This is a genomic window from Shimia isoporae, assembly GCF_004346865.1.
Lineage (GTDB): Bacteria > Pseudomonadota > Alphaproteobacteria > Rhodobacterales > Rhodobacteraceae > Shimia > Shimia isoporae.
Window position 1 is genome coordinate 113042 of record NZ_SMGR01000005.1, and the last position, 53934, is coordinate 166975.

The window sequence follows — 53934 nt, forward strand, 5'->3', positions numbered from 1 at the left end:
GCCAGCTTCGGAAGAGACGGCAGAGGAGACACCTGCGGAGACCACTGAAGCCCCTGCAGAAACGGAAACTGCAACAACGGAAACTGCGTCCGAAGCCGTTGACACCGGCGCCGAAGAGTCCGACACCGGAAGTGAGGCAGAAGCAGAAACCGCCACCACGGGACAGGCCGAAGAAACGGCACCGGTAGGCGAGGAGACCACAAATGACCAGAACTGAGTTCATCCTGACCACCGCAGTGATCCTGTTTGTCGCGTTCTGCATGGGCTGGTTTGCCAACTGGCTGGTGCACCGTTTCACCCGCGTGGCACAGTCTGACGTGGATGAATTGGAGCGCATGAGCCAAGAGCTTCACGAAGCGGAAGAAACACGGGATCAGGCGATCACCTACCTGCAACAGCGCGAGGCCGAGCTGACCAACCAGCTCACCCAGACCGAAGCTGAACTGCGTGCCGCCATGGACGGCCTGCGCGATGCGCGCGCAGAAGCAGAAGAAATGCGCGCCTACGTGGAGCGATTGAACGCTTCATAAGGCGACACCCTAGAAACACCAAAGGCCAGTCTCTTTCCGGAGGCTGGCCTTTTTGTGACCCTATCCAACGGCCTACTTTGACGTACCCAACACCACACCGGCCGCCTGCAGCACCTGCCGCTGCGGCTTATAGAAAATCCAGTTGTTGATCTTCTTGCCGCGCACCAATCCAGCCGCGCTCAGCTTCTTCATATGTGCGCTCACCGTGGGCTGAGACAGATCCAGCTTGTCGACAATCCGCCCCACACAAACGCCATCGTCCACCAAATCCCCATCCACCTGCGGGGCGAAATGCGGGCGCGGGTCCAGCAGCCAAAGCATGATCTGCAAGCGTACCGGGCTGGACAGCGCGGCAAAGACTTTTGCCTGCGCCGTCACCGACTCAGTTGACTCCCCAATCATATCGTCAATTATCAATATAGTTGATTCCCTATATAGACTGATCTCGATATGACCATACCCTCAGATCCCCTCGCCCGCCAAGCCCAAGCCTTCGCGCAAGGTGCAAAACTTGGCGCAGACCACCTGACCGCGCTCACCAACCGACAAGTGAATGCAGACACGGCCCAACTCCCCGCACTCGACATCGCACTCCCGCAAAGTGGCCACAGCCCCAATGACGTGCTCTCACTGATGCAAGACGCCGGCAGCCCCGGCACCGTCGCCTCCGCCGCGGGCCGCTACTTCGGCTATGTCATCGGCGGCGCACTGCCTGCCGCCTCCGGTGCCCGCGCTTTGCTCTCCGCCTGGGACCAATGCGCCAACGCAGACACCGGGCCGTCGGTGATGCAGATGGAACAAACTGCCGTGCGCTGGATCATCGACCTGCTCAACCTGCCCGCCCAGACCGGAGGCGCCTTCACCACCGGCGCGACCGTGGCCAACATGACCCTGCTGGCAACCGCGCGCGACACCTTGCTGGCGTGCCTCGGCCACCCGCGCGGCAAAGGCCTGCTCGGCGCGCCTGCCCTGCGCGTGGTCGCCAGCGCCGAAATCCACGCCACCGTGCTCAAATCCCTGCGCCTGATTGGCCTTGGCTCCGAAATTATCGAACGCGTCCCTACCGACACCCAAGGCCGCATGCGTGCTGACAAGCTGCCCCCGCTTGATGCCTCCTGCATTGTGCTGGCGCAGGCTGGCAACGTCTGCACCGGCGCCTTTGATCCGATTGGGAATATCGCCGACGCCTGCCAAGCTGCGGGCGCGTGGCTACATGTCGATGGTGCCTTTGGCCTCTGGGCCCGCGCGGTGCCCGACCTGACCAACGCTCTCACAGGCCTTGAGAAAGCCGACAGTTGGGTGGTGGACGCCCACAAAACTCTCAACGCGCCGTATGACTCCGGCCTGGCCCTCTGCCGCCATCCTGAAGAGATGCGCGCCTCCATGGCCATCGGCGCCGCTTACCTGCCGCCCACCGATCCCTCGCCCGCCGACCTGACGCCAGAGTTCAGCCGCGCCGCCCGGGGTGCGGAAACCTACGCCGCCCTGCTCTCACTTGGCCGCGAGGGGCTCAACGACATGATCCTTGGCTTCCACAACAAAGCCACCCGCCTCGCAGACGCCCTACGCAATGAAGGCTTCACCGTCCCACACGACGTGCACTTCAATCAGGTGTTTGTAACCCTGCCCGACAGCCCGGAGCTCTGCGCCGCAATCACCGCAGAGGTGCAGGCGTCTGGTGAGGCATGGTTTGGCGGCGCCGCCTGGCAGGGTCAAAGCGGCTTCCGCCTGAGCGTCTCCAACTGGGCCACTTCAGACGCGGACATCGACCGGCTGGTCGCCGCCATCGTCAAAGCGCGAGAGACGGTTCTCAATTCACAAGCTGTTGCCTAAAGCGACGGTGCACTGCGCGGTGGGTTTACGCCCGTCGGCCGCGCGGTCGCAAAACCACGCACCTCCGTAAAACAGTCGCGATACCGACGTAATACCGACGCACCAAACGAAGGGGTTTCAACGGTTAACCCACCTGCATCACCAGCGGCTCAGCGCGTCCTCATCTTCGTTTTTTGCCGCAACCCACTCGGCGCCGCCCGCAGTGTATTCTTTCTTCCAGAACGGCGCGCGGGACTTCAAGTAATCCATCAAATATTCCGCCGCCTCAAAGGCATTCACACGATGCCGCGAGGCGGTGGCGACCATCATGATCATATCGCCCTGACGCAGCTCACCATGGCGGTGGATGACCAAAACATCCCCAAGATCCCAACGGCTTACCGCTTCTTCGGCAATCTTCTCCAGCGCCTTCTGGGTCATGCCGGGATAGTGCTCAATCACCATCCGATCCATGCCGCCTTTGTCGGCATCGCGCACCACACCGGTGAAGGTGACTATTGCGCCCATGTTGCTGTGCCCGCTGGCAAATTCCTGTGCCTCGCGGCCAAAATCAAACGGCTCTTCCTGAACAACAACGCGCATGGAACTTCTCTTAACCGCCTGTCATTGGGGGGAAAAACGCCACTTCGCGCACGCCCTCAAGGCTCGCATCAAAGTCGGTCAGCTCCTGATCGACCGCCACTCGCAAAGCACTCAAATCTGCAAAAGCAGCCTCGTAGCGCTCCTCTCGCCCACGGAGTTCTTCGACCAGTTCGGAAACGGTTTTCGCATTTGTCTCAACGGCTTCCTTCGGAACACCAATTCGCTCGCGAACCCACGCGAAATACAGAACATCCATATTCTCAATCCTTCAAGTGCGGCCGAGCTTTGCTGAAATAATCATACCCTGTGACAGCGGTCAAAGCGGCAGCAACCCACAGAAGCACCATGCCAATCCAGCCAGACCAAACCATTCCCGCATGTTTCCAATGCAGGCCCAAGGTATCCTCAAGCTGTCCTGTCATGATCTGATCCACAATACTTGGATCCATGCCTAACACAGACATTCCAAGGTAGTGTTCGAACACGCCCTGCCCGAACAGAAAGGCAATCGCCACCATCTGTGTCGCAGTCTTCCATTTGGCGAGCTTTGTGACTTTCAATGTGCCGGCAACATCGCCAAGAAACTCTCGCAAGCCGGAAACAAACACTTCACGAAAGAGTATCACAGTTGCAGGCAAAACAAGCCACGGCGACATTGATGAATAGCCCACAATCACCATCAGCGCGATCACGACCATGGCCTTATCTGCGATTGGATCGATCATTGCCCCCAATCGGGTCTCTTGCTTCCAAAGCCGCGCAAGGTAGCCATCAAACCAGTCTGTCACAGATGCCAAGACGAACAGGCACAGCGCAAACCAGTCCGCATAAGGCCTTGTAAAATATAGAAACATCACAGCGATCATCGGCGCCGCAACAAGACGCAGGACCGACAGCATATTGGGAATATTCCAAGTCATAGCCACTTCCTAAGGCCTTTTGCCCGCTACGGAAACCCCAACGATGGTCGTCGTCGTCTTTGTCGCGTTCGCTGTATCAGCCCCATCGAACAATGTGTCGCCGATAGACCTCGATCCTCTAGTGGATCATGGGCGCAGCGCAAGCAAAACAAGGACAGTCTCGAAGCAATCACAAATCTGACTGCAAGGAGACTGCCAGATGAAAGACAAACAGATCGGTATTCCGGTGACTGCGGAGCAGAAAGCCGAGATCGAAAAAGCGGTCGACACGACCGGATGCAGCCTGTCCAGCAAGGGGCGTGAATTGCTCATTGCATGGGCGCGGAGCGTGAATGGTGAGGCGGCATGAAACTGACCGAGGAAGTCATCAAAGACCTTAAGCCCAACACAGGAAAGCCCCAAAAGGTCGTAGCTGACGACGACGCGAAATATCTTTTTATCGTCGTCGGAAACACCAAGAAAACGTGGCAAATCCGGTGCCGATCTCAGAAAGCCCAAATCCAATGGAACATTGGGTACTGGCCAGAGATGAGTTTGCAGGAAGCGAGATCGTACGCGCGACTTGTTGACAGGCAAATAGAGCGAGGTGTTGACCCGCGTGAAACGGGTGACCCGCACGAGTGGGCGGGTGAGATTGGACTTCCTGAAGGGAAGGAACGCATACAGGTCGCATCTCCGTTTGTTGATGGCCTCTCGCTTCAGGTGACCACCAAAAGCAAAAGCTGGCAATTCAGGTACCGGAGCGAAGGAAGTAGCAAACTGCAGACAATCGGCAAATGGCCGCAGGTCAGCGTTGCACGCGCGGTCGCAATCGCAACATCACTCAATCGCCGCTACCGACTGAGCAAGGTCGCAGACCCCGTGCAAGAAGCGCTGGAAACATTTGTGGACCTACTGAACATCGACCGCACCGCGCCCGACTTCCTGACACGATTGGCAGAGCATGGCGACACCCTCAAAGCCGTTTACGAGGCGCAGGCGATGTTAGCCGGTCCCGACTGGCAACCGCCCATCAAGCCGAAGATGCAGCAACTGGCGAACCCAGACCCACTCAATCCATGGCGGGTTTATTACGCTCGCATCTTGAGCAAGGAACACGGTGGGCCGTTTTACAAGGTCGGTGTGTCGAAGCGCGACATTAAGAACCGTCTCACTGAAAGGGAGAACACTGTCACCGAAGTCGCCTGCGCGTACTTCCCAGACAAGGAAAGCGCGAAGCTGGTCGAGCAGCAAATCCTTAAAGAATTCGAAGACCTGCGCGGTCTGACACCTCGAATTTTCCCGACGAGCGGAGGCAACACCGAAGTCTTCCCGTTTGACATTCTGGGACTGGATAGTGAACCGGAGGCCACCACATGACCCCAGACCGTCACGAAATGACCGCAGACCGTCACGCTTACATCGACGAAATCGCCAAGCGGACCCGCGCCATTCAGGACGCCGCCAAGCGCGGCGAAGACACCCGTCCCCATGTTGACCACCTTTACGCCATTGCGCCCGTCTCAAACGGCGGGCCCAAAGGCGCGGCAGCGGAGTGGAAACGGAAGTGGAGAAAAGCGAATGGCCTTGACTGATTGACAGGGCTGCAACACCAGAGAAGACCTGACAGAGTGTAAGGCCCTGTAAACAAACAGAAAATCCCTCGCCAAATCACCGCGTCTGGGGCAAAATGAGAGGGCCATGGAGTGCTGCAAACACTCAACATGGCCCTGTTGTTCAACACCGGACGGCAGGCGAACAAAACACCTTGTTACGAAAGGTGCCTCATGGCCGATTTTACATCCGAGAACGACACCGAGCAAGGCCCAGCGCCACTGGGCGACAAGGGAGAATTGTTCAAGGACGCCATGGCAAACGGCAGCGCAAAAAACATCTTCGGCCAACCCGCAGACGCCGCAGAGGGTCAGCGCTTCGACCACAGCAGCATCAGCCCAAGAGGTTACAACGGGTTCAAATGGACCAAGGGCGGACGTGGCCTGCCTTACATGCTCGACGGACGCCTGATGAACTGGGCGCTTTACCACGGCACCAACGCTGCCGCCGAAGCGCTCAAACTCATCACCAACATGCTGAAAGAGGGCGACAGCACCGCGACCGCAACCGAATTTTTGCACGAAGGCATTCACGCCCTGCGGATTATCTGGCACGACGAAAGCCACGAACTGGTGTGCCTCGTCCCAGCCGACCAAAACGGCAAATTCCCAAAGTTCGCCTTCATTGACCCGAACACCAACCTTGCAGAAATCAGACCCACGCAATGGGTTTACAAAGACTTCATGGCCCGAGGGCGCACCAGCCTCACCGTCGCCGCGCCCAAAGTCGGAAAATCCCTGCTGGCCATGCATGAAGCGGTGGACATGGCGACAGGCGGAAAAGTCTTCAACGAACAGATCGAACCCATGCGGGTGCTTTACCTGAACGCCGAAGACACAGACGACATGCTCTGGGCCAGACTTGCCGCCATCTGCAAACTGCACAACATCAGCCTCGCAGACATGGAAGGCAGACTGGTGCTGCAATCCGGTGTCGAATTTCCCGAGTTCTTCCTGCTGGGCTTTGACGAACAGACCAGACAGACCGTCCCGAACCCAGAGGTCATTAAGGCACTGACCAAGGCAGTCGACCACCTCGACCTCGACGCGATTATTATCGACCCGCTACAAGACCTCTCCCACGCCGATGAAACAAACGAGGCCTTCCGAACACTGGGCCAAATGCTCCGCCTGTTCGCCAGCACAAAAGACGTCGCAATCCACATCATCCACCACACCCGAAAAGTCGGCGTGGGCCTGACACCCAGCATCGACGATGCCCGAGGCGGATCAGCCCTCCGCGGAACCTGCCGCTTTAACCGCGTTCTGGTCGGGATGGATAAGAACGAAGGGGTGAAGGCCCAAGTGGACGATCATCGGTTTTTTTTCCGCATCGGCGAAGTGGAAGCCACCATGGCTCCCCCAAGCAGCACCGCAAATCAGTGGTTCGAGAAGACAGCGGTGGAAACACCCAACGGGGAATGGGTCGGCGCAATCCGACAGTGGCAATGGCCCGACCAGTTCGAGGGGGTGACAGTGGACATGGCCATGAAGGTCAGAAAAGCCGTGGCCGAGGCTGACCCGCCATACCGCAAAAACCATCAAGCGAAAAACTGGGTGGGAAATGCCGTGATGCAAATCTGCGGCTTCGCTCCGCTGCCCGACGACACGGAAAACATCCTCAAGGCGAAGAAAGCCCGCGCCACAGCGCTGGTGAACAAGTGGCTGCTCACAGGCGTCCTGAAGGAAACGACCCAGAAAGACCCGAGATCAGGCAAGGAGCATCCCATCATCGTAGCCGGACAGAACGACCCGAGCGAAGTGGAGAACTTCTGATGCAGAAACCCACACCACTCACCACCACCAAACCACCACCAAACCACCACCTATCCACCACCGAGCGGACAGGTGGTGCGGGGCGGTGTGCCCACCATCCCCAGCCCGACCCTGTCAGGGCTGGGGTGGTGGGTGGTGCGCACCACCACCACCACCCACTAGGGGGTGTGGGGGGGTGGTGGTGGAACGTTTTTTCGACCTTTTCGCAAAAAGGGAGGGTGCCACCACCACCCAGACCAACTGGGCTCGAAACCAGTGAACCACCACCACCACCAAACCACCACCCAGACCCACTGGGCTCGACAGCCAACCCAACGCCCGCTCTGGGCCAATGGCGAAGGGACGCGCACGCGTTGACCCGACAGAAAACTTCGCCAACAGGAGAGCCGAGACGTCCACTGGTACCGATGACCAAAACTGCGCGGTTCACCTTATTTTTGGATCAGCACTCGCGCGTTCGCGCGATGAGTTTCCCGTCAAACTTAAAAACGGAGCATCGACATGCCACCGAAGAAACGGCGCGGAAGGTTCAATCGATACGTCCCGCAAGACGAAGAACGCTATCTGGTGAGCGACCTTCGAGCAGATGGATTTACCCAAAACGAAATCGCCGATCGACTGAACATCTCGCCAAAAACGCTGCGGCTCTATCATCGACACGACCTGCTCGCGGGAGACAGAATGAAGGAACACGGTGTGATGAAGATGCTCAGAAGCAACGACCAAGAGACGCAACTGCTGGGCAGGATGTGGTACGACGCCATGCAAGCTGTAGACTTCAACGCCTCAAACATGGCCGCAGAATGGCTTATCCATCGCATCAGAGACAAAACCCGCTGATCTACATGATGCGAAATCGAACAGAGAGCCCGATTTCCGCCGATTTGAGGGGGGTCTGGGCGTTTCGTGGTAGGCTGACGCTGCCACGGAGGCTCAGAGGCGCTTTCTGGGCGATTTTTTCACAGCCCAAAATTGGGCCGCGAGACTGGGCGGAGGACGGCGCAAAAATGCGCCATGCTCGACAAGAGGACGGCACAAAATCATGCAGACCGTTTCAACCGCTTAAGCGCCCGCGCCATGGGCTTCAGACAACAGGAGAACTGACACATGCCACCGAAGGAAAAACGCGGAAGACAGAACGCATGGCGACCGAACAAAGAGGACCGGCTGCGGATCGTCCAGCAGGCCGCAGCAGGCATGGGTATTAGAATGATTGCGCGAGAGCATGGCGTGGACAAGAACACCCTCATGAAGCACTGCCAAGATGAACTGCAGGAAGGCCGCGACCTGAACAAAGGCATCCTGAAATCCCGCGTCTTCAAACTGGCACAGCAGGACAACCATTTGCACGTCGCGCTTTCGGCAACGAAATTCGCACTGGGCGCGTTTCACGGCGTGAGCGAGGAAGGCGGCAGTCCAGAGGATGACCTGAACGAAGCCGAGGAACACCAGCGGGCCGAACTCGACAGCCTCGACGAAAAACTGGAAACGTACCTGCAAGTCGAGAACAAGGCCAAACCCAGATCAAAGGCCAAGCGCATCCCGCCACCCGCCAACGACCTACCAGCCGAATGACAAACGCCCCGCCAGTTTCCTGACGAGGCGCGAGTGAAACTGCCGTCTTCTTGCGGTACTCGGAAGCCGATCGGAGAAGCCGCAGATCAGGCCCTGACACCGTAGCACGCCACCCCCTCCCAGAGAAGACCTGACACCCCGTAAAGGCCTTAGAAACAAGGGCCTTGACACATTGCAGGGCGACGACCAACCCCCTCCCGCGGTACACTGTCAGCATCCGTTCACAGCGGGCCAGAAGGCCGCGCACAGAAGGAAACAAGACAGTGACCAACACGACCCGCACAGGACATTTGCGCCTGATGCCACCACCCCGCCTCACAACATGGGACGACACCCCGCTCGCGCCGCATTTGCCGCGCCTGCGCAAGACCCGACGCATTGCAGAGATTTACCGCCAGTTCAGCCCAGCCTCTCACCCACGCGCGTGTACCACCCGCGCGTTCTATCCCACGCCACGCGAACTGGCCGCATTCACCAAGGCACATTTCACCGCCCTGCGCTGGCTCAATAGCCTGCCGCCCGAGGCGTTCAAGAAAACCGCGTCAAACGCAATCACCGCCAGCCAGATCGCGTACCGACTGGGCAAAGTCGAAGAACTGGGCGTGGCCACAGCGCTCTGGGAACTGGGCCTGCCGACCAGCGGAGGCCAATGGCGCGAAGACCTCATCGGAACGCCGATTAAGAGCCGATGGTGGTACGACACCCAACGCCAAGCATTAGGAGCCTGACATGGCAAAGCCGCCCCGCATAGACACGCCGCTGGTGCCGCCAGCAGGACCACTCCGCAGACAGGCAGGCACCTCGGGCCTGCGCCATGTGTCAGGCTACCTGCAGGAAGAATACCAGCGCGAACTGCAGGGGCGACGTGGCCGCGAACTCTACAACGAGATGGAAACGGCCTCCCCCGTCATTGGCGGAATGCTGTTTGCCATCCGCTCTGCCATGCGCGGCGCAAACTGGCGGGTGATACCAGCCGACGACAGCGACGCAGCCGACCGCCTCAAAGTGTTAATCGAGGAAGGCCTCGCGGACATGCAGCAGAGCATGAGCGATGTGGTCAGCAGCGCCGCCTCCATGCTGACCTACGGTTTCAGCATCCAAGAACCGCTGTGGCGGCAACGCAAGGGCAAGAACCGCGCCCAACCGTGGCTCTCGTCCAAGTACAACGACGGGCTCTGGTTTCCGTACCGCTTGGCCGCGCGTAGTCAGCGCACCATCGACCGCTGGATTTTCGACCAAGAGAGCGAGCAAATTCTGGGCTTCGTCCAAACCCCGTGGAACGGCATCCAGCGCAGCGTGCCCATGAGCCGCTGCCTCCACTACCGGACCACCGACGACCTCGACAATCCAGAAGGCCGATCGATCCTCCGCAACGCCTACGTGCCCTATTATTTCACCAAGCGGCTCAACGAACTCGAAGCCATAGGTTGTGAAAGAGATTTGACGGGCTACCCAGTTTTGAAAGTGCCCGGCGAACTTCTCTCCAACGACGCGGACCCGAGCGCCATCGCCACCCGCAACGCCTACGAGAGCATGCTGGGCAATATCCGCCGCGACACAATGGAAGGGCTCCTGCTGCCCAGCGACGTCGATGATGCCGGAAATGCCTTCTACCAGTTTGAACTGATGACCAGCGGAGGCACCCGCGCGGTAGACACCGACGCCATGATCCGCCGCCACGAAGTCCGCATGGCGCAATCCGTCATGGCCGACTTCCTGTTCATCGGCTCCGAAAGCACAGGCTCGCACGCATTGGCCGAGGTCAAACTCAAGAGCCTGCTGGGCGCGACCGAAAACCTGATGCAGTCGGTGGCCCATGTCCTGAACACCAGCCTCCTGCCGATGCTTTCAGCCATCAACGGCTTTGACGACGACCTGATGCCAACCCTGCAGCCTGAACCGCTGGTGCCCGCTGACCTCGACGGACTGGGCAATTACATCACCAGCCTGACCAACGCAGGTATACCGCTCACAGACCAAGAAACCGAGAACACCCTGCGCGAGTTGGCGGACCTGCCGGAAGGACCAGCGCCAGAGGACCGCGACGCCGCCCTGATGATGCCGCCGATGGACCTCGGCGACGACACCGCGGACGACACCAATGTCGTGCCGTTCACGCCACCCGCGGACGACCCGTCCGCGGACGACAGCGTCCAGATGGAGAAGCGCCAGACCTTCGGCGAAGCCATGGGCGACCTACTGGGCAAGGAGCGGTTCTGACATGGCCACGCAGGAGCAAATCGAGGAATACGCCGCCCTGAAAGCGGAGAACCTGACCCTCAAGGCCCAACTGGCCTACGAGGACCGCAAGCTGCACGTCGCCAAGGCCGAACGATGGGCGGAGGTCTTCGAGGAAGCGCTGACCTGCGCCCCGCCCCTGCCCTCGCAGCAGAGACGCACAGAGCGCGAGATATTCGCGGCAACGGTGGAGCATTGAACAATGGCAGACAACGGAAACCTCGGCGCACTGGAACGATCCGCCCCTGAACTGAACGCCACGAACCTCGCAAACACCCGCGCAGGCCTGATGGGTCAGCTTGAAGACATACTCGCGTACGGCAACTTCACGTCCGAGTGGCAGGGCACCTCACTGGAACAACGCCTCATTGCCACGTTGCCCAACACGCCGCCGGGCGCTGCGCTGCGTCAAATCTGCGAGGCCCTCGGCGTCCCTTGGTCGTGGTTGTCCCGTGACCACGGCTACAACCCGCCCGTCGATCGCTCGGAAGGCACCGCCCGCACAATCGAAGTCGCCAGCAGCAGCCAGACTGCGGAGCAGGCCCAAGCCGCCGCAGCCCATGCCGCAGCCATGCGGGAACTGAACGCCGCACAGGACCGCGCCAAGGCCACGCTGGCCACCGCCGAAGCCGTGGGCGCACCGATCGATGAAGACACGCTGAAAATGGCCAAGGGCAGCGCCCGCAAGGCCAAGAGCCTCATCAGCCCGACCGCCCGCGCCCTGCAGCGTTTGGAGGAAGCCGCTGACCTGAACGCCAGCAATGCCCGTCGCCTCGCAAAACGTCTCGACATGGCCGACCGCGCCCGCGCCGAGACAGCGAACAGGATAGCCGAGAACACCAAAGCCATGATTGAGAAACGCGCCAAGGAGCGAGAGCGCTTCCGCGCCAACATGGACCGAGCCGATGCCGAACGCGCTTTTATTGAGCGCTACGGCGAAGATTACCTCCGCATCGTCAAACGGGCGGTGCACCTGTTTCCCGACACATTCCCCTACCAGCATGTGGACGTGGAAAACCTGACGCCAGAGCAAATAAAAGCGATCTCGCGCGTCATCAAAGAGAAGCTCTAGCGAAAGGAGAAATGCAATGAGCGCTTTTTCAGAACTGGTGGGTCACAACCCGACCATGAGCAAAATCACCAAGGCCAGCCGCGACCTGAGCAAGGCCGCGATGGACGAGGTTGATCTGATGATTGACCGCGGCGAAGTGGAGGAAGGCGAACACGCCGACCAACTCCGCAAGGCCGCACGCCAGCATGGGCACGAAACCACGATGGAAGGCATCGCCGCCAACATCGCCAAGCGCGATGGGGTGTCCATCCAGAAGGCCCACGCGATCGCGGGTAAGACCGACCCCGCCTACAAAGAGGCTTATACGCGGTTCATCCGCAGCCGCGGAGCGTAAGACCATGACCGCCACCGAACTCCTGACCCATCTGCCTGCGCGGTTCGCCACGCAGGAACCCATCGTAAAGTCGCAAACCGCGCCACTGGCACTCAATGACGCCTTCGACTTGGCTAGCGCACAGACACAACTGCGCCTGCTGGACGACGGTATGGATGGGCCAGCGGTGGCGGACCTCATCGCCAAGACAACCAGCCGCAAGGAAAGGCACCTCTCGCATTTGATGCGGCAGGGCGCTCATGCGTTTGTCGCCCATTCGCACAGCGGTGCCATCGACCAAGCCGACCTCGAAGGCCTGCGCAAGTCCACCGATCGTGTAGTTGCGGCGACCGAAGAACACGCGCAGAACTTCCTCATCGGCTGCATGGGCCTGCGCCACATGGTGCTATCAGGCGCGGGCCCGTTTTCACCGGAGCAGGCAAACGACATTCGCAAGGCGACCATGCTGGTCGAGGTCGACAACCTCCTCGTCATGGCAGACAGCGAAATCCCGACAGCCTTTGACCATGTGGACCTGCAAAAAGTCAGCGACCTCGCGATGGTCAAGATTATCAAAGCCACCAACGTGGGCCGCGCAAAAGCCGCCCTGAAGCGGGCCGAGAACGGCCTCGCAGACACGATGGACCGCATGGGCCTCATCACCAAGCGCCTCGAAACGCTGGCCGAGCAGGAGATCAGCGAGAACAAAACCATCGCTGCTGCCGAAATCGCCTTCGGCAAATACAGCGTCGAAAACATGCGGCTGGAAATGGCGGACTGCGAACACGACCACGACCGCCTGCAGGACATCATCAGCGACCGCCGTGACGCGCTGCTGGACGCGCTGGAAGCCGACAAGGCCACCAAGCAGGCGAGCGACACCGCACGCCAGAATTTCATCAACTGGGCAAAAGGAGACTGACCGATGGCAAAGTTAAACGCCGCCCGAACCAAAGCCGCGAAAATCCTCGCCTACCGCGCCCATGCAGCGGGTGACGTAAACACCCCGACAGGCCTGACCGGACGACAACTGAGCGAAATCGTCATCGGCATCTTGGAGCCTGACGAGGCGATGAAACAGAGACTGGTCGCCGAACTCGCGGACCGCGAAGGCCGTTTCCAACGGTTCTGGAAAATGGCCGGCTGAAAAAACCCCAACCCCCAAGGAGGAAAGACAATGCAAGCAGGACAACACACCCCACCCAACGCAGACGCTCACCGAGCGAACCCGCGTCAGCCGTTCAGGTTTCAGCAGGGCACCGACAGCCTGATGCGATACCGCGACCCTGCGGCCTTCAGGGCACAGCGCATCGCACAGATTGAGGCGCATATCGCACGGCAGAAATCGGCAGGCACTCTGAGCCCAGCACGTCGTGCGTATCTGGAACGCAAGATTGCCCTGCTGCGGGCATGACTTGGACCGCGGACGAACTCGATGCAATTACCCGCGCGGTCGAAGACGAATGGCCGCAGGCACTGAAGCAGTACGTCTACTTCCACAACCCCGCCTGTCTCGAGGAAGCCCAGAGCCTGATGCTGCAGGCGGTTGATCCACGCTGGCTGGAAACCGCCACGCCGCAGGAACTCGCGAGCCTCGTCCGCACCGCGGTTGAAGGCATCAAGGAGCGCGAAGACCGCGCGGACGCCGAACTGATGATGCTGCTCGGCGAATGGGAACCAAGAGACAGACAACAAAGGCTGCACTGACATGGTACAGATCACCGTCACCGGATTTGACGAGGCGACCAAGACCCTCGACCTCGCTGCCGAGGCGGTGACGGACGCCGCTATCGCCGCGCGTATCGATCTGTTCAACGAGATAACGAACGAGCAGAACCACCCGATCGATACGGGCACCGCGCGGTCAAACTGGGCTGTGCTGGGCCTCGGTGAAACAGTCAATCCCAACCACACGCCAGAGGGCCAAATCACCACCCCAGCCGCCGCGCCTGACCCGCAGATAAACCCTGTCACCATCACCGACCTGACCAACGGGATCACCATCGGCAACTCGACCAGCTACATCCTGCGCCTGAATTACCAAGCCGGATTTGCCAATGGCGGCAAGACAGGCTGGGTCGATCGCGCCACCGCCAAGTGGCCCACCTTCTGGGCGGACGCCGTGCGTGCCCTGCAAGCCAAACTGTGAGGAACTGACCCATGACCACCATCCGTCTCGGCGTTGATATTGAGGACAGCAGCCTCTCCGCCACCACCCGCAAGATGAAAACGCTGGGTGACGAAACCCAGAAGACGGGTCGCACCATCCGCGGCACATCAAACCAGACACGCCAAGCGGCGAACTCCAACGAGCAATACGCCCGCAGCGCCGACCGCGCCGAACGCGAGCAAAGGCAATTCAGGCGGGAACTGGACCGCACAAACAAGCTGTTTGCGTCCGTGCAGGCCACAGTGGGCCGCATCGGCGTGGCTCTTGCCGCCTTCGTAGGCGTCCGAGAGTTCATCCAACTGGGCGCGGACGCCTTGGAGGCCGCAGATGCGGTGACCCAACTGGAGCAGCAATTCGAGAGGCTAGGAATTTCAGGTGAGCAGGCCCTCAATCGCCTGACCGCCGCCTCCAACCGCCTCGGCGTGTCCAGAGAGGCAATCGGCCAAGTGGCAACCGGACTGGCGCTGACCCGAGAGCAATCGGGCCTGACCGCTGATGAGGTATTCCGCGCATCCGAAAACCTGATCGCACTGGGTCGCGTGACAGGCGTGACCCAAGTGGGCCTGCAGAACGCGCTCGTTCAGTTCAACCAATCACTTAGCTCCGGTTTTTTGCGTCTCGAAGAATACAACAGCATCGCGGAACAGTTTCCGGCACTCATTCAGGAACTGGCAAAAGAACTCGGCGTGGGCGTGGGCGAACTGCGAGCGCTGGCAGCAGAGGGCAAAATCACCAGCGACGTGCTGGGTCAAATCGCGGTCAATCTTGACGTTGACACATCAGGCCTCGACGAACTGACCGATGTGGCGTTCACCCGCCTGTCCAACGAATGGGACCGCCTGCTCGCCACAATGGGCCGCAGCCTATCCGAAAGCGCAAAGGGATGGGCCGAAACGATCGCCGACGTGGTCGGCGGAGCCGCGGACAGCCTCGAAGAACTGGAAATCGTCGCCCGCATTGACCCGACAGGCATCACAGGCGGCGTGGGCCTGCCCTCTCGCGGCCAAAGCCTGCTCGAACAACGCCTGCTGGAAGCCCAGCGCATCCTGCGCGAAACCCAAGCGGAGGCCCAACGGCTGGAAGAAGCGATCGAACGGGTCGAGAACCGACCGCGTGTGCGTGGCGGTCGCAACCGCGCCATCGAAAACCTCAACCAGCAACTGCAGGAAACCCAGTCCTTCGCGGCGCAGGTACTGCAAATCGTCAACGCGCTCATCACCGCGACGGGCGAGGCAGAAGACGCCGCACGACAGGCGGCAGACGATGCCCTGCGCGATGCCACCGGAGGCGGACCAGACGCCGCCAGAGAGGCCGCACGCACAGCCGCCACGGTGTCCACGGTCGTTACCACCTCGACCACCACGACCACGGCAGGCGGAGGACGCCGTGAACTGCGGTTCTGGAAAGAGCGGGCCGAACTGACCCAGAGTGTCGCCGAAGCCGAACTGGAACTGCAGCGCATCCAGAGCGGCGCGGTGGTGGACCTCAACCAATACCGCCAAGTCCAAGACCTCCTGAACCTCGCCAAAGAGGAAGGCATCCAACTGACCGAGCAGCAAATCGCCGCCATCCGCGAGGAAGTGGCGCTGCGCGGAGACATACTGGACCAAATCCAAGAAATCGAAGACCTGCGGGACGCCTACGAGGAACTGGGCGACACCATCTCGAGCGAAGTGGTGGACGCCGCAGGGGAACTGGGCGCAGCGCTTGGTGCAGCCGTGGCCACAGGCGAAGACCTCGGCGATGCCCTGCGCACAGCCGCGGCAGATGTGGGCCGAGAGGCACTCGAACAACTGGGCGACGCGGTGACCGACCTGCTCATCCAACTGGTGGAGGCCCAGATTGAAGCGAAGACGCTGGGCGAGATTTTCGCAGGCATCGGAACAGGAGGCGGCAGCAGCGGAGGCGGCATCGGAAACCTCATCGCCTCGCTGTTCAATTTCGACCCGTTCGGAAGCTTCGGCATCCCCGCACTGGCCAACGGCGGCATCACGGCAGCGAATAGCCCGACGCTGGCGGTCGTGGGCGATGCACCGGAGCCCGAAGTCATCACTCCGCTTTCGCGTCTCCCGCAGGTCGCAGCCGCCGCAGGCGCAACCCCGCAAACCAATGTCATCATCAACACCGAAGCGGGACTGGAAGCCACCGCGGAAACAGACGCGAATGGAGACACAGTGGTGAGCGTTGTCCGCGCCACACTCGATGAACTAGACCGCCGCGTCGAACGCGGAGGAAACACCACGTCCCGCGCCTTTGAAAGCGCCTTCGGGCTGAGACGGACGGGGAACTGATGGCCGCACTGACCCCTGCCGAACGCATCGAGCGCCTGATCGCCGCCACCGCCAAGTTCGAGGGCTTGGTGGGCGCGATGTGGGAGCAAACCCTGCGCAGCCTCGACAGCATCACCCTCAAAGAGTTGGAGGACATTCTGAGCCCGTTGCGTGGCCAGACACCCGCCCAGATACGGGCGGCGCTACAGAACACCATCAGCACGGCTCTGACGCAGGGCGCGATCGACAGCGCCGAGACGGCAGAACTACTGGACGAGTTCAACGCGGTGGCCTTGGAGAATTACAATACAGCGGTCAGAGACGGTATGGCTGCAGCGAGGGCAGCGCGGGCCCCAGTCCGACTGACCGAAAAAGACCTACTGAAAGAACTGAAGGCAGACGCGCAGACGGTGGCGGAGTTTAACGCTGCTCGCCAAATGCCCGACAGCCCGTTCGCCTCCACCGCCACAACGACCCGCCTGTTAAACCCAACCGTCCGCAATATCGCCGCCAACTGGCGGGCCAATTTCATCGTCGAAGTGAGCGCCAACCAAGCCGAGGTCGCCATGGCCCATGTGCGGGCGGGACTGGAAGCGGGCCTCAACGAGCGTACCATCGCCCGCAACATCAAGACCACCATCGGCCTGACCGAACGCCAGAGCGCAATCGTCGCCAGTTACAGCAACGACCTCGACCGCGTGATTGACGGGACCAAGACCAGCCTGAAGGACTGGGGCATCACGGACGGGCAAATCCTGAAGCCGAGCAAAGGCAGCGACGGCTACACAAACACCTTTCCGGTGGACCGCGACGGCAACCCGACAGACGGCATCCTGAACCGCCGCCTGCGCGATCGCCGCTGGGACAGAACCATGCAAAACGCGGTCTACGGCACCGACCAGCAGAAGGCACAGGCCCGCGCCCTGCTGAAAAAGCGCAAGGCCGAACTGGTCGAGAACTACAGCAAGAACTGGAAGCGCTACCGTGGCAACACCATCGCCCGCACAGAGGCCCAACGCCTCGCAGGCATTGCCCAACACGAAGGCTGGAAGGCAGCAGAGCAAAACCTGACCTTTGGGCGGATGGTTAAAACGTGGGCCACGTCTGGTGATAGCCGGGTGCGCAACAGCCACCGCGCCGCCGCGCGTCGTTACGCCAAGGAGCCGCTACCGCTCAATGCGATGTTTGAAAGCCCAGACAGCTACGGCCAACCCGCACTGGTGCCCGCCGCGACCAGCATCAACTGCCGATGTATGAGCCGCGTGAAAGTGGTTTTTGACTGAAGGAGCGGAAAAGCCCATGAGCGAACGCGAAAACCTGCTCGCGTTGATTAACGGCAAAATCGATCGACGAGACGAAGACCACGCGCCTGTCACCACCATGGCAGACGCGATGAAAGCCATGGCTGCACAGGAAGTGGCGATCAGGAAGCGGGTGGAAAGCCAAGGCGGTGACCATGTCTGCCTGTGGTGCGGCAAGCCCATGCCCGAGAAGCGCTCAAGCACCTGCTGCTCCAAGACCTGCAAGCGGAAACACCAAGGCGTTATGACCAGCATCGGTGACGACCCTGTCGACAGCACCCAGTTTGAAAAACCCGAAGACGGTCGGAAGCAGCGGAATGTGGCTGTCGAAGACCTGACCGCCAAGGGCGAGGCGTGGGCCCGCCGCAAGATTGAACGCGCCAAGTGGGAGAAGGAGCAAGGCCTCGTCTCCGACACCCGCCACACCCACGATGAACACAGCAGGACGCGACCGAGGGCGATGAAGTAATCAGGATCAAGTCATCCAACTTGGATGACTTGATTGATGGCAAAGTTCGGCGCTTGGCTTGTTTCATCCAACTTGGATGAAACCCTGACAGGCAAAGTTCACCCTGCCGACCAGCAGGTGGCGGTTCTCGTCCCGAAGGACGACACCCTCCACACCCACGACGAACACAGCAGGACGCGACCGAAGGCTCACAAATGACACCAGCGGAAAGACAGGCGAAAGAAGACATGAAGGCGTGGCGGGACGCACAGCGGCGCAACGGACACGCCGCCGTACCAGCCTCGGAATGGACTGGGCCAAGGGCACGCGGCAAAAAAGCCAAGGCCGACGTCAGGCCCGTCCGTTGCGAGTGTTGTGACAGGCTGCGGCCAGCGGACAAGATCACCAACGGACGCGGGCACACCAAGCACTGCACCGACAACGACAACTGCCGCCTCCGCGCGGAGCGGTGGGCGAGATTTTCACGGACGGGCGGGTCGTTGGATTGACCTTGCTGCCGGACATTTTGGCACAGATAATTGCCCCATGGTCCGCACCTACAAACCCGTCCAGAAGACCCGCCGCCCCTGCACCATCTGCGGGCGCGTCTTCACCGCCAAGCGCAAGGACGCGCGATACTGCGGCGTCCCATGCCGCCACCGCGCCAGCCGCTACCAGCAGGACGGAAATCACCAGCACAGGCTCAAGGGCGAACCCGACAATCCACCCGAGACATTCGCAGGCTGCAGCTTCGCGGAAATAGACCGCGACACAGCGGTGCCCGTCTTGGAGCAATACGAGTGGCTGGGCGATGCGGGACGGGCCGATCGGTTCTTTGCCAGCTTCACGCCAGACGGGCGCGTCATGGCGGTGGTGGGCTTTGCGACCCGCTGGCACCGCCACAACAGCGACGACGGGACGATCCTGTGGTGCCGAGGCTGCACGACACCCGCAGCCCACAAACACGCCGCCACATGGACAGCAGGACGGGCGCTGAAGGCCCTGAAGGCAGAAGGCGCGAAGCGGGTCATCGCCTACAGCGACCCGCTCGCAGGAGAGCGTGGCGTCGTTTACAGCGCAACGGGTCTCACGAAGGCAGGCGAGCCTCACAACCGCTTCCGCGTTCGACCGCCCAAGGTCAAATGGCACGAACACCACCTCTGCCACTCGGACCGCTGGCTGCGCCACGGTGGGCGCAATTGGAGCGTCGAACAGGCGCGGTCAAAAGGCTACCGCGTCGAGCGGGTACCGCAGCGCCAACTCTGGGCCAAAGACCTCTGAAAACGGGGCACTTATCTGTGCCAAAAGAACCGGCTATTTTCCCGCGGTCACCGCCTCGCCCCACGCCTGAAGCAGCGCCCTGCGCTCGTCCAGTCGGTCGCTCTGGGCATAAAGCGAGGTCACGCCCTGCGGCACATGGGCCAGCATCAGGCCAATCACCGCATCGGCGTAGCCCTCAGACCCAGCCCATGTGGCCACGGCCTTACGCAGCGCGTGGGGAACATGCGGAAACCCTGCCTTCTTCATCCAGCGGTCAATGTCGATCCGCGTGGGCCCAGTGCGGTCAACATTGGGAAAGACCCATGGGCTGTTATTTTTCGGCGCTCGCTCAAGCCAGACCTGCGCCTGCGTCGAGAGAGGCTGACGAAACGCCCGTCCCGCCTTCATGCGGTCAGCAGACCACGTCAGAACCCCATCACCAACCTCGTCCCGCTGCAGCGCGGTAATCATTGCCCGACGCACGCCTGTCAGCGCCAAGAGCGCAATCACGCAGACGCGGGTCACAGCGGCCTCCTTGGAGCCGCCACGGTAGGCCGATCGCTCGCCCGTCTGGATGGCCGCGTACTGGGCCTCACACCAGCGCAGCAGCGCCGCCACCTCGTCCACGGTGGGCACCGCCCATGACGTGCCCTTTGGCAGCACGACACGACGCGGAATGAACATGCGGTCGATTTGGTCCATGTCGAGCAGATACCCCTCGAAATGCCGCACGATGCGCAGCGGCGTCTCCTGACCAGCGCCAAGCCCGCTCTTGACCCAATGGGCCTGCAATAGCGGCCAAACCGCCTTGGACAAGTCGCGGAGTTTCATGCCGCCAATGACAGGCGCGATGTGGCGCTCCCAAGAGGACAGGTCAGCCGCTGGATGCTTCAACTGGGTTTTGCGGGTGTTCCAGTAGACCGCGAAGGCATCGCCGACGGTGTCAACGTGGCCTTTGGGATTTTGCCCCGCGTCGACAAGACCGATCGCCTTTGACGCAGCCGCGCGGGCCTCGGCAAGTGATAGCTCGGGGAACCGACCGAGTGTCATGGCCTGCTGCTTGCCATGGATGACGTAGCGCACAAGCCATGACTTCGCCCCCTTGGACACCTGCAGGTAAAGACCCCGCTGCACGTCGTCCCGAATTTGCCAAATGCGTTTCCCCTCGGGCAGCTTCGCAGCCTTGACCCAACCCGTCGTGAGTTTCATCCGTTCTGTCCTTTCTGACGCTGCAGTCATGCGACCTGACTGCAATATCGTTTAGCCTTTACGGTCTGTAAGGGCAAATCCAGATCACGCAATAAAATCAACAAGTGACAGAAGGGTTAAGCCCTGACACTTTGTAAAGGCTAGTAAAAACAGATACTTAAACTTGTCTCGATGAAGAAAAATTATTAATGTCTTCAAGAATTTGAGACACCCTCAACATGCCTCGCATAGACCTCGATCATCCAACCGAGCATTACAGCGTTCAGGATATGCCACATGAAGTGCGTGCCCAGCGGCAACGCCGAACAAACGACTTCGTCCAAGGAGCGAAACGTCAACGAAACCATCAGGATAGCCACCCCGATCGCAAGCCCTTTTGCCACCTCCGGCAACCGGTTTCTTAGAAGCAAGGCATACAGGGCAATCATTGCCGGTACGGGAAGGTAACCAGCCGACGTGCCAAGTAGGGGAAGGTTTTGAAAGACCGGCAAGGTAATGTAAGCAAATGGAAAAAATAGCAGTGTCGCCGCAATTGCCCAATACCAGGGCATCCCCCAAAAATCGCGATTTGCCGCGAAGATATATAGCAAGACATAAGCGGCGATCGGTGTGGTATCCGCCACTGCTGACCAGACTAAAGCATGGGTGTGAAACAGATAGCTACCGACGCCGATTAGCCCCAAGATCACGCAGAGCGCGCGCGCAAGCCCCAGACGAGGTCCCTGAACACGCTGCCACATGATCACTGCAGCAACGACAAACGCAGCATTTGTCACTGCATTAATTGGTTCTGCCCAATATTCCGGCCCCAGCCGTTCGCAATATCCATCAATGTAGCGCGTCCACTCCATCGCATCTTCCCAAACACTCAACCTCTGCTACTCTTGCCTCAAAGCAGGAGGAGAAAACACCATGAAAATCATCTGGATGGGCCACGGCTCCTTTCGCATCGAAACCGCAGGCTTGGTATTACTGCTCGATCCTTGGCTGACCGGCAATCCGGTATTGCCCGAAGATCAACACAAGACTGCAACCGATGGCGCAACCCATCTTATCCTAACACATGCCCATTTTGACCACGTCGCAGATATGCTTCCTCTGGCTCGCAAGCTGTCAGTACCTGTGGTGGGACAGTATGACCTCATGGGACATTGGTCGGAACACGAAGGCGTTGAAACCATTGGGTTCAATAAGGGCGGCACAGTAAGTCTGGGAGATGGTGTTTCCCTTGCCATGGTGCCAGCTTGCCACAGTTCCACCTTTGGCAGCGAGGAGGGTCCCAAGGCTGCGGGATCTGAGGTTGGCTATATGTTGATGACCGAAGGCAAGACAATTTACCTGTCTGGCGACACCGGCATCATGGCAGACATGGACTGGATGGGAGACTACTACAAACCCGACATCGGCATTATCTCGGCTGGCGGCCATTTCACCATGGACATGAAAGGCGCAGCGTATGCGGCCAAACGCTACTTCAATTTCAAAACAGTGATCCCTTGTCACTATGCGACTTTCCCCATTCTTGAACAGTCTGCCAAAGACCTCGTTGACGGGCTGCCGGGCGTGGATGTCATTGAACCCAAGATCATGCAGGCCATCGAGCTCTGATGCCAGCAAACGACTTCACTCAAGACGAGTATGCCGAACGGATTGCCAAAACCCGTGCCGCCATGTCGGCAAACGACATTGAAACTCTAATCGTTGCCGATCCATCCAATATGGCATGGCTAACCGGTTATGATGGCTGGAGTTTTTACGTACCGCAGGCTGTCGTTGTGCCATTGTCCGGCGATCCGTTCTGGTGGGGTCGACCACAAGACAAGGCGGGCGCCGCCCAGACCACGTGGTTGCAGGCCAGCCATTTACTCGACTGGCCGGAAGAGCACGTACAGCACCCCGATCGCCATCCATACGAAGCCCTAGCCAAGCATCTGAGGGAACGCGGACTGACCCGATCTATCGCGGTCGAGAAGGACAACTATTACTACTCTGCAAAGGCCCACGCGATCCTGGAAGGAGCCTTTGGTCCCCTCGTTGACGCCACTGGCCTTGTGAACTGGCAACGAGCCGTCAAAAGCCAAACAGAACTTACACTGATGCGAAAGGCGGGCAGGCTGACAGCCCACATGCACGCGACTTTGCGCGAAGGGTTTCGCGAGGGGCGACCGAAAAACGAATTGGTAGCCGAAGTGCAGTCAGCAGGAATTGCAGGCGTTGACGGTATTGCAGGTGATTATGCCGCGATTGCCCCTATAGCTCCTTCCGGAAAAGAGGCATCTGCTGCTCATATCACTTGGAACGACCGGCCCCTTGGTCGCAATGAAGCCACGTATTTTGAAGTCTCCGGCTGTTTTCACCGCTATCACGCGCCTGCCAGTCGCACCCTTTACATGGGTGACCCCCCAAAAGACATCCGTCGCGCCGAAGACGCTGTTTTGCGCGCAATTGACGACGCTTTTGCCGCAGCCAAACCCGGCACAACTTGCGAAGACGTGGCATCCTGCGTTTTCGAAAGCTTTGCGCGTGCTGGTTATGAAAAGGCGAACCGCACTGGATATCCGATCGGTCTGAGCTACCCACCGGACTGGGGAGAACGGACGATGAGTTTACGCCCCGGCGACCAAACGGAACTCAGAGAAAACATGACGTTCCATCTTATGCCCGGCCTCTGGACACCTGATTGGGGTGTAGCCATTACGGACAGTTTCGTCGTCACGCCTGATGGCGGTGAACCGTTGGCCGACATCCCTCGAAGCATTCACGTTGTTCCGGTCTAGCGCCGCTCCGCAAAGAATTTTTTGAGAAGCACCTCCGCTTCATCTGCGGATATTCCGTCATAGATTTCCGGCACATGGTGGCTTTGCGGATGTGAAAATATACGTGGCCCCTGCGCGACGCCGCCAGACTTGGGATCCGATGCACCGTAGTAAAGCCGCGCAATTCGCGTCTGCGAAATCACGCTCGCGCACATGGGACACGGCTCAAGAGTGACATAAAGATCATACCCCGGCAGCCGTTCGCTGCCTGCCAACTCACATGCCTCGCGAATTGCCAAAACCTCTGCATGCGCGGTCGGATCGCTTAGTTCGCGCGTCCGGTTGCCAGCGGCGGCCACCACCTTGCCTTCCGGCGAAACAACTACGGCCCCAACTGGTACTTCGCCCCGCTCGGAAGCTGCGTGCGCCTCGGCCAGAGCCCGCGTCATATGACTTTTGAACTTCATTGACAAAGGGTGTGCCTTGCTGCGCCCCCTTTCGCAATCCCCCAAATTTCGCTAAGGCACAGCCATGACCCGCAAGCCCACAAAACCCAGCGCCGCAGCCATGACTCGGAAACCAGTCGCCCGCAAAACCGCGAAGGCTCCTGATAAGACTCCGCCGCAAGCCAAAGACAGCCCCCCCGAGGGCGATCGCATTGCCAAAGTTCTTGCCCGCGCCGGTGTCGCATCGCGCCGCGAAGCTGAGCGCATGATCGAAGCCGGTCGCGTTACGGTGAACGGAAAAACGATCGACAGCCCTGCGCTGAACGTGACCGCTCGCGCACGCATAACCGTGGATGGCAAACCCGTTGGTGAGCCTGACCCTGAACGCATCTGGCTGTATCACAAGCCTGCAGGTCTGGTCACGACAAACCGGGATGAGAAAGGGCGCGCGACGATCTTTGACAAACTGCCACCGGATTTGCCGCGGGTGATGACCGTTGGTCGTCTCGACTTGAATTCAGAAGGCCTTCTGCTGCTAACAAATGATGGCGGCCTCAAGAGGAAGCTGGAACTGCCATCCACGGGGTGGCTGCGAAAATATCGCGTTCGTATAAATGGTCGCCCCACAGAAGATACCTTCACGCCCCTGCGAAAAGGCATCGAAATTGATGGCGAGAAATTTCAGCCGATGGAGATCTCTCTTGATCGCCAACAAGGCGCCAACGCGTGGGCTACAGTCGGCCTGAGAGAAGGTAAAAACCGCGAAATCCGTCGCGCGATGGAGGCGATTGGCTTGACGGTGAACCGCCTGATCCGCGTCAGCTACGGCCCTTTTCAGCTCGGCAATCTCAAGCCGGGAGAAGTCGAAGAACTGCGCCGTAGAGTTGTGCGTGATCAGCTTGGACTTGATGGGGCTGTGCCGCCCGAAACGCGCCGCAAGCCCGCTCGACGCCGAAAATAGCCTGCTGACAAAGGGCCGAATCCTTGCCCCTTCAGCAAGGGGGAATTATCTGCGCGTTTTTCATTTTTTTGTCTCCCACCATGCGTTATTGAGCGAAAAAACGCATGAAAAACAACGGGGACGCGTGTAATGGCCGATCTACTGACTTTGGAAAACCTGACCGACTTGCTGATGCTTTGCTTCCTGCAAGCCGTGTTGGGTTTTGACAATCTTCTATACATTTCGATCGAAAGCCAACGTGCCCCAGCAAACCAGCAAAAAGCTGTTCGTTTTTGGGGTATCATCATCGCTGTGGCTCTGCGCGTGGTTCTCCTGTTCGCAATGATCCAGCTGATTGACGCAATGGCGGAGCCTTTCCATATTTTTGCCGAAGGCGGCTGGATCGAAGGTGGTATAAACTTCGCGACCTGTATTTTCATCATCGGCGGGGTGTTCCTGATGTACACGGCGGTCAAGGAAATCAGCCACATGCTGGCAATCGAACACCTGGAAAAAGATGTGGACAAAAAAGGCCGCAAATCAGCCGTTCAGGTGGTGCTTCTGATTGTTGCCATGAACCTCATTTTCTCCTTCGACTCGGTACTTTCTGCTCTCGCGATTACCGACGTCTTCCCGATTTTGGCCACAGCCATTTTGTTGTCAGGCGCGGCAATGTTGCTGCTCGCTGACGGCGTCACCGAATTTCTCAAAAAGAACCGCATGTACGAGGTGCTCGGTCTGTTTATCCTACTGATCGTTGGCGTTGTTCTGCTCGGTGAAGCCGGACAGGCAGCAGCCCATGCAATGCACGACCCGTCTCTCGCATTGAAGTTTTTCGGGTACGAAGTTGTGCCGATGTCCAAAACCACTTTCTATTTTTCGGTGGCGGTCCTGTTTATCGTGGAAATCCTGCAATCAGGCTATGCTCGGAAACTCGCGGCAGAACGTGCTGCCGAACAAAATAGCGACAATCACTGAGGTGAATGCGGGAATCTTCCCCCTAGCCACGGGGCTGCGGAGTTCCTAGATTTCATCAGGGTTGGAAGGGACTTGTATTGCCATGTCTGAAAGTGGATTGCAGAAACTTTCGTTTTTTCTGCTTGTCATCCTCATCCTCTATGTGACTGTCACAGGAGGCTCGTGATGGCGCAGAAATTTGGTGGAAAATACAGTCCCGGCGGACAATCCGGCGAAGCACCTCAAGCGGAAGCTTTTCGGGATGCTCGCAGGTCCCGCGCTGGCGGACGGGTGAACCTGTTATTTATCGCTCCACTGCCCTTAATCTGGAAGGCGTTCACCTCCGAGCCGATTGTGATGGCGCAATACCTCTGTGCGCTTGTGGTGCTGGTTATGGCGGCGTGGATGACGCGTGCCGGTCAGGAGGCACATGACGCTTACGACGCACGCAAAGTCGCTCGGCGCCCGACGCTTCCGCGCAAAATCCTTGGTTCGCTGCTCACGGCCGGCGGCCTCGCGCTCGCTGGTTTTGCAGGTCATGGCGCATTTGAAGCCCTCATCTTCGCGATACTTGGCTTTGGCTTGCACCTGTTTGCTTTTGGACCGGACCCGTTGCGCGACAAAGGAATGGAAGGGGTTGACCTGCATCAGACTGACCGTGTTGCTCGCGCCGTAGACGAGGCTGAGGAGCACCTGCGAGCGATGTCTGATGCAATAAGTCGTGCAGGCGACCGCACCCTTGAAGGCCGCGTGGAGCGCTTCCAGCAAGCTGCCCGCGCACTCTTCAGAACAGTTGAGAACGATCCGCGAGACCTTAGCTCCGCGCGTCGTTATTTGGGCGTCTATTTGCTCGGCGCAAAGGACGCGACGGTTAAGTTTGCCGACCTTTATAGCCGCACCCGTAATCTGGAGGCGCGCGTTGAGTACGAAGCGCTTCTGGATGACCTCGAAGAGAATTTCGCCGCCCGCAATCAGAAGCTGCTTCTTGATGATAAGAGCGATTTGAATATCGAAATCGACGTTCTGCGCGAACGTCTTGCGCGCGAGGGCGTGCGCCACAACTGACAGAAAACTCCAGCGGAGAGGGACCTCAATGTCTGAACAAGTCCAGAAAAAGGCACAAGCCATAGAAATAGAACTTAAAGAATTGGAAGCCGTCGAATTGGTTGAGCCCACCGAGGCCAACGCCATTGTTCCGCTCGCGGACGCCGACGCACCAACTTCGGACGAGATCACCAAACGCATGGCCGAGCTGGACATGAGCGATACCAACTCGATCGTGTCGTTTGGTTCCGCCGCTCAATCCGAATTGCAGACCATTTCGCAAGCCATGCTGCAGGATGTACGCAACAAGGATGTTGGACCGGCCGGTGACAGTCTCCGCAATATCGTGACGACCATTCGCGGTTTCTCTGTGTCAGAACTCGACGTGAGACGTGAACGCACTTTTTGGGAAAAACTGTTGGGACGTGCCGCGCCCTTTGCGCAATTCACTGCAAAATTCGAAGAAGTGCAGGACCAGATCGACAAAGTCACAGACGATCTTCTGGGGCATGAGCACAAGCTCTTGAAAGACATCAAGTCGCTTGACGTTCTGTACGAAAAAACGCTCGCATTTTATGATGAACTCGCGCTCTACATTGCCGCTGGCGAAGCGAAAATCGAGGAACTGGACAGCGCAACCATTCCAGCAAAGGAAGCCGAAGTTCAGGCTGCGGACGAGAACGATCAAGTAATGAAGGCACAGGAACTGCGTGACCTTCGCGCCGCTCGGGATGATCTTGAACGCCGCGTGCATGATCTCAAACTGACCCGTCAGGTGACAATGCAATCCCTACCATCGATCCGACTGGTTCAGGAAAACGACAAGTCTTTGGTTACCAAAATAAACTCAACGCTGGTCAACACCGTTCCTCTTTGGGAAACCCAGCTTGCCCAAGCTGTCACCATTCAGCGATCAGCCGAAGCCGCTGCTGCTGTTCGCGACGCGAACGATCTCACGAACGAGTTGCTGACCGCCAATGCAAAGAACCTGCGTGAAACAAACAAGGTCGTGCGTGAGGAAATGGAGCGCGGCGTTTTTGACATCGAAGCGGTGAAACAGGCCAATGCTGACCTGATTGCGACCATCAATGAATCGCTGCAGATCGCAGACGAAGGCAAAGCCAAGCGCGCTGCGGCCGAAGAAGACATGAAGAAGATGGAAGCCGAACTGCGTGACACTTTGGCAGCAGCCAAAGCGCGCAAAACTGGCTTAGGTGACACTGCCTCAACTTCTGTTCCAGACGCGTGATCTCGCCTCGCACCATAGCAAAGACCCTCTCGCTGGCGGCTCTCGTCGCCTGCGACGCCATCGACACGAGCGGAACCACGCGCCCGGAACCGTCTGCACCCTCGACAGAGACTGTTTCCGAGGCCAGCCAGTCCCTCCGCAACTACTATGTCCACGTCCAACAAGACCTGCAGGCCCGTGGCCTGTTGCGTATCGATGGTGGCGGCCCAGACACTCCATTCACGGCTGACATGCTGGCCCGCAATTTCGAGAGAATCGCGTTTTTTGAAGAGTACGCCCGCGATTCAGGCTTTAGCCGCAAAGGTCAGGCCTCAGATCTGAGACGTTGGGACAAACCCGTCCGGGTCAGTCTGGAGTTCGGTCCCTCCGTGAGCGAAGTTAACAAGGCTAAGGACAGGGAAACCTTGAATTCTCTTGTCCCGCGCTTAGCCAAAGCGACCGGCCATAAAATCAGCCAGAGCGCTGCCCGCGCGAACTTCCATGTGCTTGTGATGGGCTATGATGACCGGGATGCGTTAGAGACCCGCGTCGCGCAACTGCTACCCAATGCCTCGACCACGACGCGCAATCTGTTTCTGAACCTTCCGCGCGACCTCTATTGTTTCGTCGTAGCATTCCCGGACGCCGAAAACAGCAGCACGTATGGCAAAGCGGTCGCATTTGTCCGCGCGGAACACCCCGATCTTCTCCGCAAATCATGCTTCCACGAAGAAGTCGCGCAGGGGCTAGGACTGGCAAACGATAGCCCATCCGCGCGTCCCTCGATTTTCAACGATGACGACGAATTTGCCTTGCTGACAACGCACGACGAAATGCTTCTTAGCATGCTTTACGATGCGCGACTCTCCCCCGGCATGACCGTGGACGAGGCTCGTCCCATCATTTACATCTTGGCCCGCGAACAGACCGGCCGCATTTACTGATCCATTCTCCAAAGGAGCCACAAAATGGGTATCTTCGACTTTCTCACCGGTGAATTCATCGACGTCATTCATTGGGTAGATGACACACGCGACACGCTGGTTTGGCGGTTTGAACGCGAAGGGCATGAAATCAAGTATGGTGCGAAACTGACCGTGCGCGAGGGCCAGGCGGCTGTCTTTGTGCATGAAGGTCAACTGGCGGACGTGTTCACGCCTGGTCTCTACATGCTCGAGACCAACAACATGCCGATAATGACGACGCTGCAACACTGGGATCACGGCTTTCAAAGTCCCTTCAAATCCGAGATCTACTTCGTCAACACAACCCGTTTCGCCGATCTGAAATGGGGTACCAAGAACCCAATCATGGCGCGTGATCCCGAGTTTGGGCCAGTCCGCCTTCGTGCCTACGGCACCTATGCCATTCGTGTCGTCGATCCGGCGCGGTTCCTGACCGAGATTGTCGGTACTGACGGCGAATTCACTATGGATGAAATCAGTTTCCAGATTCGCAACATCATCGTGCAGGAATTCTCGCGTGTGATCGCAGGATCGGGCATTCCGGTTCTGGACATGGCGGCGAATACCTCTGACTTGGGGAAACTGGTTGCCGCGGAAATCTCAGGCACAATCGCCGAATATGGCCTGGCGATCCCCGAGCTCTACATCGAAAACATCTCCTTGCCGCCCGCGGTAGAGGAAGCCATGGACAAGCGCACCTCAATGGGCATCGTCGGCGATTTGGGAAAATACACTCAATTCTCCGCCGCTGAAGCAATGACGGCGGCGGCGCAAACGCCGAATTCCGGCATGGGCGCAGGTCTTGGCATGGGAATGGGGATGGCCATGGCCCAACAAATGGCGAACCAGACTGCTCAGCCTCAACCCGGCCCCTGGGGTGCCGCGCCAGCCGCCGCGCCTGCGCCACAGGCTGCTACGGCACCGCCCCCTCCGCCGCCGGTCGAACACGTTTGGCACATCGCCGAAAGCGGACAAACCAAGGGTCCCTTTTCAAAGGCTGCCTTGGGTCGCATGGCAACAGCGGGAGAAATCACGCGTAAAACTCATGTCTGGACCGCAGGTCAAGACGGTTGGAAACACGCCGAAGACGTCGCCGAATTGGCGCAGCTTTTTACTGTTTTGCCGCCGCCTCCGCCCGGCGCGTAATGCCATCTCTCGGCATCGCTTCCAGGCGATAATTGTTGCATTGAGACCAGCTATTCGGACGCAAAATCTATGACCGACATACCGCCTCCCGCACCAAAGGAAACAACCCGTTTTCCATGCCCCAATTGCGGTGCCGACTATCGCTTCGCCCCGAACCAGGGAAAACTTGTTTGCGACCACTGTGGCCACGAAGAATCCACCGAACAAGGTGATCGGGCAACAGCTATTGCAGAGCTGGACTTCAGGGCGGCGCTCGCGGAACAACTGCCGGCGGCTGAAATGATCGAAACCCGCGCCAGCACATGTCCAAACTGCGCGGCGCACGTTGTTTTTGACGGGGATACGCACGCAACCGAATGCCCCTTTTGCGCGACACCTGTCGTGGTGGACACCGGGACACATCGCCAGATCAAACCTCGAGCCGTGCTCCCTTTTCAGTTTGCAGAGCGCGCAGCGCATGACGCCATGAACTCTTGGCTTGGAAAGCTTTGGTTCGCGCCCAATGGACTTTCGGAATACGCCCGCAAGGGTCGCAAAATGGACGGTGTTTATGTGCCATTTTGGACTTACGATGCCGACACAAAATCCTCCTACAACGGTGAAAGAGGAACCGTCTATTACGTCACCGAAACCGTGATGCGCGACGGCAAACCAGAGCAGCGCCAAGTTCAAAAGATACGGTGGACGCCCGCATCAGGACGCGTGAAACGATGGTTTGATGATATTCTCGTTCTGGGTTCACGCGCTTTACCCAAGCGCTATACCGACGCGCTTCACCCCTGGGATCTCTCCAAACTCGAACCTTATTCTCCAGAGTATCTCGCTGGATTTCAGGCCGAGGGTTATTCGTTGGAACTACAGGACGGTTATGAAGAAGCCCGCGCGCACATGGATGCGGTCATTCGTCGTGATGTGGCTTTCGATATCGGCGGTGATCGCCAGCGCATCCACAACATCTCTACGGCCGTGAGTGACGTGACCTTCAAGCACATCTTGTTGCCAGTCTGGATGGCGGCCTACAAATACCGTGGCAAAACATACCGTTTTGTCGTGAACGGGCAAACTGGGCGGGTCCAGGGAGAGCGACCCTACTCTTCGATCAAGATTGCTATTGCAGCTTTGGTCGCTCTGCTTGTCGCTGCAGGAATTGGGTATATCATCGCCCAAAACCAATAGTGAACGGGACACTGGCAATGACAGCACATGCCGCCCTGCAAGAGCTGCTTAGCAGCCGACATTCATGTCGCGCATTTCAGAAAAATCAAGTGCCGCAAGGCACCATCTCTCAAGTCCTGATTGACGCCGGTCGCGCTCCGTCATGGTGCAACGCACAGCCTTGGAAAGTGATAGTCACTTCAGGGGCCGAAACCGAAGCTTTTCGGGCAGTCATGGCTGATGCATTCGACAGCGGCACCCCCGGACCTGATTTCCCGTTCCCAAGCACCTACACCGGAGCGCACCAGCAACGGCGTCGGACTTGCGGAATGCAACTCTATGAAGCAGTCGGCATTGGTCGAGGAGACAGAGAGGCTCGCGCCTCTCAAATGCGCGAAAACTACTTATTTTTTGGCGCGCCTCATGTGGCCGTAATCACCTGCCCTGCGGAACTTGGACCGTACGGCGTACTGGACTGCGGCGGTTTCATCACTGCGTTTTGTCTTTCTGCACAAGCGCAAGGGCTCGGTACCGTCCCACAGGCCGCATTGTCGCTGTATTCCGGTGTAATCCGGGAGCACTTTGACTTGCCAGAAGACCGGAAAGTTCTAGCGGCCATTTCGTTCGGGTTTCCTGAGGCTGAAGCGCCGATAAACCAATTCCGCACCGATCGTGCTGAGCTGGATGAATTCGTGGAGTGGAAGGGTTAGGCAGTCGACTACCCCAAACCTCCGACCACACGCGCTTTGACAACTCCGGCTTTGACAAAGCTCTTCGCAGTAGCATGAACGCTTTCACTGCGGTCGCGCCCCGCAATCCTCCTTTTGCGTAGCCAGAAGAACTTTCCCCAACGGCGCCATGTGCCGAGCATTGGACCGGTTGCATCGCACTCAAAGCGCGTCTTCCATGCCGTAGGCAGTTCTACGCCACAATCCTCCAAATGCCCCAACATCCAGACCAACGGTATATTGCCCAAAGGTCGGGCTGGCTCAAAGCCATGCAATTGCCCTCCGACATCACCATGTGCTCCACGAAACCAGACTTGTTCGACACGACCGTCCCACATATCAGGGCATTCCCACATTTCTGGCATAAAAACAGACCGTGTTTCGTCCAGCGCCAACGCTTGGAACCCATGCTTCACGACAGGGCTTAGGTGATGGTTGTGGAATGCATGACGTTTCTCCGTGACCCGCCATAGAAGCGGAAGGCGGGCGCCCAGCGCTTTTACGGTGTCCCACACACCCACCATTTCGATGCTGACGTCTTCATGGCAATGCGCTTTTGCGAACGTTTTCGCGGCTTCGCTCTCGGGCGTCAGCTCATAGTGACGATAAGCTGTCCTGATATTCCGTTCCGTGGCGCAATCCGCTCGCAGCAATCCAACTCGGTCTATCACACCGGCCAGTGACCGAACCGCAAACGCTCCCCGCGAATAGCCCATCAGAATGATGCGATCGCCCACACGAAACCGGCTTGCAAGATACCCGTAAGCTCGACGGATTTGCCTGTTGATCCCGCGCCCCATCAGAACATCAAGCGTTTGCCGCCATCCCGGCCACTGCACACCAGCCTCGTAGTACAAAGACACTTGTGGTCCGGCTTCCTGAAGCAGGCGGTAAGTCAAGCCAGCATTGGTCTCTTCGCCCTGCCTCAAACTCGACAGCGTACCGTCGAGAATAATAACATGAGTGACAGGACCGCGACGCGCGGACACTTTGGAATGGTCTTCTTTAGGGCCGCCCCGCAGCCAGTTCCAGAGACTTTTATGCAGCGTCCGTAGCGGCATCCTGCAGCATTTCCCAAACTCTCAAGGGCGTAAAGGGCATATCCGCCTGACGTACACCACGCTCCCACAGGGCGTCTTGGACAGCATTAGCCACGGCCGCCATTGCCCCGACTGTACCGGCCTCGCCGCAGCCTTTCATCCCCATGATATTGGCAGTCGAAGGGATGGCCTCGGTTGTGAAACCAATCATTGGCATGTCACTCGCCCTTGGCATTGCGTAGTCCATGAACGTCGCCGTCAGCAACTGTCCGTCTTCATCAAAAACGACGTGCTCCATCAACGCCTGTCCCGCGCCTTGTGCTACGCCGCCGTGCACCTGGCCTTCCGCAAGCATCGGGTTGATTAAGTTACCAAAATCGTCAACCACATTATACCGATCCATCGTCACTTGCCCCGTCTCGGGGTCAACCTCGACTTCTGCAAAGTGGGCGCCGTTCGGGAAACTTCGAGCAGGCAATGTGGTCCGTTCTTCATGGGTTAGCAAATCCGTACGCCCATCAGATCGCGCCATTTCGGCCGCTTCTAGGAACGTGGGATGCAGGTTGGATCCCTCGGCCCGGAATTGCTCATCATCAAAACTGACGTCGGTCGCATCCACACCCATCTTATCGGCCAGATAAGGGGTAAACGCCTTGATCATTGTTTGCACAGTCGCAAGTGTCGCTGTGTTCTGTACCGTGACCGACCGAGAGCCACCGGTGCCACCGCCTTGTTTGATCCGATCACTATCGCCCTGCACCACTTCTATCATTTCCACAGGAATACCTGTCTGGTCACTCAGGAATTGGGCGTAAACTGTTTCGTGTCCCTGCCCGTTTGACTGGGTACCAACAAAAATCGAAACGGTCCCGTCTTCGTTGAATTCTACTTTCGCGCTTTCGCTAGGATCGCCGAGGATTGACTCGATATAGTAACACAAGCCGACGCCGCGCAGTTTGCCGTTAGCCTCGGACCGTTTCTTTCGCGTCTCAAACCCTGCCAGGTCAGCAAATTCCTCGGCCCGGTCGAGCACCCGTTCGAAATCGCCAACATCGTAAGTTTCGTCAGTTGTCGTTTTGTAAGGGAAAGCGGCTTTCGGTATGAAATTACGCCGGCGTAGCTCGGTGCCAGAAATGCCAAATTCTCTGGCAGCGCGGTCCATCAGCCTTTCAAGAACATAAATAGCCTCAGGCCTCCCCGCTCCGCGGTATGCGTCTACCGGCGTCGAGTTAGTATAAACGCCATCGACTTGAAGCCAGGTCGTCTGAACGTCGTAAACTCCCATCAATACGCGGCTGAACAGCTGCGTTTGGATGGCTTGCGCAAATTGAGAGTTGTAAGCCCCCATGTTGGCAACGGATAGAACGCGGTATGCTGTTGCCTTCAGGTTTTCGTCGAAAGCCATCTCAACCGTCGACGTCAAATCACGGCCCGCATTGTCCGACAGCATAGATTCCGTTCTATCAGCGATCCAGCGTACCGGCTTTCCGGCGACTTTGGCTGCATGGGCCACCACACCAGGCTCATTGTACATCATAGCCTTCATGCCAAACCCACCACCGGTGTCCGGATTGGTGATCCGAACCATTTCGGCGTCTATATCGAGCATCCTCGCAATCTGGGCTTTTGGTCCCCAGACACCCTGACCATTTATTGCAACATGGACGCGACCATCCTCGCCCCATTCGGCAAATGCGCCGCGAGGCTCCATGGCGTTGACGATGATACGATTGTCTCCGACCTCCAGACTTACAACGTGGGCCGCTTTCGCAAAGGCAGCCTGAGTCGCAGCCTCGTCCCCCATACCCCAATCAAAGGCAAGATTCTCCGGAGCTTCATCATGAAGCTGCTCTCCACCGCGCGCGAGGGCAACATGCGCGTCGAGATCATCGTAGTCGAACATGATCATCTCGGCGGCATCACGTGCTTGATCCAGAGAATCCGCCACCACGACCGCAATAGGTTCACCCACATAACGCACGCGGCCAGAGGCCAGCAATGGGCGCTCCGGACCGGCGCCCTTAGAGCCATCGCGATTGTCGACCCGAGTGCCTTCCAACGTGGCGTCCATGCCTGCCGCCAGCAAGTCTTGTTGAGTGAGCACAACCGCCACACCATCGGCTTCTCGCGCGTCAGCGACATCGAGTTCCGTTATGACTGCGTGCGCCACCGGTGAACGTAAAAAATAGGCGAACAGGGCACCTTCCGGCGCAATATCATCAACATATTGACCCTTGCCGGTTAGGAACCGCGTGTCTTCAAACCGTTTTACTGGCTGGCTTTTTCCAAATTTTTCCATGGCTGGCTCTCCCCGCGCGCGCTTACGCTAGGGACAGTAGCGCCAACAATTCCGGTGTCCAGTGCCGTTCCTGATCACAACGTCGCAACAGTTACAATCTCTTGCCGGCCGTACCCGTTGAAACCGGTTGAAATCGACGCCGTGTACGCGCCCATGGCTCGGAAAAGTAGATAATCCTCTTCCTGCAGGCTTTCAGGTAATGACATTGGATCCGGCAAACGATCGAGGCTGTCACACGTCGGTCCAAATATCACGCGGGGCGTTTCGCGCCCCACGATCTGTTCACCCCCCCGACAAACGGAAACTCGATCCGGAAGGCCAATGTCTCGAAATTCGGTTAAGGCGCCGTAGGCGCCGTCATTGAGAAACACAGCTTCACCCCGCACCGCCTTTACCCGCAAAGCCAAAGTGAAGGATTCAGCTACCATCGCGCGACCCGGTTCACATACCAAGCCCGGGGCTTCGCTTCCAAATACCTTTCGTGTTTCGTGCGATATTCTTTCAAAGATCGCATCCAAGTCGGGTTCAGGTCCGCTCCGATGCGCCGCAAAACCGCCACCAACATTCAATCTTCTCAGGGTAATCCCAGCTTTTTGCGCAACCTTTGCAGCTACCGTGATGTAGACGGCCCAAGCCTCTGGATCGACGCATTGCGTTCCGGGGTGAAAAGTGATCGATGTTGCGAACCCCATTTGCTCAGCCGCTTGCAAAAGACAGACAGCTTCTTCGGGATCTGCACCGAATTTCTCCCCGAAGTCATAGGCGGCACCTGTAACAGGCAAACGCAAACGGATTGCGATCTCCGTTCCCTCCCGTGGCACATCTTTGAGTTTTGCCAATTCCTTATGACAATCAACTGACCAGCTTGCGATCCCATGGCCGACGGCTTCCGCGATCTCAGCTCTGGACCTTACAGGATTGTGGTAGTGCAGCACGGCATCGGATTTCGCGCGACGGACACGAGCCATTTCCAACGGCGAGGCCACGTCAAATGCGCCGATACCCGCGCTCACCAGATTATGTAGCACTACATCATGGTCGTTCGCCTTGACCGCGTATGTGACGAGGCCGTCGAACCCTTCCAAAAATCTTCGTGCCGTGGATTGCAAAATTTCAGGCGCAAAATACAAAACCGGCGTGTCCGGCTGAAACTTCGGCAAATGCCAATGGGGCGACGGCCACAAAGCCGGTTGGTTACGCATATCCTGCCTCTCCAGTTTTTTTTCCAGATTGGGCGGAATTTCAGTCGATTTCACCGAGCGAATTGGTAAATTCGCACAACAATAACGGCAAAATGACGACCAAAAAATGCAACTTGACGAAACCGACCACAAACTACTTGGGCTACTGTCAGAAAATGCACGCGAACCCGTTGCGACATTGGCTCGAAAACTCAATCTTGCGAGAACGACCGTTCAAGCACGCCTTGATCGCCTCGAAAACTCCGGTGCCATCGCGGCATACACAGTCCAACTCGGAGAAATTGCCCGCCCGCGATTGCGTGCCACTGCGTTGATTTCGATTGAGGTGCGTGCCGGCCCGTCGGTTCTTCAGAAGCTCAAAACGCTTCCGGCTGTGGAAACTGTTCACACGTGTTCAGGTCGCTTTGACCTGATCGTTCAACTGGCCGCCGATAGCACAGCGGAACTTGACGATACTTTGGACAGCATCGGCGAAGCCAAGGGGGTCAATAGTTCCGAAAGCTTGATTCACCTTTCGACCCGCCTGAGCCGCACCCGTACTTAATTTCGCTTTGGCTCTTGGGGTCGACATGCAAAGTTGAGCCCGAAAACCATTCGGGGAACAACAATGTCCGCATTTTTAACCAACGAAGAGATGACCGGCACCTGGTTGGGACGGGTGTGGCGCCCCGAGTTTGAAGGCCCTAGCGTCGTAACTCTGCGGGATGGCGAGGTTTTCGACATCACCGCCAAGGCTGCACCGACGGTCCGCGACATTTGCGAATTGCCGTCGCCCTCAGCCTATGTTCAGACAGCCAAGGGAAACTCCATCGGAACGCTCGAAACGCTTTCCGCAGCCCCATCTTCGACAGATGCCGCGCATTTTCTGGCCCCCTGTGATTTACAAGCCATCAAGGCTTGCGGCGTCACATTCGCCCGATCAATGGTGGAACGGGTCATCGAGGAGCGGGCCAGTGGTGATCCACAAGCAGCCGAAGCCATACGCGCCCGTGTGGGTGCAGTCATTGGCGACAGCCTACGCAACCTACGCGCAGGTAGCCCCGAAGCGGAGAAAGTCAAACAAGCTCTGATCTCGGAAGGATTATGGTCCCAATACCTTGAAGTCGGCATTGGACCGGACGCAGAGGTCTTTTCGAAAGCTCAATCACTATCGGCCGTTGGTCACAATGCCCAAATCGGTCTTCATCCGATCTCGACTTGGAACAATCCTGAACCGGAAGTCGTTCTGGCTGTTTCGTCAAACGGACAGATTGTCGGTGCAACGCTTGGCAACGACGTGAACCTCCGCGACGTCGAAGGCCGATCTGCACTCCTACTGTCAAAGGCCAAAGACAACAACGCCTCCGCTGCAATAGGCCCGATGATCAGGCTGTTTGACGACAGTTTCTCTCTGGACGACCTGCGAAAAACGGACATCGCCCTGCGTGTGGACGGGCCGGATGGCTTCACATTGCATGGTCAGTCCACTATGCGCGAAATTAGCCGTGACCCTCTGGATCTGGTGCGGCAAACCATTGGTCGCCATCACCAATATCCCGATGGTCTGATGCTCTATCTCGGTACACTTTTTGCGCCGACCGAGGACCGTGATGTTCCCGGCGAAGGCTTCACGCACAAAATCGGAGATGTGGTGACAATTTCAGCAAAAGGCTTAGGAACCCTACAAAACACCGTACAGCTTTCTACCGAGTGTCCGGAATGGACGTTTGGTGCAAGTCACCTCATGCGCAATCTGGCGCAGCGGGACCTCCTCTAATCCCACCCTTGTTGGCGTACCCATTCTAAAAGCCAGTCTCGAAAGCGGCGAGCCGGTGGACGCAATGCTCTTAGATCGTCATACACGAGGTGATAAGTTTGCGACCCGCGGACTCTTGCTCCGTCCAGACAAGTAACCAACCCGGCGCCACGCATTTCCGCATCAGAGGCAGGCGCTCGCGCCAATGCAATCCCCCGACCTGCGCGTGCCATCGCCATCGCCATCACAGTACTGTCAGCGTAAACCATTTTCCCCGCTCCCGGCATGACTTTGACCTCCTCGAGCATCTGGCGCCAGCCGCTGCGATGAGTGCCTACTTCGATCAGCGGCCAATCAAGCAAATCTCCCGGTTGAGAAATTTTGTCCGCGATTTCAGGGGCAGCCACAGGAAAAAGCCACTCCCCCATGATCCGGTCACTTTCCGCTCCATAGGCATGGGGATTGCCAAAGATGATTTTGAGATCCGAAAAACCTTGCTGGAAGTCCACTGCCGAATTGCCGGTGCTGAGAACTACGGAAAGCCCCGGGTGAGCCGCTTCAAATTCGGGCAGTCCTCTTGAAAGTACTCCGTGTGCAAAAATAAGAACGCAATGCACGTACAAACCTTGTTCCCGCGACTTGCCAAACAACCCTTCCGTCGCTTCCTCTAGTGTCATCAGCGACTGCTGCACGGGCGCAAGATATGCGCGACCCGCCTCCGTCAGTTTCACCGAATGGGCTTGCCTTACAAACAGCGGTGCCCCCAAGCGCTCCTCAAGGCTTTTGACCTGCTGACTCACAGCCGCCGCCGACATGTTCAGCTGCTCAGCGGCCCGCGCGAAACTCTCGGTGCGGGCGGCGGCCTCAAAAACCTTAAGCCAGTTTAGGGATGGGATGCGTCCTGCCATGCCGCACAGCATAAGTATAACTTAGCCTGCCGGTCCAGAACCATCGTGCTGTGTCGTGCGATGCGTGTCCTAGAATGGTACAAGCAAAATCACAGGACGGCGTACATGCAAACTGATCTTACCGAAGACCAAAAGTCCAATTACTGGGACGACGGTTACCTTTTTCCGCTAGACATTATGAGCCGCGAGGAAGCGGCTCGCTGGCGATCCGAAATCGAATCCATCGAAACAGATTGGCTGTCTGCCGACCTTCCTCTGCCTTTGAACAGCTACAAACGCGTCAACTCGCATGTAGTGCTTCCCATGGCATCGAAACTGGCATCAGACCCGCGCGTTCTCGACATCGTCGAAGGCATTTTGGGACCGAACATACTTGTATGGAGCGCAGAGTTTTTCATCAAAGAGCCAAACACAAAATCATTTGTATCAATGCACCAGGACCTTACTTATTGGGGCTTGGGCGCAATCGACGGCCTTGTTACAGCCTGGATCGCGCTCTCACCCGCGACCGTGCAATCAGGGTGTATGGACTTCGTAAAAGGAAGCCACAAAAACCCGATCCTACCACATGCCGACACCCACGAAGCGGACAACCTCCTCTCGCGCGGTCAGGAAGTAGCGGTGGAAATTGCCCCAGAGGACAAAACCGCCATCGAACTGCAACCGGGGCAAATGTCGCTGCATCACGGTCTTACAATCCACGGGTCGGGCCCGAATGTTTCCGACGACCGACGCATTGGCTTTGTTATCCGCTATATCAATCCGGAAATTGCGCAAGAGGTTGCGGACAAGGATTACGCGATGTTGGTGCGCGGCGCCGATCGGATTGGGAACTTTGTTCACGTGGCACCGCCCAAGGCACCGTTCGATCCACCAACGCTGGACCTCTACGAGGAAATCAGAAAAGCTCAGGCAGCCGCACTCATGAAGGGCAGCAAAGATACCAAGAGGCTCTACGGATGACGGACGCACCGAAAATGAACAAGGTCGACTTCACACAGATGAAGGACGGCACCAAGGAAGAGTACGAATTTCTCAACGCGCTTGAAATCGATCACACCAAACATACTGCTGACCGACTGCTCAAGGCACTCGTCGACCTTGATGAAAGCCTCTCCGGTTATCAGATCACCCGACTGGGCCACTCATTGCAGTCCGCAACGCGAGCCTGGAACGATGGCGCGGACATCGACTGGGTGGTGTCGGCACTTTTGCATGACATCGGCGACATTTACGCGCCGTATAATCACGACGAATATGCGGCAACAATCCTGAAACCCTTCGTGCGAGAACAGTGCAAATGGGTTGTGGAAACTCACGGTGATTTTCAAATGGTCTACTATGGGCATCATCTGGATGGCTTTGACCAAAACAAACGAGAGCGTCACCGTGATCACCCCTATTTTGAAGACAACGTGGTCTTTTGCGAGCGTTGGGATCAGGCGAGCTTTGATCCAGACTACGAAACCAAGCCAATAGAATTCTTTGCACCAATGGTGAGGGAAGTATTTGACCGGCCCGCCTACGATCCGGATATCATCAATGCCGGCGTTCGAGTCCCGCTAATCAACGCTGACGTTGCGGCCACGCGGGCAAGTTAGGCGACCTTCATCGAGCCTGCGCGTCAGAACCGAAACGAAACGCTTTTTTCCCCATCGGAACCGAAATCGAGAACCAGAGAGGCAATATCAGGAATTGCCCCTCTGAACTTCAGCTTCAAGCGCGTTTCCGTGATCTGTCCTGCAGGCACTCCCAGCACGGCGAAATTCAACACCTCGGCACCAGGTACCTGAACGTTTCTCAGCTTAACGGCAGTCACTCCGGTGTTGAACAAGACCAACTCGACTAGAGCCACACCGCCCCTTACTCGGACAACATCGGCTGAAATCTTAAGTTGCAAATGTGAATGTCCTTCGTGCGCGATTCCTGTGGCAGGCACCACAAGCCCCCAAACCAACAGCGTCCGACGTGAGATCATTTCACTCTCTCCAATTCAGCAAGGTCACGTGTGCCAGCTTTTTTGTGTCTGAAAAAGTTTTTTCGGATTCCCCCGATTTTCTGCTTGCAGCCCCGCGCGACTCTTTATATCTCACGCCTCACCCAAAGGATGCGGGCGTAGCTCAGGGGTAGAGCATAACCTTGCCAAGGTTAGGGTCGTGAGTTCGAATCTCATCGCCCGCTCCAATTGGGATCTCCACTAATTTTTGCGTTTTGTGTTGCGGCACCGCTGCGAACAATAAAGAACGTTCGGCCATACCCGACGCCATTTTTTCCGCCAGGAGAACGGGCGCCCACAAGTCAGACAAACCTTCTGCGGCAAGTCGCGCTTTCGAACGATCTTCAAGTCATATGTCCCCGAAGGGCAATTTCAATTGGGCATCATTACGGCTTTTGGTTCTTCGCGGGCGTCTCCGCTTTCGACTGCCGAGTCGGCTTTGAATTTCTTTGGCCTCCGTTTTGAACGCCTCTCCACGACGCACAGCCCATATTTTCTGACGGGCTTCGCGCGCTGCCTGCATGTGATCCACAACTGGCATAGGATAAACCTTGTCCAAAACAGCATCAGCATTGTCGGCAAACCAAGGTTCCTGAATCCATCGAACGTCGATCTCGCGGAGTTCCGGCACCCACCGCCTTACGAACGCACCGGTCGGATCCTGATCTTTGCCCTGTTTCACCGGATTGTAGATCCGGGCTGTGTTGATACCTGTCGTTCCCGATTGCATTTGGACTTGGCTCCAATGAATTCCCGGTTCGTAGTCGGTGAAATATCGCGCGAGCTGCAATCCGGGTGACCGCCAGTCCAGCCAAAGATGATATGAGGCAGTGGCCATCACCATCGCGCGCATTCTAAAGTTCAACCAGCCCGTCGCCCGAAGTGACCGCATACAGGCATCAACAAACGGCAGGCCGGTTTCCCCATTGCTCCAAGCTTTTAGCAAGGCAACGTCGGGTTCTGACCGGCGTACTCCGTCATAAGCGTGATGCATATTCTGAAATTCGATACCTGGCGCGTCCTCAAGTTTTTGAATGAAATGACAATGCCAATGCAACCGGCCGTTAAACGACTTGAGCGACTCCCGCCATTGACGATCTGTGTGCGCAACCGAGGCTCGACGCGCGCAATTGGCTTGATGGACCTCCCGAACAGAAAGCGCTCCCCACGCGAGGTATGGCGATAGTCGCGAGCACGCGAACGCACCATTTACGGGCGATGACATTGCTCGACGGTATGTTTCGCCTCGGCTTTGCAAAAAGCTATGCAGCGTACCCAAGCCCACGCGGCGCCCCCCACGCTGTGCAAGCGGGCAATGGTCAGGCGCCAACCGCAAATCATTTCCGTCAGGAATGTGACCCGTTTCCAAAGACAACGGCATAAGTGCTGGGGGTTTGGACTGTGGCAGCGACATGTGTTTTTCCCAGCGGGTCGCCCACCCGTCTCTGGACGCCAACCCACGGACAACCCCGTGGTTTTGCAGCTCGTTCCATGGCACGCCATGTGTTCGACACCAAGCGGCCACACGCTTGTCCCGTTCAAAGGTCCAACCACTTCCAGTTTCCTCGTGAGACCACAGAACCGAGAGCAATCCGTCTCTCTTTAGACCGGCCAAAACTTCAACCACATCGCCACGCCGCACCACAAGCGGCTGTCCAAGTTGGGCAAGTGCACTGCGAAGCGAAGCGAGGCATTCAGACACGAATCTCCATTGCCGTGCCGACATGTCCTGCTCCTGCCAGAGCGCGTCCTCAACGACATAGAGCGGCAAAACTGCGCCTTGCTCCGCCGCCAGACAAAGAGGACGATGATCTTCTACTCTCAGATCCCGCTTGAACCATACAACCTGCACAACGACGCTCCTTTCGAAGCATACGAGTCAAGACAGTACGGCGGATCCCCAGCACATCCGTTGTTTTTGACTTTTTTCGCTTGCAGTCCCTTGCCGGGATGGGTATCTCCGCCTCACCCAAAGGATGCGGGCGTAGCTCAGGGGTAGAGCATAACCTTGCCAAGGTTAGGGTCGTGAGTTCGAATCTCATCGCCCGCTCCAAAAAACAAAAGGGCGCTGATTAACTCAGCGCCCTTTGTCGTCTTTCATGACATCAAGTTTCGAGCAAGTTCGTTCTGCCGTTCGATCACCCGTGGCAAGTCTATGGTTGTCACGTTGCCGTCACGAACCACCTGCCGCCCCTCAACAAAGACATGCTTTGCCGTCATCGGACCAGCCAAAAGAAGCGCCGCCGGATCCCAACTTCCTGCAGCCTCGATTCCCGAGACATCCCAAATAGCGATATCGGCCCGCTTTCCGACGGCAATCTGCCCACAATCGTTGCGACCAAGCACCTCGGCGCCGCCGCGCGTAGCGATTTCCAGTGCCTCACGAGCACTCATAGCGTCGGCGCCCCGCGACACTCTTTGCAGCAACATGGTCTGACGCGCCTCCAGTACAAGATTGCCGGCATCGTTGCTTGCAGACCCATCCACGCCCAAGCCAACAGGAACACCCGCATCGCGCATATCCCGCACCGGTGCTATTCCGCTACCGAGCCGACAATTGGAGCATGGACAATGCGCAACCCCGGTTCTACTGCGCGCAAACAAGTCGATCTCTTGTCCATCAAGTTTGACGCAGTGTGCGTGCCACACGTCTTCACCCGTCCAGCCAAGCTCTTCCGCATATTGTCCAGGCCGGCATCCAAATTTCTCGAGCGAATAGGCGATGTCTTCGTCATTTTCCGCCAGATGCGTGTGCATCATTACGCGCTTATCCCGGGCAAGTACCGCTGAATCCCGCATCAAATCTCTGCTCACCGAAAACGGTGAACAAGGCGCGACCCCAACACGTACCATCGCCCCATCTGATGCGTCGTGATAGGTGTCAATAAGCCGGATCGTGTCGTCCAGAATGTCCTTCTCACGCTCTACAAGCATATCCGGCGGCAGCCCGCCGTCGCTTTCGCCAATGCTCATGGCGCCACGGGTTGGGTGGAACCTCATTCCCACCGCTTTGGCAGCGTCGATCGTATCGTCCAGGCGGGCGCCGTTCGGAAAAAGATACAGATGGTCGGAGGTCAGCGTGCACCCCGTCATCGCAAGTTCCGCCAAACCAATTTGCGCAGATACGTTCATCTCCTCAGGACCAAATCGCGCCCAGATGGGATAGAGCGTTTTCAGCCAGCCAAACAACAAGGCATCCTGCCCCCCCGGAACGGCCCGAGTCAGAGTTTGGTACAGGTGATGATGCGTGTTCACCAAACCCGGCGTTACAACACAGCCATCGGCCCGAACCAATTCGCCATCGCTGCGAAGCCCTTTGCCGATCTCGGCCACTTGACCATCTCGCAAACGTATATCTGCATCGCACAACTCGGTACGGTCATCATCCATGGTCAAAACGACTTGCGCGGATTTTATCAAAATTTCAGATGCTTGCATCACGCCACACTCCCTCTGCCCGTTTCGGTGAAGTGTGTTTGCGCCGACAGAAGACGGGTAAAGGACTCGGCACAAAACGTAGCCTAAACCCCCTAATGCGTGCGCATCAAGACTTGCTCAGAATTTCCAAGGCCAATGCATGAATCTCTGCATTCGCCGCAGCCAAAACCCGGCCACCGTCGTGCGCTGGCCCACCCTGCCAATCGGTCACGATCCCGCCCGCGGCCTCAATAACGGCAATTGGTGCCTGAATGTCGTATGCGTTAAGGCCCGCTTCAACAACCAGATCAATTTGACCTGCCGCCAAGAGTGCATAGGCGTAGCAATCCATCCCATACCGCGTCAGTTTGCAGCGCTTCGCGATGGCTTCAAACCCTTCTCGTTCCTCAGCAGTTCCGACTTCCGGAAATGTTGTAAAAATGATCGCGTCCGCCAAAGAATCTGTGCTCTTGGTCCCGAGAGAGCGCAGACCAAGCGGACCATGTGCTTCGGCAACACCGAAACCGCCAACAAATCGTTCTCCGATAAAAGGTTGGTCAACAATACCTAGCCGCGGGCCTGCTTCATCAGACAAAGCAATCAACACACCCCATGTCGGCGTGCCGCTAATAAAGGCGCGAGTGCCATCGATCGGGTCCAACACCCATGTCCAACCGCTCTCGCCTTCGGACTTCCCAAATTCCTCGCCGAATATCCCGTCCCGCGGGCGTCTCTTTGATAGGACTTCGCGCATCGCCTCTTCAGCCGCACGATCAGCCACCGTAACCGGATCAAAGTCGTTTTCCAGTTTGTTTTCAGCAGTGAGTGACGCCGAACGAAAATGAGGAAGGATCGCTTTTCGCGCCGCATCGGCCATTTCATTGGCCACTGCGATAACTTCGCTACGTTCATTCTGGTCCACAGGTCTTCCTCCGCCGTGAATGCTTCCCTTTCGGGCTAAGCCACGGCGGCGAAAGACTCAAGAACGATCAGTGGCTCAAGCAACGTCGCTCAAGACACGCGCCAGTTCGAACAGGCGGCGTCTCTGATTTTCCGGGATCGCATAGTAGCTGCGGATAAGATCGAGTGCTTCCTTATCCCCCATCAGGTCGGCTGGAACTTTGTTCGCCAAGTCCCCTTCTTCGGCCTCAAGACCTTCGAAGAAGAAACTGACCGGTACATCAAGTGCGTCGGCGATATCCCAAAGGCGAGAGGCACTTACCCGGTTCGCGCCAGTTTCATACTTCTGAATTTGCTGGAATTTGATCCCAACCTGTTCTGCAAGCTGCTGCTGGGTCATCCCCGTCAGCCAACGTCGCTGGCGTATCTTTTTGCCAACATGTACGTCCACTGGGTGCGTCATCTCGCGTCTCCTTCGTAATCACACGGACACAGTCCATACGCGTGTCGCCGCCCCAAAGGGCGCCACACAGTTACCTTTAAGAATTCATCGCGCATCCCTTTCGCGATACGTAAGCTTAACAGTTTTGGCCTTGTAATCAAGGGTCATGATACAAGCCGTCCGTTAATCAACTGCCAATATTCACAATCCTAAATTGAGAATATTTGCAGTTACGGTGGTGACGTCGTGTCGCGTTCAGCGTGTTCTGCCGCTTCCGCCTTTGACAGGTGCGCGTTTGGTTGTCTAATCGGGACAACCAACAGGAGAACCCCATATGCGCGCATTTCAAGTCACGTCCCACGAGTCACCGCCAACCATTCAGGAGATCCCCACGCCCGAACCTGCAAAGGGTCAGATCCTGGTAAGAATTCGGGCCTGCGCGCTGAACTTTGGCGACCTGCTGATGATGAAAGGGACCTATCAGGCAACGCCACCACTTCCGTTCATTCTCGGCATGGAAGTCGCAGGCGAAGTCGCTGCACTCGGCCCAGACACAAAGGGCCCAGCAGTGGGCTCCAAGGTTCTCGTCTTCGGCGGTCAGGGCGGTCTGGCCGAATACGGATGTTATCCGGCGGAAAGCGCAGTGCCACTTCCCGAAAGCATGTCATTTGAAGAAGCTGCAGCCTTCCCCGTTGCCTATGGGACAAGCCATGTAGCCCTCGACTACCGGGCCCGCCTCAAGGAAGGTGAAAACCTTCTTGTCCTAGGCGCGGCCGGCGGGGTCGGACTGACCGCAGTGGAAATCGGCAAACTGATGGGCGCCAATGTAATTGCCTGCGCACGCGGCGGCGAGAAACTTGAAATCGCCAAAAAGATGGGCGCTGACCACCTGATCGACGCCGGCTCAGAGGATATTCGCGACGCAGTAAAGGCACTTGGCGGTGCGGATGTGGTCTACGATCCTGTCGGCGGGGAGCAATTCAAGGCGGCGTTCCGTGCCTGCCGCCCCGAAGCGCGCCTCTTGCCGATCGGCTTTGCCTCGGGCGACATCCCATCAATTCCAGCCAATCACCTGCTGGTAAAAAACCTCACGGTTATGGGCCTTTACTGGGGCGGCTATATGGCTTTCAAACCGCAAGTCATTCTCAACTCCATGCGCACGCTTTTCGGCTGGCATGCCGAGGGCAAGATCAAGCCGCACATCAGTCATGTCTTGCCACTGGAGCAGGCAGCGGACGCTTACGAGCTAATGCGCTCCCGCAAATCCACTGGCAAAGTCGTCGTAAAGGTCGACTGATATCCTTGTCGTGGGCGTCAGCCCACGACTCCCAGCCGAACCGGATGATCAGGCCGACCACGCATCGGGTGAAATCCGGCTCTCACCAGATCTGCCAGATGCCCGATGACTTCGCCTTTCGTCGGATCAGCGCCGTACATATTGATATGCTGTTCTCCGAGTTCGGGCAAAGCGCCACCATGATCAATCACTTCCATGTGTGGTGGCTCGGTCCCTTCGATCATTGCGCCCACAGCCAAATCCGCAGAGATCGTTGCCTCAACCGTACGGTCTGACTCTGTCAAAATAGCCGATTCCCATTCAATTCCGGCGCGATCCAATGCGCCGATAGCCCGCGGCCGAAACAAGCACAAACGACCCGAAGCAAACGGTACGGGCCGACGACGCCAACTCGCACCACCCGGCGCGCCAACCCATGCAAGAGGCAACTTGCAAAGCAGTTCGGCGCTTTCCGGACTTTCAGCCTCCGTCGTCAGAATAAGGTCCATCTCCCCCTTCTGGAATTGTTGCTTCAACTCCATCGTGAACGAAGAGTGCAGTACAACTTTCACGCGCGGATAGGCGGCATTGAACTGCTGCAGCACACGCGGAATAGCCGGATATACAATATCGTGTGGCACACCCAGAGAGATCGTACCTTCGAACTCTTCGTGCGTCAGCCGTCGGATCACTTCGTCGTTCAGCGTGACCATCCGTCTCGCATAGCCCAGCATCTGCTCGCCTTCCGGTGTCAAGGCGATGCCTCGCCCGGATCGGTCCAGCAAATCCACACCAATCAGTTCCTCTAGGCGTTTGAGCTGCATACTTACAGCAGACTGCGTCAAATGAAGAAAACCGGCTGCTTTTGTCACCCCGCCAAGGTCGGCAACCGCAACAAAGCTCCTGAGCGTTGTGACATCCAAATTCCTCATACATCAATCTCCGTGATGAAAGCCGTCAATAACATTCGTTTAACAAATAGATCATATACTGCCATATACATCAAGCAACTTGATGCAATCTCGACAATCAATCACTTTTCGAAAGGAGCAGACATGACCACCTACAGTATTGCAGAACGCAAGCCCGCCCTCCGCAACAAAGGTATTTCCCAAGTTTTTAACTGGCTGCTTCTGGCCCGCCAGCGCAGACAACTTGCTACGCTCGACGACCACGCCCTCGAAGACATGGGTCTTACGCAGGCAGATGTCGCGCGCGAGTCCAAACGAGCGGCATGGGATGTACCTGCACATTGGCAGGGATGACCACCTGCTGGCGTTAACTTTTCAAGCCGGATTTCGCCGTCAATTGTGCGGGAAATCCTTGAAATCGCCGCAATCCTAACCGATATTTCCTTTGACGGCCGCTGGGGTAACCTGGCGGCCAAGCAGATTTAGTATCGGAGGCTTAAATGGCTGAATTTGACACAATCCGGAGCGCCGCAGGCACGCGTGCCGCCCAGATTGACGAGGGTCTTCGCGCCCACATGAACAAGGTCTACGGAACGATGTCCGTAGGTATGCTGATCACCTTTGCTGCGGCATGGGCGATTTCCAACCTGGCCGTGACCTCTGACCCGTCTGCGGCTGTCGCACAGATGAGCGCGGACAAGTACCTGACTTCCTTTGGCTACGCGATCTATGGATCTCCGCTGAAGTGGGTTGTCATGTTTGCACCGCTGTTGTTCGTTTTCGGGTTCAGCGCCGCAATCAACCGACTGTCCGCTGCGACTGCGCAGACCGTGTTTTACGTGTTCGCCGCGGTGATGGGCCTGTCAATCAGCTCCATCTTCCTTGTGTTCACGGGCGAGTCCATTGTTCAAGTGTTCCTGATTACAGCGATCGCCTTTGCCGGCCTCTCGCTCTACGGGTACACGACCAAGCGTGATCTAGGCCCTCTCGGCACATTCCTGATCATGGGCGTTATCGGACTTATAGTGGCGTCGATCGTAAACATCTTCGTTGCCTCTTCGGCAATGAGCTTCGCGATCTCGGCCCTCGGTGTACTGATCTTCGCAGGCCTGACCGCTTACGACACGCAGAACATCAAGAACACCTACTTGGCGCACGCGCACAGCGGCGACACCGAATGGCTGGGCAAAGCAGCAATCATGGGTGCATTGAATCTCTACTTGGATTTCATCAACCTGTTCATGTTCCTGCTGCAGTTCCTCGGCAACCGCGAGTAACGGTTCCCAAATCCTTTATGAAAAGGGCCGGTCATAACGACCGGCCCTTTTTCATTTTTTCAGGGCATGAATATGTTACGTTCTGATCAGGCAAGTTTGGAGTAAACTGAATGAAATCCGTTGTTGTCGCTCTCTCCATTTTATTCGTGGCGGCCGAAGCACACGCTGCGCCCAAAGCCGCCAAGGGGACGGCTCACCTATGCACCGGTTTTGAGGAAACTCTCGAGGGAGTGTGGGTGGACGAAAACAACCAACCGGCTCTCAGATTTCGCTTCGGGTCCAATCGCAATGGCACAGGCTGCTATGCTTGGCTGAATGCCAATCCAAAGTGGAACATAGAAGCACCAGGCGCCTTGATCCTAGATCGGGTCCGCTGGCGTGGAGGCCTTCGCCAATTCAAGGCGGGTGTCGCTGAACTGGTGTTCGACACCACGTCTGGCGGCGCACGCCTCGTGAACCTGGAAGGCGACGAGGCGCGCGGGCTGATCGATCAATAATCCGCAATCACGTCAGCGCCATTTGCATCTGCACCGCTGGAAAATGCACGCCTGGGGCCAGAGTAAGCTCAACTTCACCCTGCTCCGCGAATCCCATCGCGCGATAGAACGCCCGCGCGGTATGGGTACTCATACAGCTCAACCGGCTCATGCCGTGCGCCTCCGCCGAGGCCAGAGTTACATTGATCAAGGCCTTTGCAACTCCCCTACGCAACCAGTCCGCGCGAGTTGCAACATGACGCACATGACCTTGTCGAGCCTCTCCGACGCCACGCACCGGACTAAAGTCAGTCCAGCCGCCCGCGCCTACCACGTCGTCTGTCTCCGCACATTCAGCAATGAAATAGGTACCACTGGTTAGCAGGGCGTCCTGAGCCGTGGTGATAATTGGCAAAGCGGCATCCAGAACCGCTCCATCATAGTCCTGCGGCAGCAGTTCGGGATAGGACCGCTCCAGCAATCGATCGATCGCCTCACGATCCCTCAAGTGGGCGGGTCTGATAAAAAAGGGATGTTCCATAATTTGCGTCCTGTTGGATTTATTTTCAGGGCGCGGCATCTCAAAAGCAAAAAGCCGCGCCCTAGTGTGTGGCGCGGCCTTTGCATTGTCTCAGAAGTTTGGATCTTACTTGATCTTGCCTTCTTTGTACTCGACATGCTTGCGCACCACCGGGTCGTACTTACGTACGACCATCTTTTCGGTCATTGTGCGCGCATTCTTTTTGGTCACGTAGAAATGGCCCGTGCCCGCGGTCGAGTTCAGACGGATCTTGATGGTCGTCGGCTTCGCCATTTGTCTTCTCCTGCGCCGGGACGCACACGTCCCGTGAAATTCTCATGAAGCCTGCCTTTTACTGATGCGCTGGCCCGAGTCAATGGGATTCCCCCAATAAACTTGCGGCTTGCGAAAAATTGTGCCGAAGCGTCACATTGCGCCTGCCTGCAAAGCCGCTAGTCTCGAGTGGCTATCTCGTCAAAGGCCCGTCTCATGATCTGGTTCTGGATCGCCACCTCTGTTCCCCTTATGCTGTTAGGCCTCGCAGCCATTGCCGGCGGCTGGTGGACCTTAGCGGCCTTTCTGTACATGACGGCTTTCGTGCATTTGATGGATAGGCTTGTTCATGGTGCCGTCGCACAGGCCAAAGAGGACGGAGAGTTTCCGAGTGGCGAACACCTTTCGATCCTGCTCGGCATGGCCCACCTTGTTCTGATTGCCTTTGCAGTTGCCGCGATATCAGGAGCAACAGGTCTAGGATGGCTTGAGACAATCCTCTGCTTTCTGGCGTTCGGTCTTTTTTTCGGACAGGTAAGCAATGCAAACGCACATGAGTTGATCCACAAGGGGTCGCGTTTTCCACGCCGGCTGGGCATGCTGGTTTATATTTCATTGCTATTTGGCCATCACACAAGCGCCCACACCAAAGTGCATCACGTTTGGGTGGCCACCGCCAACGATCCGAACAGCCCCAAAATGGGCGAAAGCTTTTATCGTTTTTGGCCCCGCGCCTGGATCGGTTCGTTCCGTGAAGGCTTGCGCGCGGAGACCGCTTTACGCGCCCGAAAAACCGATACTCCGCCTTTCTGGACGCACCCCTACTTTGCATATGTTGGCGGCGCCCTGGCCTTCTTGGCGCTCAGCTTTTTTGCTTTTGGGTGGAAAGGCCTCTTCGCGTACGTTCTCGTATCAGGTTACGCACAAATGCAATTGCTGGTTTCGGACTATGTGCAACACTATGGTCTCCAACGCGCTCGGAATGACTCCGGCAAATTCGAACCGGTGGGGCCAAAGCACAGCTGGAATGCGCCAGAATTCTACTCTTCCGCTCTGATGCTCAATGCGCCGCGCCATTCCGATCATCACGTGAACCCAACACGTGAATATCCTGCACTCCGCCTTGACGATTCGAAGATGCCTACATTGCCCCGATCTCTGCCGCTTATGGGGTCTTTGGCGCTCTGGCCGAGGATGTGGCGCCGGGTAATGGATCCGCGTGTCGCCCGCCTTCAAACTTCCGGAGATTGAGACTGGATCGACTCATCGTCCGGTGGCAGCATGTTTCCATGAAACGCTTTCTACTAGCTGCCATTCTGTTGGCTTCTCCTGCGTTGTCTCAATCTGCGATGACGGCATCGGAATTTGAGGCATACGTGTCGGGTAAAACGCTCTTCTTCGCGGCTGACGGCACACGATACGGCGTTGAAGAATACCTTCCTGACCGGCGGGTGCGCTGGTCATTTATGGATGGCCAGTGCAAGGACGGTCTCTGGTACGAAGACAACGGTCACATCTGTTTCATCTACGAAGATAACCCTTCGCCGCAATGCTGGAGCTTTTTCAAGGGGGGCGCAGGCCTCTCCGCCCGTTTTGAAAGCGAACCTGATGGTACTGTTCTCTACGAAATCGAGGCTTCCGGGGAAGAAATGGTGTGTCTCGGCCCGGAAATCGGTGTTTAGAACAAGCTACCTTGTTCCGGTGAATCCGGCTTCTTTGGCTTGGGTTTTGTAGCTGGTTTCGAACTGGTGACCGGCTTCGCTGATACAGCGCCTTGCTGGACTTTGAGCCGCCCATCGGCGAACTCGATTTCAATCTCGCTCGCCTTGCCTGCCAATTCCGCGGTTTTTACGAGGTTGCCATCTCCTCGTACGACCGCGTAACCGCGCTCAAGCGTTGCCTGATAACTCAGTGTTTCCCGCATTCTGTCCAGACCCGCCAACTGGTCCCTCAAGGACTGCACCTGTCTCGCGCCAGCATCAGACAATCGACGACTCAGATCGGATACCTTTTCCTTGCGCCGCTCAATGTCGCGGGTCAAACCGACAGGTGTCAGCCTATCCGCGTGCCGCCCCAGCGTTTGTCGTCTGATCTCGATCATTCGTTGCAGCGACTGTGATCGCAGTCCGCCGCTGGACTGTGCAAGAGCCACACGGCGTGTCTGAACGCCAGCCTGAAGCGCGCGCGGCAAAGCATCGCCTGCCGCATCCAAACGCTGTCTTGGCGTTTGCAGGAGCGCATCCGCACGCGGTATCGCGCGTGCAAGATCCCGCAGCCTCTGGTCACGCACGCTAAGTGCCTGCCCAATTCCTCTGGTCATGCGTGCGCCCTGCTCCTCGACCCAGCCGGCAATTTCCAGCCTTACGGGTACGGCCAGCTCAGCCGCCGCCGTCGGAGTTGGGGCACGCTTGTCCGAGACAAAATCGATCAGCGTTGTATCGGTTTCATGTCCCACCGCCGAAATCAGCGGGATGTCAGAGGCCGCGACTGCCCGCGCGACGATCTCTTCGTTGAACCCCCAGAGATCTTCGATTGATCCCCCACCACGCGCGACAATCAGCAAATCCGGCCGCGGCAATGCTCCACCAGGCGACAAATTGTTGAAACCCGCGATCGCATTGGCGACTTGCGGCGCGCACTGCTCGCCTTGGACCGCAACCGGCCAAATGATTACCTTCCGCGGGAAGCGGTCCCTCAGGCGATGCAAAATATCGCGGATAACCGCGCCACTCGGCGACGTCACCACGCCAATCACTTCGGGCAGGTAAGGCAGCGGCTTCTTACGCTCTTGTGCAAACAGGCCTTCGG

General features: G+C 57.6%; 64 protein-coding genes and 2 tRNA genes (2 of these 66 only partly in view). 45 read left to right on the top strand and 21 right to left on the bottom strand.

The window, feature by feature from the left end; all coding sequences use genetic code 11:
- A protein-coding gene (locus tag BXY66_RS18850) for an OmpA family protein (protein WP_132861963.1) crosses the window boundary here: on the top strand, positions 1-217 show its end. It extends 1910 nt beyond the left edge of the window; the window shows 217 of its 2127 coding nt (coding positions 1911-2127); its start codon lies off the left edge, out of view; it ends in the stop codon at positions 215-217.
- Entirely contained in the window at positions 204-530 is a 327-nt protein-coding gene (locus BXY66_RS18855) for a hypothetical protein (protein ID WP_132861964.1), read from the top strand. The genes BXY66_RS18850 and BXY66_RS18855 overlap by 14 nt, the downstream gene beginning before the upstream one ends.
- 72 nt (positions 531-602) lie before the next feature.
- On the opposite strand, the gene BXY66_RS18860 is transcribed toward BXY66_RS18855, so the two are convergent.
- Entirely contained in the window at positions 603-932 is a 330-nt protein-coding gene (locus BXY66_RS18860; protein ID WP_132861965.1) for an ArsR/SmtB family transcription factor, read from the bottom strand.
- 48 nt (positions 933-980) lie between these two features.
- Here BXY66_RS18860 and BXY66_RS18865 point away from each other — a divergent pair, with 48 nt between their 5' ends.
- Positions 981-2363, top strand: coding sequence for a pyridoxal phosphate-dependent decarboxylase family protein (locus BXY66_RS18865; protein WP_132861966.1), 1383 nt, complete (start codon positions 981-983; stop codon positions 2361-2363).
- 138 nt (positions 2364-2501) lie between these two features.
- On the opposite strand, the gene BXY66_RS18870 is transcribed toward BXY66_RS18865, so the two are convergent.
- From BXY66_RS18870 to pgsA, 3 genes are read right to left on the bottom strand one after another with little or no spacing between them, the layout of a single operon-like run.
- Positions 2502-2945, bottom strand: a complete 444-nt coding sequence (locus BXY66_RS18870) for a molybdenum cofactor biosynthesis protein MoaE (protein WP_132861967.1) — start codon at positions 2943-2945, stop codon at positions 2502-2504.
- A gap of 10 nt (positions 2946-2955) precedes the next feature.
- Positions 2956-3201 carry a molybdopterin converting factor subunit 1 gene (moaD, locus tag BXY66_RS18875; RefSeq protein ID WP_132861968.1) on the bottom strand — a complete coding sequence of 82 codons (246 nt, stop codon included), beginning with the start codon at positions 3199-3201 and terminating at the stop codon, positions 2956-2958.
- 4 nt (positions 3202-3205) lie between these two features.
- On the bottom strand, positions 3206-3865 hold the full coding sequence (gene pgsA, locus BXY66_RS18880) for a CDP-diacylglycerol--glycerol-3-phosphate 3-phosphatidyltransferase (protein ID WP_132861969.1): 660 nt from the start codon (positions 3863-3865) through the stop codon (positions 3206-3208).
- A gap of 199 nt (positions 3866-4064) precedes the next feature.
- Here pgsA and BXY66_RS20535 point away from each other — a divergent pair, with 199 nt between their 5' ends.
- The 20 genes from BXY66_RS20535 to BXY66_RS18975 all read left to right on the top strand — a co-directional run bounded on the left by BXY66_RS20535 (position 4065) and on the right by BXY66_RS18975 (position 19901).
- Positions 4065-4214, top strand: a complete 150-nt coding sequence (locus tag BXY66_RS20535) for a hypothetical protein (RefSeq protein WP_165929251.1) — start codon at positions 4065-4067, stop codon at positions 4212-4214.
- Positions 4211-5224 carry an Arm DNA-binding domain-containing protein gene (locus BXY66_RS18885; RefSeq protein ID WP_132861970.1) on the top strand — a complete coding sequence of 338 codons (1014 nt, stop codon included), beginning with the start codon at positions 4211-4213 and terminating at the stop codon, positions 5222-5224. The genes BXY66_RS20535 and BXY66_RS18885 overlap by 4 nt, the downstream gene beginning before the upstream one ends.
- Positions 5221-5439, top strand: a complete 219-nt coding sequence (locus BXY66_RS18890) for a hypothetical protein (protein ID WP_132861971.1) — start codon at positions 5221-5223, stop codon at positions 5437-5439. The genes BXY66_RS18885 and BXY66_RS18890 overlap by 4 nt, the downstream gene beginning before the upstream one ends.
- Positions 5440-5631: 192 nt before the next feature.
- On the top strand, positions 5632-7233 hold the full coding sequence (locus BXY66_RS18895; RefSeq protein ID WP_165929252.1) for an AAA family ATPase: 1602 nt from the start codon (positions 5632-5634) through the stop codon (positions 7231-7233).
- A 501-nt stretch (positions 7234-7734) separates the two neighbouring features.
- A complete protein-coding gene (locus BXY66_RS18900) occupies positions 7735-8073 on the top strand; it encodes a helix-turn-helix domain-containing protein (RefSeq protein ID WP_132861973.1) in 339 nt (112 codons plus the stop codon).
- 267 nt (positions 8074-8340) lie between these two features.
- Positions 8341-8808: a helix-turn-helix domain-containing protein gene (locus BXY66_RS18905; protein ID WP_132861974.1), complete on the top strand. Its 468-nt coding sequence runs from the start codon at positions 8341-8343 to the stop codon at positions 8806-8808.
- 263 nt (positions 8809-9071) lie between these two features.
- Positions 9072-9536, top strand: a complete 465-nt coding sequence (locus BXY66_RS18910; RefSeq protein ID WP_132861975.1) for a hypothetical protein — start codon at positions 9072-9074, stop codon at positions 9534-9536.
- Between the two features lies 1 nt (position 9537).
- Positions 9538-11028 (top strand): phage portal protein family protein, encoded by a 1491-nt coding sequence (locus BXY66_RS18915; RefSeq protein WP_132861976.1) that lies wholly within the window; start codon positions 9538-9540, stop codon positions 11026-11028.
- 1 nt (position 11029) lies between these two features.
- Positions 11030-11245, top strand: coding sequence for a hypothetical protein (locus BXY66_RS18920; RefSeq protein ID WP_132861977.1), 216 nt, complete (start codon positions 11030-11032; stop codon positions 11243-11245).
- Positions 11246-11248: 3 nt separating this feature from the next.
- Positions 11249-12118, top strand: coding sequence for a hypothetical protein (locus BXY66_RS18925; protein ID WP_132861978.1), 870 nt, complete (start codon positions 11249-11251; stop codon positions 12116-12118).
- Positions 12119-12134: 16 nt separating this feature from the next.
- Positions 12135-12452 carry a hypothetical protein gene (locus tag BXY66_RS18930; RefSeq protein WP_132861979.1) on the top strand — a complete coding sequence of 106 codons (318 nt, stop codon included), beginning with the start codon at positions 12135-12137 and terminating at the stop codon, positions 12450-12452.
- 4 nt (positions 12453-12456) lie between these two features.
- A complete protein-coding gene (locus BXY66_RS18935; protein WP_132861980.1) occupies positions 12457-13353 on the top strand; it encodes a hypothetical protein in 897 nt (298 codons plus the stop codon).
- Positions 13354-13356: 3 nt separating this feature from the next.
- Positions 13357-13578, top strand: a complete 222-nt coding sequence (locus BXY66_RS18940) for a hypothetical protein (RefSeq protein WP_132861981.1) — start codon at positions 13357-13359, stop codon at positions 13576-13578.
- A gap of 30 nt (positions 13579-13608) precedes the next feature.
- The gene (locus BXY66_RS18945) at positions 13609-13845 is read left to right on the top strand and encodes a hypothetical protein (RefSeq protein WP_132861982.1); all 237 of its coding nucleotides are present in this window, start codon (positions 13609-13611) and stop codon (positions 13843-13845) included.
- Entirely contained in the window at positions 13842-14138 is a 297-nt protein-coding gene (locus BXY66_RS18950) for a hypothetical protein (protein ID WP_132861983.1), read from the top strand. Before BXY66_RS18945 ends, BXY66_RS18950 begins: the two co-directional genes overlap by 4 nt.
- 1 nt (position 14139) lies before the next feature.
- On the top strand, positions 14140-14580 hold the full coding sequence (locus tag BXY66_RS18955; protein ID WP_132861984.1) for a hypothetical protein: 441 nt from the start codon (positions 14140-14142) through the stop codon (positions 14578-14580).
- An 11-nt stretch (positions 14581-14591) separates the two neighbouring features.
- On the top strand, positions 14592-16892 hold the full coding sequence (locus BXY66_RS18960) for a tape measure protein (RefSeq protein WP_132861985.1): 2301 nt from the start codon (positions 14592-14594) through the stop codon (positions 16890-16892).
- Positions 16892-18154 carry a structural protein gene (locus tag BXY66_RS18965; protein WP_132861986.1) on the top strand — a complete coding sequence of 421 codons (1263 nt, stop codon included), beginning with the start codon at positions 16892-16894 and terminating at the stop codon, positions 18152-18154. The genes BXY66_RS18960 and BXY66_RS18965 overlap by 1 nt, the downstream gene beginning before the upstream one ends.
- 16 nt (positions 18155-18170) lie before the next feature.
- Complete coding sequence (locus BXY66_RS18970; protein ID WP_132861987.1) at positions 18171-18641, top strand: hypothetical protein; 471 nt, start codon at positions 18171-18173, stop codon at positions 18639-18641.
- A gap of 525 nt (positions 18642-19166) precedes the next feature.
- Positions 19167-19901, top strand: coding sequence for a Mom family adenine methylcarbamoylation protein (locus BXY66_RS18975; protein WP_132861988.1), 735 nt, complete (start codon positions 19167-19169; stop codon positions 19899-19901).
- Between the two features lie 33 nt (positions 19902-19934).
- On the opposite strand, the gene BXY66_RS18980 is transcribed toward BXY66_RS18975, so the two are convergent.
- The gene (locus tag BXY66_RS18980) at positions 19935-21089 is read right to left on the bottom strand and encodes a tyrosine-type recombinase/integrase (protein WP_165929253.1); all 1155 of its coding nucleotides are present in this window, start codon (positions 21087-21089) and stop codon (positions 19935-19937) included.
- A 194-nt stretch (positions 21090-21283) separates the two neighbouring features.
- On the bottom strand, positions 21284-21940 hold the full coding sequence (locus BXY66_RS18985) for a ceramidase domain-containing protein (protein WP_132861990.1): 657 nt from the start codon (positions 21938-21940) through the stop codon (positions 21284-21286).
- Between the two features lie 61 nt (positions 21941-22001).
- Between BXY66_RS18985 and BXY66_RS18990 the strand changes: the two genes are divergently transcribed.
- Entirely contained in the window at positions 22002-22697 is a 696-nt protein-coding gene (locus BXY66_RS18990) for a metal-dependent hydrolase (RefSeq protein WP_132861991.1), read from the top strand.
- Positions 22697-23866 carry a M24 family metallopeptidase gene (locus BXY66_RS18995; protein ID WP_132861992.1) on the top strand — a complete coding sequence of 390 codons (1170 nt, stop codon included), beginning with the start codon at positions 22697-22699 and terminating at the stop codon, positions 23864-23866. The genes BXY66_RS18990 and BXY66_RS18995 overlap by 1 nt, the downstream gene beginning before the upstream one ends.
- Here the strand turns inward: BXY66_RS18995 and BXY66_RS19000 are convergent.
- The gene (locus BXY66_RS19000) at positions 23863-24312 is read right to left on the bottom strand and encodes a nucleoside deaminase (protein ID WP_132861993.1); all 450 of its coding nucleotides are present in this window, start codon (positions 24310-24312) and stop codon (positions 23863-23865) included. The genes BXY66_RS18995 and BXY66_RS19000 overlap by 4 nt on opposite strands.
- A gap of 100 nt (positions 24313-24412) precedes the next feature.
- On the opposite strand from BXY66_RS19000, the gene BXY66_RS19005 reads away from it, so the two are divergent.
- The 8 genes from BXY66_RS19005 to BXY66_RS19040 all read left to right on the top strand — a co-directional run bounded on the left by BXY66_RS19005 (position 24413) and on the right by BXY66_RS19040 (position 32436).
- Positions 24413-25252 carry a pseudouridine synthase gene (locus BXY66_RS19005; RefSeq protein WP_132862089.1) on the top strand — a complete coding sequence of 280 codons (840 nt, stop codon included), beginning with the start codon at positions 24413-24415 and terminating at the stop codon, positions 25250-25252.
- A 129-nt stretch (positions 25253-25381) separates the two neighbouring features.
- Complete coding sequence (locus BXY66_RS19010) at positions 25382-26209, top strand: TerC family protein (RefSeq protein ID WP_132861994.1); 828 nt, start codon at positions 25382-25384, stop codon at positions 26207-26209.
- 165 nt (positions 26210-26374) lie between these two features.
- Complete coding sequence (locus BXY66_RS19015; RefSeq protein WP_132861995.1) at positions 26375-27253, top strand: 5-bromo-4-chloroindolyl phosphate hydrolysis family protein; 879 nt, start codon at positions 26375-26377, stop codon at positions 27251-27253.
- Positions 27254-27281: 28 nt separating this feature from the next.
- On the top strand, positions 27282-28481 hold the full coding sequence (locus BXY66_RS19020; protein WP_132861996.1) for a toxic anion resistance protein: 1200 nt from the start codon (positions 27282-27284) through the stop codon (positions 28479-28481).
- Entirely contained in the window at positions 28478-29404 is a 927-nt protein-coding gene (locus BXY66_RS19025; protein WP_132861997.1) for a DUF2927 domain-containing protein, read from the top strand. The genes BXY66_RS19020 and BXY66_RS19025 overlap by 4 nt, the downstream gene beginning before the upstream one ends.
- Positions 29405-29428: 24 nt before the next feature.
- The gene (locus BXY66_RS19030) at positions 29429-30571 is read left to right on the top strand and encodes an SPFH domain-containing protein (RefSeq protein WP_132861998.1); all 1143 of its coding nucleotides are present in this window, start codon (positions 29429-29431) and stop codon (positions 30569-30571) included.
- Positions 30572-30640: 69 nt separating this feature from the next.
- The gene (locus BXY66_RS19035; RefSeq protein WP_132861999.1) at positions 30641-31747 is read left to right on the top strand and encodes a TFIIB-type zinc finger domain-containing protein; all 1107 of its coding nucleotides are present in this window, start codon (positions 30641-30643) and stop codon (positions 31745-31747) included.
- Between the two features lie 17 nt (positions 31748-31764).
- On the top strand, positions 31765-32436 hold the full coding sequence (locus BXY66_RS19040) for a nitroreductase (RefSeq protein WP_132862000.1): 672 nt from the start codon (positions 31765-31767) through the stop codon (positions 32434-32436).
- Positions 32437-32444: 8 nt separating this feature from the next.
- Here the strand turns inward: BXY66_RS19040 and BXY66_RS19045 are convergent, their stop codons facing one another.
- The 3 genes from BXY66_RS19045 to BXY66_RS19055 form a co-directional block, all read right to left on the bottom strand.
- Entirely contained in the window at positions 32445-33515 is a 1071-nt protein-coding gene (locus BXY66_RS19045) for a DUF2235 domain-containing protein (protein ID WP_132862001.1), read from the bottom strand.
- Positions 33493-35793, bottom strand: coding sequence for a xanthine dehydrogenase family protein molybdopterin-binding subunit (locus BXY66_RS19050; RefSeq protein ID WP_132862002.1), 2301 nt, complete (start codon positions 35791-35793; stop codon positions 33493-33495). Before BXY66_RS19050 ends, BXY66_RS19045 begins: the two co-directional genes overlap by 23 nt.
- 74 nt (positions 35794-35867) lie before the next feature.
- A complete protein-coding gene (locus BXY66_RS19055; protein WP_132862003.1) occupies positions 35868-36995 on the bottom strand; it encodes a type III PLP-dependent enzyme in 1128 nt (375 codons plus the stop codon).
- 106 nt (positions 36996-37101) lie between these two features.
- Here BXY66_RS19055 and BXY66_RS19060 point away from each other — a divergent pair, with 106 nt between their 5' ends.
- Entirely contained in the window at positions 37102-37539 is a 438-nt protein-coding gene (locus BXY66_RS19060; protein WP_132862004.1) for an Lrp/AsnC family transcriptional regulator, read from the top strand.
- 63 nt (positions 37540-37602) lie between these two features.
- On the top strand, positions 37603-38751 hold the full coding sequence (locus tag BXY66_RS19065; protein WP_207911351.1) for a fumarylacetoacetate hydrolase family protein: 1149 nt from the start codon (positions 37603-37605) through the stop codon (positions 38749-38751).
- On the opposite strand, the gene BXY66_RS19070 is transcribed toward BXY66_RS19065, so the two are convergent.
- Complete coding sequence (locus BXY66_RS19070) at positions 38748-39638, bottom strand: LysR substrate-binding domain-containing protein (RefSeq protein WP_132862005.1); 891 nt, start codon at positions 39636-39638, stop codon at positions 38748-38750. The genes BXY66_RS19065 and BXY66_RS19070 overlap by 4 nt on opposite strands.
- Before the next feature lie 105 nt (positions 39639-39743).
- Between BXY66_RS19070 and BXY66_RS19075 the strand changes: the two genes are divergently transcribed.
- On the top strand, positions 39744-40601 hold the full coding sequence (locus BXY66_RS19075; protein WP_132862006.1) for a phytanoyl-CoA dioxygenase family protein: 858 nt from the start codon (positions 39744-39746) through the stop codon (positions 40599-40601).
- A gap of 14 nt (positions 40602-40615) precedes the next feature.
- Positions 40616-41239, top strand: a complete 624-nt coding sequence (locus tag BXY66_RS19080; RefSeq protein ID WP_132862091.1) for an HD domain-containing protein — start codon at positions 40616-40618, stop codon at positions 41237-41239.
- A gap of 23 nt (positions 41240-41262) precedes the next feature.
- On the opposite strand, the gene BXY66_RS19085 is transcribed toward BXY66_RS19080, so the two are convergent.
- Positions 41263-41616: a hypothetical protein gene (locus BXY66_RS19085; RefSeq protein WP_132862007.1), complete on the bottom strand. Its 354-nt coding sequence runs from the start codon at positions 41614-41616 to the stop codon at positions 41263-41265.
- A gap of 131 nt (positions 41617-41747) precedes the next feature.
- On the opposite strand from BXY66_RS19085, the gene BXY66_RS19090 reads away from it, so the two are divergent.
- Positions 41748-41822: transfer RNA gene (locus BXY66_RS19090), tRNA-Gly, on the top strand.
- 13 nt (positions 41823-41835) lie between these two features.
- Here BXY66_RS19090 and BXY66_RS19095 read toward each other — a convergent pair.
- Both BXY66_RS19095 and BXY66_RS19100 read right to left on the bottom strand, forming a co-directional pair.
- Positions 41836-41982 carry a DUF2256 domain-containing protein gene (locus tag BXY66_RS19095; RefSeq protein WP_132862008.1) on the bottom strand — a complete coding sequence of 49 codons (147 nt, stop codon included), beginning with the start codon at positions 41980-41982 and terminating at the stop codon, positions 41836-41838.
- A gap of 1 nt (position 41983) precedes the next feature.
- Positions 41984-43486 carry an FAD-binding domain-containing protein gene (locus BXY66_RS19100; RefSeq protein WP_132862009.1) on the bottom strand — a complete coding sequence of 501 codons (1503 nt, stop codon included), beginning with the start codon at positions 43484-43486 and terminating at the stop codon, positions 41984-41986.
- A 126-nt stretch (positions 43487-43612) separates the two neighbouring features.
- Between BXY66_RS19100 and BXY66_RS19105 the strand changes: the two genes are divergently transcribed.
- A tRNA-Gly gene (locus BXY66_RS19105) sits at positions 43613-43687 on the top strand.
- A gap of 44 nt (positions 43688-43731) precedes the next feature.
- Here BXY66_RS19105 and BXY66_RS19110 read toward each other — a convergent pair.
- From BXY66_RS19110 to BXY66_RS19120, 3 genes are all read right to left on the bottom strand, one after another.
- Positions 43732-45072, bottom strand: coding sequence for an 8-oxoguanine deaminase (locus BXY66_RS19110; protein WP_132862010.1), 1341 nt, complete (start codon positions 45070-45072; stop codon positions 43732-43734).
- Positions 45073-45178: 106 nt separating this feature from the next.
- Complete coding sequence (hisN, locus tag BXY66_RS19115; RefSeq protein WP_279432508.1) at positions 45179-45973, bottom strand: histidinol-phosphatase; 795 nt, start codon at positions 45971-45973, stop codon at positions 45179-45181.
- A 75-nt stretch (positions 45974-46048) separates the two neighbouring features.
- Positions 46049-46414: a helix-turn-helix domain-containing protein gene (locus BXY66_RS19120; RefSeq protein WP_132862011.1), complete on the bottom strand. Its 366-nt coding sequence runs from the start codon at positions 46412-46414 to the stop codon at positions 46049-46051.
- A 313-nt stretch (positions 46415-46727) separates the two neighbouring features.
- Between BXY66_RS19120 and BXY66_RS19125 the strand changes: the two genes are divergently transcribed.
- A complete protein-coding gene (locus BXY66_RS19125; RefSeq protein ID WP_132862012.1) occupies positions 46728-47690 on the top strand; it encodes an NADPH:quinone oxidoreductase family protein in 963 nt (320 codons plus the stop codon).
- 17 nt (positions 47691-47707) lie between these two features.
- Here the strand turns inward: BXY66_RS19125 and BXY66_RS19130 are convergent, their stop codons facing one another.
- Positions 47708-48601 (bottom strand): LysR family transcriptional regulator, encoded by an 894-nt coding sequence (locus BXY66_RS19130; RefSeq protein WP_132862013.1) that lies wholly within the window; start codon positions 48599-48601, stop codon positions 47708-47710.
- A gap of 123 nt (positions 48602-48724) precedes the next feature.
- Here BXY66_RS19130 and BXY66_RS19135 point away from each other — a divergent pair, with 123 nt between their 5' ends.
- The 3 genes from BXY66_RS19135 (at position 48725) to BXY66_RS19145 (ending at position 50354) form a co-directional block, all read left to right on the top strand.
- A complete protein-coding gene (locus BXY66_RS19135; RefSeq protein WP_132862014.1) occupies positions 48725-48934 on the top strand; it encodes a DUF1127 domain-containing protein in 210 nt (69 codons plus the stop codon).
- Positions 48935-49080: 146 nt separating this feature from the next.
- Positions 49081-49857 carry a Bax inhibitor-1/YccA family protein gene (locus tag BXY66_RS19140; RefSeq protein WP_132862015.1) on the top strand — a complete coding sequence of 259 codons (777 nt, stop codon included), beginning with the start codon at positions 49081-49083 and terminating at the stop codon, positions 49855-49857.
- A gap of 110 nt (positions 49858-49967) precedes the next feature.
- Entirely contained in the window at positions 49968-50354 is a 387-nt protein-coding gene (locus BXY66_RS19145; protein WP_132862016.1) for a hypothetical protein, read from the top strand.
- 7 nt (positions 50355-50361) lie between these two features.
- On the opposite strand, the gene BXY66_RS19150 is transcribed toward BXY66_RS19145, so the two are convergent.
- Positions 50362-50874 carry a GNAT family N-acetyltransferase gene (locus tag BXY66_RS19150; RefSeq protein WP_165929254.1) on the bottom strand — a complete coding sequence of 171 codons (513 nt, stop codon included), beginning with the start codon at positions 50872-50874 and terminating at the stop codon, positions 50362-50364.
- A 105-nt stretch (positions 50875-50979) separates the two neighbouring features.
- On the bottom strand, positions 50980-51147 hold the full coding sequence (rpmG, locus tag BXY66_RS19155) for a 50S ribosomal protein L33 (protein WP_007814563.1): 168 nt from the start codon (positions 51145-51147) through the stop codon (positions 50980-50982).
- 195 nt (positions 51148-51342) lie between these two features.
- On the opposite strand from rpmG, the gene BXY66_RS19160 reads away from it, so the two are divergent.
- Together BXY66_RS19160 and BXY66_RS19165 are read left to right on the top strand one after the other, a co-directional pair.
- The gene (locus BXY66_RS19160) at positions 51343-52377 is read left to right on the top strand and encodes an alkane 1-monooxygenase (RefSeq protein ID WP_132862018.1); all 1035 of its coding nucleotides are present in this window, start codon (positions 51343-51345) and stop codon (positions 52375-52377) included.
- Between the two features lie 38 nt (positions 52378-52415).
- Entirely contained in the window at positions 52416-52808 is a 393-nt protein-coding gene (locus BXY66_RS19165; RefSeq protein ID WP_132862019.1) for a hypothetical protein, read from the top strand.
- Here BXY66_RS19165 and xseA read toward each other — a convergent pair.
- Positions 52805-53934, bottom strand: partial view of an exodeoxyribonuclease VII large subunit gene (gene xseA / locus BXY66_RS19170; RefSeq protein WP_132862020.1) — the 3' portion only. The gene runs 388 nt beyond the window's last position; the window shows 1130 of its 1518 coding nt (coding positions 389-1518); the start codon falls outside the window, past its right edge; the stop codon is at positions 52805-52807. The two genes, BXY66_RS19165 and xseA, sit on opposite strands and share 4 nt — an antisense overlap.

What these genes read in the sequence shown, in the direction of transcription:
- BXY66_RS19145 (WP_132862016.1), top strand. Translation starts at nt 49,968, where the DNA reads ATGAAATCCGTTGTTGTCGCTCTCTCCATTTTATTCGTGGCGGCCGAA.
- BXY66_RS18865 (WP_132861966.1), top strand. Translation starts at nt 981, where the DNA reads ATGACCATACCCTCAGATCCCCTCGCCCGCCAAGCCCAAGCCTTCGCG.
- BXY66_RS18900 (WP_132861973.1), top strand. Translation starts at nt 7,735, where the DNA reads ATGCCACCGAAGAAACGGCGCGGAAGGTTCAATCGATACGTCCCGCAA.
- BXY66_RS18870 (WP_132861967.1), bottom strand. Translation starts at nt 2,945, where the DNA reads ATGCGCGTTGTTGTTCAGGAAGAGCCGTTTGATTTTGGCCGCGAGGCA.
- BXY66_RS18985 (WP_132861990.1), bottom strand. Translation starts at nt 21,940, where the DNA reads ATGGAGTGGACGCGCTACATTGATGGATATTGCGAACGGCTGGGGCCG.
- pgsA (WP_132861969.1), bottom strand. Translation starts at nt 3,865, where the DNA reads ATGACTTGGAATATTCCCAATATGCTGTCGGTCCTGCGTCTTGTTGCG.
- BXY66_RS19075 (WP_132862006.1), top strand. Translation starts at nt 39,744, where the DNA reads ATGCAAACTGATCTTACCGAAGACCAAAAGTCCAATTACTGGGACGAC.
- BXY66_RS18950 (WP_132861983.1), top strand. Translation starts at nt 13,842, where the DNA reads ATGACTTGGACCGCGGACGAACTCGATGCAATTACCCGCGCGGTCGAA.
- BXY66_RS19080 (WP_132862091.1), top strand. Translation starts at nt 40,616, where the DNA reads ATGAACAAGGTCGACTTCACACAGATGAAGGACGGCACCAAGGAAGAG.
- BXY66_RS18855 (WP_132861964.1), top strand. Translation starts at nt 204, where the DNA reads ATGACCAGAACTGAGTTCATCCTGACCACCGCAGTGATCCTGTTTGTC.
- BXY66_RS18975 (WP_132861988.1), top strand. Translation starts at nt 19,167, where the DNA reads ATGGTCCGCACCTACAAACCCGTCCAGAAGACCCGCCGCCCCTGCACC.
- BXY66_RS18995 (WP_132861992.1), top strand. Translation starts at nt 22,697, where the DNA reads ATGCCAGCAAACGACTTCACTCAAGACGAGTATGCCGAACGGATTGCC.
- moaD (WP_132861968.1), bottom strand. Translation starts at nt 3,201, where the DNA reads ATGGATGTTCTGTATTTCGCGTGGGTTCGCGAGCGAATTGGTGTTCCG.
- BXY66_RS18915 (WP_132861976.1), top strand. Translation starts at nt 9,538, where the DNA reads ATGGCAAAGCCGCCCCGCATAGACACGCCGCTGGTGCCGCCAGCAGGA.
- BXY66_RS18885 (WP_132861970.1), top strand. Translation starts at nt 4,211, where the DNA reads ATGAAACTGACCGAGGAAGTCATCAAAGACCTTAAGCCCAACACAGGA.
- BXY66_RS18980 (WP_165929253.1), bottom strand. Translation starts at nt 21,089, where the DNA reads ATGAAACTCACGACGGGTTGGGTCAAGGCTGCGAAGCTGCCCGAGGGG.
- BXY66_RS19130 (WP_132862013.1), bottom strand. Translation starts at nt 48,601, where the DNA reads ATGAGGAATTTGGATGTCACAACGCTCAGGAGCTTTGTTGCGGTTGCC.
- BXY66_RS18965 (WP_132861986.1), top strand. Translation starts at nt 16,892, where the DNA reads ATGGCCGCACTGACCCCTGCCGAACGCATCGAGCGCCTGATCGCCGCC.
- BXY66_RS19110 (WP_132862010.1), bottom strand. Translation starts at nt 45,072, where the DNA reads ATGCAAGCATCTGAAATTTTGATAAAATCCGCGCAAGTCGTTTTGACC.
- BXY66_RS19020 (WP_132861996.1), top strand. Translation starts at nt 27,282, where the DNA reads ATGTCTGAACAAGTCCAGAAAAAGGCACAAGCCATAGAAATAGAACTT.
- BXY66_RS19065 (WP_207911351.1), top strand. Translation starts at nt 37,603, where the DNA reads ATGTCCGCATTTTTAACCAACGAAGAGATGACCGGCACCTGGTTGGGA.
- BXY66_RS19055 (WP_132862003.1), bottom strand. Translation starts at nt 36,995, where the DNA reads ATGCGTAACCAACCGGCTTTGTGGCCGTCGCCCCATTGGCATTTGCCG.
- BXY66_RS18925 (WP_132861978.1), top strand. Translation starts at nt 11,249, where the DNA reads ATGGCAGACAACGGAAACCTCGGCGCACTGGAACGATCCGCCCCTGAA.
- BXY66_RS19005 (WP_132862089.1), top strand. Translation starts at nt 24,413, where the DNA reads ATGACTCGGAAACCAGTCGCCCGCAAAACCGCGAAGGCTCCTGATAAG.
- BXY66_RS20535 (WP_165929251.1), top strand. Translation starts at nt 4,065, where the DNA reads ATGAAAGACAAACAGATCGGTATTCCGGTGACTGCGGAGCAGAAAGCC.
- BXY66_RS18920 (WP_132861977.1), top strand. Translation starts at nt 11,030, where the DNA reads ATGGCCACGCAGGAGCAAATCGAGGAATACGCCGCCCTGAAAGCGGAG.
- BXY66_RS19140 (WP_132862015.1), top strand. Translation starts at nt 49,081, where the DNA reads ATGGCTGAATTTGACACAATCCGGAGCGCCGCAGGCACGCGTGCCGCC.
- BXY66_RS18940 (WP_132861981.1), top strand. Translation starts at nt 13,357, where the DNA reads ATGGCAAAGTTAAACGCCGCCCGAACCAAAGCCGCGAAAATCCTCGCC.
- BXY66_RS19070 (WP_132862005.1), bottom strand. Translation starts at nt 39,638, where the DNA reads ATGGCAGGACGCATCCCATCCCTAAACTGGCTTAAGGTTTTTGAGGCC.
- BXY66_RS18860 (WP_132861965.1), bottom strand. Translation starts at nt 932, where the DNA reads ATGATTGGGGAGTCAACTGAGTCGGTGACGGCGCAGGCAAAAGTCTTT.
- BXY66_RS18905 (WP_132861974.1), top strand. Translation starts at nt 8,341, where the DNA reads ATGCCACCGAAGGAAAAACGCGGAAGACAGAACGCATGGCGACCGAAC.
- BXY66_RS18955 (WP_132861984.1), top strand. Translation starts at nt 14,140, where the DNA reads ATGGTACAGATCACCGTCACCGGATTTGACGAGGCGACCAAGACCCTC.
- BXY66_RS19000 (WP_132861993.1), bottom strand. Translation starts at nt 24,312, where the DNA reads ATGAAGTTCAAAAGTCATATGACGCGGGCTCTGGCCGAGGCGCACGCA.
- BXY66_RS19060 (WP_132862004.1), top strand. Translation starts at nt 37,102, where the DNA reads ATGCAACTTGACGAAACCGACCACAAACTACTTGGGCTACTGTCAGAA.
- BXY66_RS18895 (WP_165929252.1), top strand. Translation starts at nt 5,632, where the DNA reads ATGGCCGATTTTACATCCGAGAACGACACCGAGCAAGGCCCAGCGCCA.
- BXY66_RS19135 (WP_132862014.1), top strand. Translation starts at nt 48,725, where the DNA reads ATGACCACCTACAGTATTGCAGAACGCAAGCCCGCCCTCCGCAACAAA.
- BXY66_RS18960 (WP_132861985.1), top strand. Translation starts at nt 14,592, where the DNA reads ATGACCACCATCCGTCTCGGCGTTGATATTGAGGACAGCAGCCTCTCC.
- BXY66_RS18935 (WP_132861980.1), top strand. Translation starts at nt 12,457, where the DNA reads ATGACCGCCACCGAACTCCTGACCCATCTGCCTGCGCGGTTCGCCACG.
- BXY66_RS19150 (WP_165929254.1), bottom strand. Translation starts at nt 50,874, where the DNA reads ATGGAACATCCCTTTTTTATCAGACCCGCCCACTTGAGGGATCGTGAG.
- BXY66_RS18990 (WP_132861991.1), top strand. Translation starts at nt 22,002, where the DNA reads ATGAAAATCATCTGGATGGGCCACGGCTCCTTTCGCATCGAAACCGCA.
- BXY66_RS19040 (WP_132862000.1), top strand. Translation starts at nt 31,765, where the DNA reads ATGACAGCACATGCCGCCCTGCAAGAGCTGCTTAGCAGCCGACATTCA.
- BXY66_RS19085 (WP_132862007.1), bottom strand. Translation starts at nt 41,616, where the DNA reads ATGATCTCACGTCGGACGCTGTTGGTTTGGGGGCTTGTGGTGCCTGCC.
- BXY66_RS19165 (WP_132862019.1), top strand. Translation starts at nt 52,416, where the DNA reads ATGAAACGCTTTCTACTAGCTGCCATTCTGTTGGCTTCTCCTGCGTTG.
- BXY66_RS19125 (WP_132862012.1), top strand. Translation starts at nt 46,728, where the DNA reads ATGCGCGCATTTCAAGTCACGTCCCACGAGTCACCGCCAACCATTCAG.
- BXY66_RS18930 (WP_132861979.1), top strand. Translation starts at nt 12,135, where the DNA reads ATGAGCGCTTTTTCAGAACTGGTGGGTCACAACCCGACCATGAGCAAA.
- BXY66_RS19050 (WP_132862002.1), bottom strand. Translation starts at nt 35,793, where the DNA reads ATGGAAAAATTTGGAAAAAGCCAGCCAGTAAAACGGTTTGAAGACACG.
- BXY66_RS19015 (WP_132861995.1), top strand. Translation starts at nt 26,375, where the DNA reads ATGGCGCAGAAATTTGGTGGAAAATACAGTCCCGGCGGACAATCCGGC.
- BXY66_RS18970 (WP_132861987.1), top strand. Translation starts at nt 18,171, where the DNA reads ATGAGCGAACGCGAAAACCTGCTCGCGTTGATTAACGGCAAAATCGAT.
- BXY66_RS18945 (WP_132861982.1), top strand. Translation starts at nt 13,609, where the DNA reads ATGCAAGCAGGACAACACACCCCACCCAACGCAGACGCTCACCGAGCG.
- BXY66_RS19160 (WP_132862018.1), top strand. Translation starts at nt 51,343, where the DNA reads ATGATCTGGTTCTGGATCGCCACCTCTGTTCCCCTTATGCTGTTAGGC.
- BXY66_RS19010 (WP_132861994.1), top strand. Translation starts at nt 25,382, where the DNA reads ATGGCCGATCTACTGACTTTGGAAAACCTGACCGACTTGCTGATGCTT.
- rpmG (WP_007814563.1), bottom strand. Translation starts at nt 51,147, where the DNA reads ATGGCGAAGCCGACGACCATCAAGATCCGTCTGAACTCGACCGCGGGC.
- BXY66_RS18890 (WP_132861971.1), top strand. Translation starts at nt 5,221, where the DNA reads ATGACCCCAGACCGTCACGAAATGACCGCAGACCGTCACGCTTACATC.
- BXY66_RS19030 (WP_132861998.1), top strand. Translation starts at nt 29,429, where the DNA reads ATGGGTATCTTCGACTTTCTCACCGGTGAATTCATCGACGTCATTCAT.
- BXY66_RS19035 (WP_132861999.1), top strand. Translation starts at nt 30,641, where the DNA reads ATGACCGACATACCGCCTCCCGCACCAAAGGAAACAACCCGTTTTCCA.
- BXY66_RS19120 (WP_132862011.1), bottom strand. Translation starts at nt 46,414, where the DNA reads ATGACGCACCCAGTGGACGTACATGTTGGCAAAAAGATACGCCAGCGA.
- BXY66_RS19045 (WP_132862001.1), bottom strand. Translation starts at nt 33,515, where the DNA reads ATGCCGCTACGGACGCTGCATAAAAGTCTCTGGAACTGGCTGCGGGGC.